The organism is Tenacibaculum sp. 190524A05c, assembly GCF_964036595.1.
GTDB classification, from domain to species: domain Bacteria; phylum Bacteroidota; class Bacteroidia; order Flavobacteriales; family Flavobacteriaceae; genus Polaribacter; species Polaribacter platacis.
On record NZ_OZ038523.1, the window covers coordinates 1,363,600 to 1,421,270 of the forward strand.

Annotated in this window: 57 protein-coding genes and 4 tRNA genes (2 of these 61 only partly in view); 30 read left to right on the plus strand and 31 right to left on the minus strand. The window is 30.5% G+C overall.

Annotated features, from left to right (window positions below; genetic code table 11):
- The 6 genes from ABNT61_RS05730 to ABNT61_RS05755 form a co-directional block, all read left to right on the plus strand.
- Positions 1-373, plus strand: partial view of a hypothetical protein gene (locus ABNT61_RS05730; RefSeq protein ID WP_348724440.1) — the 3' portion only. Its footprint begins 365 nt before the window's first position; 373 of the gene's 738 nt are visible here — the last part of the coding sequence; its start codon lies beyond the left edge, outside the window; it ends in the stop codon at positions 371-373.
- Positions 348-1,175, plus strand: coding sequence for a DUF3822 family protein (locus ABNT61_RS05735; protein WP_348745194.1), 828 nt, complete (start codon positions 348-350; stop codon positions 1,173-1,175). The genes ABNT61_RS05730 and ABNT61_RS05735 overlap by 26 nt, the downstream gene beginning before the upstream one ends.
- Positions 1,176-1,715, plus strand: a complete 540-nt coding sequence (locus tag ABNT61_RS05740; RefSeq protein ID WP_348713259.1) for an RsmD family RNA methyltransferase — start codon at positions 1,176-1,178, stop codon at positions 1,713-1,715. It begins immediately after the preceding gene.
- A gap of 88 nt (positions 1,716-1,803) precedes the next feature.
- Positions 1,804-2,187, plus strand: coding sequence for a BlaI/MecI/CopY family transcriptional regulator (locus ABNT61_RS05745; protein ID WP_348713258.1), 384 nt, complete (start codon positions 1,804-1,806; stop codon positions 2,185-2,187).
- Positions 2,180-3,502, plus strand: coding sequence for a peptidoglycan DD-metalloendopeptidase family protein (locus ABNT61_RS05750; protein WP_348745195.1), 1,323 nt, complete (start codon positions 2,180-2,182; stop codon positions 3,500-3,502). The genes ABNT61_RS05745 and ABNT61_RS05750 overlap by 8 nt, the downstream gene beginning before the upstream one ends.
- Before the next feature lie 66 nt (positions 3,503-3,568).
- Positions 3,569-4,480 (plus strand): M23 family metallopeptidase, encoded by a 912-nt coding sequence (locus ABNT61_RS05755; RefSeq protein ID WP_348745196.1) that lies wholly within the window; start codon positions 3,569-3,571, stop codon positions 4,478-4,480.
- A gap of 20 nt (positions 4,481-4,500) precedes the next feature.
- On the opposite strand, the gene bshC is transcribed toward ABNT61_RS05755, so the two are convergent.
- Positions 4,501-6,111, minus strand: a complete 1,611-nt coding sequence (gene bshC / locus ABNT61_RS05760; RefSeq protein ID WP_348745197.1) for a bacillithiol biosynthesis cysteine-adding enzyme BshC — start codon at positions 6,109-6,111, stop codon at positions 4,501-4,503.
- Between the two features lie 117 nt (positions 6,112-6,228).
- On the opposite strand from bshC, the gene ABNT61_RS05765 reads away from it, so the two are divergent.
- The 5 genes from ABNT61_RS05765 to ABNT61_RS05785 all read left to right on the plus strand — a co-directional run bounded on the left by ABNT61_RS05765 (position 6,229) and on the right by ABNT61_RS05785 (position 11,444).
- Complete coding sequence (locus ABNT61_RS05765) at positions 6,229-8,163, plus strand: BatA domain-containing protein (RefSeq protein WP_348745198.1); 1,935 nt, start codon at positions 6,229-6,231, stop codon at positions 8,161-8,163.
- The gene (locus ABNT61_RS05770; RefSeq protein WP_348745199.1) at positions 8,160-9,419 is read left to right on the plus strand and encodes a dihydroorotase; all 1,260 of its coding nucleotides are present in this window, start codon (positions 8,160-8,162) and stop codon (positions 9,417-9,419) included. The genes ABNT61_RS05765 and ABNT61_RS05770 overlap by 4 nt, the downstream gene beginning before the upstream one ends.
- A gap of 4 nt (positions 9,420-9,423) precedes the next feature.
- The gene (locus ABNT61_RS05775; protein WP_348713252.1) at positions 9,424-9,753 is read left to right on the plus strand and encodes a hypothetical protein; all 330 of its coding nucleotides are present in this window, start codon (positions 9,424-9,426) and stop codon (positions 9,751-9,753) included.
- A gap of 5 nt (positions 9,754-9,758) precedes the next feature.
- Positions 9,759-10,391, plus strand: coding sequence for an alpha/beta hydrolase (locus ABNT61_RS05780; RefSeq protein WP_348745200.1), 633 nt, complete (start codon positions 9,759-9,761; stop codon positions 10,389-10,391).
- 114 nt (positions 10,392-10,505) lie between these two features.
- Positions 10,506-11,444, plus strand: coding sequence for a sterol desaturase family protein (locus ABNT61_RS05785; RefSeq protein ID WP_348745201.1), 939 nt, complete (start codon positions 10,506-10,508; stop codon positions 11,442-11,444).
- Here ABNT61_RS05785 and ABNT61_RS05790 read toward each other — a convergent pair.
- From ABNT61_RS05790 to ABNT61_RS05810, 5 genes are all read right to left on the minus strand, one after another.
- Positions 11,441-11,827 (minus strand): helix-turn-helix transcriptional regulator, encoded by a 387-nt coding sequence (locus tag ABNT61_RS05790; RefSeq protein WP_348745202.1) that lies wholly within the window; start codon positions 11,825-11,827, stop codon positions 11,441-11,443. The genes ABNT61_RS05785 and ABNT61_RS05790 overlap by 4 nt on opposite strands.
- 94 nt (positions 11,828-11,921) lie before the next feature.
- The gene (locus tag ABNT61_RS05795; RefSeq protein ID WP_348745203.1) at positions 11,922-13,268 is read right to left on the minus strand and encodes a cell envelope integrity protein TolA; all 1,347 of its coding nucleotides are present in this window, start codon (positions 13,266-13,268) and stop codon (positions 11,922-11,924) included.
- Between the two features lie 133 nt (positions 13,269-13,401).
- Positions 13,402-14,178, minus strand: coding sequence for a hypothetical protein (locus ABNT61_RS05800; protein WP_348745204.1), 777 nt, complete (start codon positions 14,176-14,178; stop codon positions 13,402-13,404).
- A gap of 5 nt (positions 14,179-14,183) precedes the next feature.
- Positions 14,184-15,173: a hypothetical protein gene (locus ABNT61_RS05805; RefSeq protein ID WP_348745205.1), complete on the minus strand. Its 990-nt coding sequence runs from the start codon at positions 15,171-15,173 to the stop codon at positions 14,184-14,186.
- A 29-nt stretch (positions 15,174-15,202) separates the two neighbouring features.
- The gene (locus ABNT61_RS05810) at positions 15,203-15,919 is read right to left on the minus strand and encodes a M43 family zinc metalloprotease (RefSeq protein WP_348745206.1); all 717 of its coding nucleotides are present in this window, start codon (positions 15,917-15,919) and stop codon (positions 15,203-15,205) included.
- Positions 15,920-16,149: 230 nt separating this feature from the next.
- On the opposite strand from ABNT61_RS05810, the gene ABNT61_RS05815 reads away from it, so the two are divergent.
- Together ABNT61_RS05815 and ABNT61_RS05820 are read left to right on the plus strand one after the other, a co-directional pair.
- A complete protein-coding gene (locus ABNT61_RS05815; RefSeq protein ID WP_348745207.1) occupies positions 16,150-17,883 on the plus strand; it encodes an ATP-binding protein in 1,734 nt (577 codons plus the stop codon).
- The gene (locus tag ABNT61_RS05820) at positions 17,883-18,506 is read left to right on the plus strand and encodes a response regulator transcription factor (protein WP_348745208.1); all 624 of its coding nucleotides are present in this window, start codon (positions 17,883-17,885) and stop codon (positions 18,504-18,506) included. Before ABNT61_RS05815 ends, ABNT61_RS05820 begins: the two co-directional genes overlap by 1 nt.
- Before the next feature lie 87 nt (positions 18,507-18,593).
- On the opposite strand, the gene bcp is transcribed toward ABNT61_RS05820, so the two are convergent.
- Positions 18,594-19,046 carry a thioredoxin-dependent thiol peroxidase gene (bcp, locus tag ABNT61_RS05825; RefSeq protein WP_348745209.1) on the minus strand — a complete coding sequence of 151 codons (453 nt, stop codon included), beginning with the start codon at positions 19,044-19,046 and terminating at the stop codon, positions 18,594-18,596.
- 35 nt (positions 19,047-19,081) lie between these two features.
- Here bcp and ABNT61_RS05830 point away from each other — a divergent pair, with 35 nt between their 5' ends.
- Positions 19,082-19,738: an endonuclease III gene (locus tag ABNT61_RS05830; RefSeq protein ID WP_348745210.1), complete on the plus strand. Its 657-nt coding sequence runs from the start codon at positions 19,082-19,084 to the stop codon at positions 19,736-19,738.
- A 250-nt stretch (positions 19,739-19,988) separates the two neighbouring features.
- Here the strand turns inward: ABNT61_RS05830 and ABNT61_RS05835 are convergent, their stop codons facing one another.
- Positions 19,989-20,573, minus strand: coding sequence for an RNA polymerase sigma factor (locus tag ABNT61_RS05835; RefSeq protein WP_348713238.1), 585 nt, complete (start codon positions 20,571-20,573; stop codon positions 19,989-19,991).
- A 256-nt stretch (positions 20,574-20,829) separates the two neighbouring features.
- On the opposite strand from ABNT61_RS05835, the gene uvrA reads away from it, so the two are divergent.
- The 5 genes from uvrA (at position 20,830) to ABNT61_RS05860 (ending at position 26,941) form a co-directional block, all read left to right on the plus strand.
- Positions 20,830-23,616 (plus strand): excinuclease ABC subunit UvrA, encoded by a 2,787-nt coding sequence (gene uvrA / locus ABNT61_RS05840; RefSeq protein ID WP_348745211.1) that lies wholly within the window; start codon positions 20,830-20,832, stop codon positions 23,614-23,616.
- Between the two features lie 189 nt (positions 23,617-23,805).
- Entirely contained in the window at positions 23,806-24,357 is a 552-nt protein-coding gene (locus tag ABNT61_RS05845) for a YqgE/AlgH family protein (RefSeq protein WP_348724418.1), read from the plus strand.
- A 165-nt stretch (positions 24,358-24,522) separates the two neighbouring features.
- Positions 24,523-25,296: a hypothetical protein gene (locus ABNT61_RS05850; RefSeq protein ID WP_348745212.1), complete on the plus strand. Its 774-nt coding sequence runs from the start codon at positions 24,523-24,525 to the stop codon at positions 25,294-25,296.
- Positions 25,297-25,307: 11 nt separating this feature from the next.
- Entirely contained in the window at positions 25,308-26,441 is a 1,134-nt protein-coding gene (locus tag ABNT61_RS05855; RefSeq protein ID WP_348745213.1) for a hypothetical protein, read from the plus strand.
- 344 nt (positions 26,442-26,785) lie between these two features.
- Entirely contained in the window at positions 26,786-26,941 is a 156-nt protein-coding gene (locus ABNT61_RS05860; RefSeq protein WP_348713233.1) for a hypothetical protein, read from the plus strand.
- On the opposite strand, the gene ABNT61_RS05865 is transcribed toward ABNT61_RS05860, so the two are convergent.
- Together ABNT61_RS05865 and ABNT61_RS05870 are read right to left on the minus strand one after the other, a co-directional pair.
- On the minus strand, positions 26,938-27,765 hold the full coding sequence (locus tag ABNT61_RS05865; protein ID WP_348745214.1) for an aminotransferase class IV: 828 nt from the start codon (positions 27,763-27,765) through the stop codon (positions 26,938-26,940). The genes ABNT61_RS05860 and ABNT61_RS05865 overlap by 4 nt on opposite strands.
- 98 nt (positions 27,766-27,863) lie before the next feature.
- On the minus strand, positions 27,864-28,247 hold the full coding sequence (locus ABNT61_RS05870) for an START-like domain-containing protein (protein WP_348713231.1): 384 nt from the start codon (positions 28,245-28,247) through the stop codon (positions 27,864-27,866).
- 105 nt (positions 28,248-28,352) lie between these two features.
- Here ABNT61_RS05870 and ABNT61_RS05875 point away from each other — a divergent pair.
- Positions 28,353-28,426: transfer RNA gene (locus tag ABNT61_RS05875), tRNA-Met, on the plus strand.
- Between the two features lie 277 nt (positions 28,427-28,703).
- Here ABNT61_RS05875 and ABNT61_RS05880 read toward each other — a convergent pair.
- Positions 28,704-29,594, minus strand: coding sequence for an MBL fold metallo-hydrolase (locus tag ABNT61_RS05880; protein ID WP_348745215.1), 891 nt, complete (start codon positions 29,592-29,594; stop codon positions 28,704-28,706).
- Positions 29,591-30,025: a GNAT family N-acetyltransferase gene (locus ABNT61_RS05885; protein WP_348745216.1), complete on the minus strand. Its 435-nt coding sequence runs from the start codon at positions 30,023-30,025 to the stop codon at positions 29,591-29,593. Before ABNT61_RS05885 ends, ABNT61_RS05880 begins: the two co-directional genes overlap by 4 nt.
- Before the next feature lie 27 nt (positions 30,026-30,052).
- On the opposite strand from ABNT61_RS05885, the gene ABNT61_RS05890 reads away from it, so the two are divergent.
- From ABNT61_RS05890 to ABNT61_RS05900, 3 genes are all read left to right on the plus strand, one after another.
- Entirely contained in the window at positions 30,053-30,499 is a 447-nt protein-coding gene (locus tag ABNT61_RS05890) for a GNAT family N-acetyltransferase (RefSeq protein WP_348713228.1), read from the plus strand.
- A gap of 64 nt (positions 30,500-30,563) precedes the next feature.
- Positions 30,564-30,636 (plus strand) — tRNA-Gly (locus ABNT61_RS05895).
- Positions 30,637-30,792: 156 nt separating this feature from the next.
- Positions 30,793-30,865, plus strand: a tRNA-Gly gene (locus ABNT61_RS05900).
- A gap of 36 nt (positions 30,866-30,901) precedes the next feature.
- Here ABNT61_RS05900 and ABNT61_RS05905 read toward each other — a convergent pair.
- Entirely contained in the window at positions 30,902-31,546 is a 645-nt protein-coding gene (locus ABNT61_RS05905) for a rhomboid family intramembrane serine protease (protein WP_348742846.1), read from the minus strand.
- An 89-nt stretch (positions 31,547-31,635) separates the two neighbouring features.
- Here ABNT61_RS05905 and ABNT61_RS05910 point away from each other — a divergent pair, with 89 nt between their 5' ends.
- Positions 31,636-32,541 (plus strand): lysophospholipid acyltransferase family protein, encoded by a 906-nt coding sequence (locus ABNT61_RS05910; RefSeq protein WP_348745217.1) that lies wholly within the window; start codon positions 31,636-31,638, stop codon positions 32,539-32,541.
- 647 nt (positions 32,542-33,188) lie between these two features.
- Complete coding sequence (locus ABNT61_RS05915) at positions 33,189-33,332, plus strand: hypothetical protein (protein ID WP_348745218.1); 144 nt, start codon at positions 33,189-33,191, stop codon at positions 33,330-33,332.
- Positions 33,333-33,362: 30 nt separating this feature from the next.
- Here the strand turns inward: ABNT61_RS05915 and ABNT61_RS05920 are convergent, their stop codons facing one another.
- Positions 33,363-33,623 (minus strand): hypothetical protein, encoded by a 261-nt coding sequence (locus ABNT61_RS05920; protein WP_348745219.1) that lies wholly within the window; start codon positions 33,621-33,623, stop codon positions 33,363-33,365.
- Positions 33,624-34,449: 826 nt separating this feature from the next.
- On the opposite strand from ABNT61_RS05920, the gene ABNT61_RS05925 reads away from it, so the two are divergent.
- Positions 34,450-34,599 (plus strand): hypothetical protein, encoded by a 150-nt coding sequence (locus ABNT61_RS05925; RefSeq protein ID WP_348745220.1) that lies wholly within the window; start codon positions 34,450-34,452, stop codon positions 34,597-34,599.
- A gap of 7 nt (positions 34,600-34,606) precedes the next feature.
- Here the strand turns inward: ABNT61_RS05925 and ABNT61_RS05930 are convergent, their stop codons facing one another.
- The 10 genes from ABNT61_RS05930 to ABNT61_RS05975 all read right to left on the minus strand — a co-directional run bounded on the left by ABNT61_RS05930 (position 34,607) and on the right by ABNT61_RS05975 (position 43,223).
- Positions 34,607-35,206, minus strand: coding sequence for a hypothetical protein (locus ABNT61_RS05930; RefSeq protein WP_348745221.1), 600 nt, complete (start codon positions 35,204-35,206; stop codon positions 34,607-34,609).
- A 32-nt stretch (positions 35,207-35,238) separates the two neighbouring features.
- On the minus strand, positions 35,239-35,646 hold the full coding sequence (locus tag ABNT61_RS05935) for a (deoxy)nucleoside triphosphate pyrophosphohydrolase (protein WP_348745222.1): 408 nt from the start codon (positions 35,644-35,646) through the stop codon (positions 35,239-35,241).
- The gene (locus tag ABNT61_RS05940) at positions 35,639-36,523 is read right to left on the minus strand and encodes a YDG/SRA domain-containing protein (protein ID WP_348745223.1); all 885 of its coding nucleotides are present in this window, start codon (positions 36,521-36,523) and stop codon (positions 35,639-35,641) included. The genes ABNT61_RS05935 and ABNT61_RS05940 overlap by 8 nt, the downstream gene beginning before the upstream one ends.
- Positions 36,524-36,528: 5 nt before the next feature.
- The gene (locus tag ABNT61_RS05945) at positions 36,529-38,670 is read right to left on the minus strand and encodes a P-loop NTPase fold protein (protein ID WP_348745224.1); all 2,142 of its coding nucleotides are present in this window, start codon (positions 38,668-38,670) and stop codon (positions 36,529-36,531) included.
- Between the two features lie 125 nt (positions 38,671-38,795).
- A complete protein-coding gene (locus ABNT61_RS05950; RefSeq protein WP_348745225.1) occupies positions 38,796-39,005 on the minus strand; it encodes a hypothetical protein in 210 nt (69 codons plus the stop codon).
- 291 nt (positions 39,006-39,296) lie between these two features.
- Positions 39,297-39,372 (minus strand) — tRNA-His (locus tag ABNT61_RS05955).
- A gap of 55 nt (positions 39,373-39,427) precedes the next feature.
- The gene (gene bshB1 / locus ABNT61_RS05960) at positions 39,428-40,144 is read right to left on the minus strand and encodes a bacillithiol biosynthesis deacetylase BshB1 (protein WP_348745226.1); all 717 of its coding nucleotides are present in this window, start codon (positions 40,142-40,144) and stop codon (positions 39,428-39,430) included.
- Entirely contained in the window at positions 40,141-40,596 is a 456-nt protein-coding gene (locus ABNT61_RS05965) for an OmpA family protein (protein WP_348745227.1), read from the minus strand. The genes bshB1 and ABNT61_RS05965 overlap by 4 nt, the downstream gene beginning before the upstream one ends.
- Before the next feature lie 9 nt (positions 40,597-40,605).
- A complete protein-coding gene (locus ABNT61_RS05970; protein WP_348745228.1) occupies positions 40,606-41,757 on the minus strand; it encodes a PLP-dependent aspartate aminotransferase family protein in 1,152 nt (383 codons plus the stop codon).
- A 59-nt stretch (positions 41,758-41,816) separates the two neighbouring features.
- Complete coding sequence (locus ABNT61_RS05975) at positions 41,817-43,223, minus strand: MATE family efflux transporter (protein WP_348745229.1); 1,407 nt, start codon at positions 43,221-43,223, stop codon at positions 41,817-41,819.
- Between the two features lie 147 nt (positions 43,224-43,370).
- Here ABNT61_RS05975 and ABNT61_RS05980 point away from each other — a divergent pair, with 147 nt between their 5' ends.
- The 4 genes from ABNT61_RS05980 (at position 43,371) to ABNT61_RS05995 (ending at position 47,326) form a co-directional block, all read left to right on the plus strand.
- Complete coding sequence (locus tag ABNT61_RS05980) at positions 43,371-44,114, plus strand: Rossmann-like and DUF2520 domain-containing protein (RefSeq protein WP_348745230.1); 744 nt, start codon at positions 43,371-43,373, stop codon at positions 44,112-44,114.
- Positions 44,107-44,634, plus strand: a complete 528-nt coding sequence (locus ABNT61_RS05985; RefSeq protein ID WP_348724398.1) for a KdsC family phosphatase — start codon at positions 44,107-44,109, stop codon at positions 44,632-44,634. The genes ABNT61_RS05980 and ABNT61_RS05985 overlap by 8 nt, the downstream gene beginning before the upstream one ends.
- Positions 44,635-44,712: 78 nt before the next feature.
- Entirely contained in the window at positions 44,713-45,138 is a 426-nt protein-coding gene (locus ABNT61_RS05990) for a DUF2147 domain-containing protein (protein ID WP_348745231.1), read from the plus strand.
- An 88-nt stretch (positions 45,139-45,226) separates the two neighbouring features.
- Entirely contained in the window at positions 45,227-47,326 is a 2,100-nt protein-coding gene (locus ABNT61_RS05995) for a thioredoxin domain-containing protein (protein WP_348745232.1), read from the plus strand.
- Between the two features lie 176 nt (positions 47,327-47,502).
- Here the strand turns inward: ABNT61_RS05995 and ABNT61_RS06000 are convergent, their stop codons facing one another.
- The 7 genes in view from ABNT61_RS06000 to ABNT61_RS06030 are tightly spaced (at most 28 nt apart) and all read right to left on the minus strand, a layout consistent with a single transcriptional unit that may run on beyond the window.
- Complete coding sequence (locus ABNT61_RS06000; RefSeq protein ID WP_348745233.1) at positions 47,503-48,228, minus strand: hypothetical protein; 726 nt, start codon at positions 48,226-48,228, stop codon at positions 47,503-47,505.
- Positions 48,215-49,612, minus strand: coding sequence for an MFS transporter (locus ABNT61_RS06005; protein ID WP_348745234.1), 1,398 nt, complete (start codon positions 49,610-49,612; stop codon positions 48,215-48,217). Before ABNT61_RS06005 ends, ABNT61_RS06000 begins: the two co-directional genes overlap by 14 nt.
- Positions 49,613-49,640: 28 nt before the next feature.
- Complete coding sequence (locus tag ABNT61_RS06010) at positions 49,641-50,987, minus strand: gluconate:H+ symporter (RefSeq protein ID WP_348745235.1); 1,347 nt, start codon at positions 50,985-50,987, stop codon at positions 49,641-49,643.
- Positions 50,988-50,989: 2 nt separating this feature from the next.
- A complete protein-coding gene (gnd, locus tag ABNT61_RS06015; RefSeq protein WP_348745236.1) occupies positions 50,990-52,858 on the minus strand; it encodes a decarboxylating NADP(+)-dependent phosphogluconate dehydrogenase in 1,869 nt (622 codons plus the stop codon).
- Complete coding sequence (gene bglX, locus ABNT61_RS06020) at positions 52,851-55,112, minus strand: beta-glucosidase BglX (RefSeq protein ID WP_348745237.1); 2,262 nt, start codon at positions 55,110-55,112, stop codon at positions 52,851-52,853. Before bglX ends, gnd begins: the two co-directional genes overlap by 8 nt.
- Before the next feature lie 17 nt (positions 55,113-55,129).
- A complete protein-coding gene (locus ABNT61_RS06025; RefSeq protein WP_348745238.1) occupies positions 55,130-56,101 on the minus strand; it encodes an SMP-30/gluconolactonase/LRE family protein in 972 nt (323 codons plus the stop codon).
- Positions 56,101-57,671, minus strand: the 3' end of a protein-coding gene (locus ABNT61_RS06030; RefSeq protein WP_348745239.1) for a VCBS repeat-containing protein. It continues 1,723 nt past the right edge of the window; 1,571 of the gene's 3,294 nt are visible here — the last part of the coding sequence; its start codon lies beyond the right edge, outside the window; the stop codon is at positions 56,101-56,103. The genes ABNT61_RS06025 and ABNT61_RS06030 overlap by 1 nt, the downstream gene beginning before the upstream one ends.

The window sequence follows — 57,671 nt, forward strand, 5'->3', positions numbered from 1 at the left end:
AGGAATTACAAAAAAGATTTCTGTAAAGAAAATTGATACTACAGGTTTTGAGCCAGCTTTAAAATATTTCAAAGACAGAGACTATAAAGGAATGTTTAGTGTTCCTGGTACTGATAAGGAATTTGAAATGGCTGTAGGTGAGATCGAGAAAATTACAGGTCTTTTTGTACCAGTTTTTGAAGCAAAAACTGAGAAGAAAGAAATCTTAAAAGGATTACCAAATCACTTAGTAAAGCAAGAATTAGAAGCTATCGAAGCTGATCAAATTAAAGGACCTTTTGTAGCTGTAGGATCTTTAGAAGAAGTATCAACTGGTGGTAACTGGCCTCCATATTACGATAAAGGAGATGCAAAAACTGATTCAGAAGAATAAAGAAGAAATTTCATCTAAACATAAAAGTTTATCCATCCAATTTAGTTTGGATGGATTTTCTTTTTGTGTAAAAGATATTCCGAGTAGTCAAATACTATTATTGACTACATATACCTTTGATAGTAGTATGGATACTCCACACGAGCTATCAGAGAAAATCCAAAGTATATTTGAAGCTGAAAAAGAATTACAAATCGAGTTTGATCAAATAATTGCTATACATCAAAATCAATTAGCGACTCAAATTCCAGATGCTTACTTTGATGAAAATCATCTGAAAACGTATTTGGATTTTAATATTAAAACCTTTTCATCTGATTATATCACCTTTGATAATTTACCTTCACTTGAAGCTAAAAATGTATACATTCCATATGTAAATGTGAACAATTTCTTATTTCAAAACTTTGGTGAATTTGAGTTCAAACATCATTCAACAGTTCTTTTAGAGCAATTCATTACAAATCATGATGCTTCTATTGAAGATACCATGTATGTGAATGTTTCTCATAAATACTTGGATATTGTTGTATTTAAAAATGACCAATTAAGGTTATATAACTCTTTTCAATACAACTCTAAGGAAGACTTTTTATATTATATTTTATTTGTTTCAGAACAATTAGAGTTAGATCCTTCTGAGTTTCAACTTTTATTTTCAGGGAACATCACAAAAGATTTCACTAATTTTACTCTAACCAAAGAGTACATCAGAAATGTTGATTTCTTAAGACCGAGTTATAATTTCTTGGATGAATCAGAACATTTTAAACCACATTCTAACTATATTCTATTATCGTAAATGCGAATAATTTCAGGAAAATATAAAAGTAAAAGGATTAGTGCACCTAAAAACTTGCCTGTTCGTCCTACCACAGATATGGCGAAGGAATCTTTATTTAATATTTTAAATAATCTATACTATTTTGACTCTATAAGTGTATTGGATTTATTTGCTGGTACTGGAAACATAAGCTATGAATTTGCATCACGAGGTACAGAAACAATCTACGCAGTAGATGGACATTACGGTTGTGTAAAGTTCATTAATCAAATTTCTAAAGAGTTAGATTTAGATATCACAACTTTTAAAAGCGATGTTTTTAAATTCTTGGAGAAAACTACAATTAAAACGGATGTGATTTTTGCAGATCCTCCTTATGATTTCGAAGCTGCTCAATTTTTAAAGATTGCCGATTTAGTATTTGAAAAAGAATTATTGAATGAAGAGGGAGTATTAATTATTGAGCATTCTAAGCATACCGATCTTACTTCTCACCCAAAATTAAGTTACCAAAAACGTTATGGAGGTAGTGTTTTTAGCTTTTTTGAGCTAGAATAACCCTTATAAAACCTAAGCAAATATAATTTTAACATACTTTTTATTACTATAACTATAGTTGTAGTAATAACTTTTATATATTTGTTGCATGAACAAACTGACCAAACCGGAAGAGCAAATCATGCATTATATCTGGAAACTTAAAAAAGCTTTCCTAAAAGATATTGTAGAACAATTCCCTGATCCGAAACCTGCTTACACCACAATTTCCACTGTTGTGCGTGTACTAGTTAAGAAAAAGTTTATTGATTACAAGACTTTTGGCAAAACCAGAGAATATTATCCTTTAGTAAGTAAAAAGAAATATTTCTCTGAATATATGAATGATATCATTTTTAGTTTCTTCAATGGATCTTCTGGAAAATTTGCTTCGTATTTTACCAAAAATGAAGATTTAAATCTTTCTGAATTAGAAGAAATTAAAGGGTTAATAGAAGAAAAAATAGAACATTTAAAAGGTAAAGATGAATAGTATTATTCTTTTTCTAATCAAATCCAGTATTGTATTCACCTTGTTTTATTTAGTATTTCAATTAATACTAAGTAAACACACTTTTCATCAATTGAATAGAATCATCTTAATTGCGATCATACCTTTTTCATTATACGTCGCTAATACTTCTACTGTAATTCCAATTACAACAAATACAATAGAAATACCTGCCTTTACAGAAATGGGCACTAATTTTACAACTGAAATTTCGAATGGGAGTACAAATGTGATTCATGTTAAAAAGAGCTATAATTATCTCAATCTTCTATTCTATGTTTACATTTTAGGTGTACTATTCTCTTTATTCTCTTTTGTGAAATCTTTGTTGGATATATATACTTTGAAACGTAATTCAGAAGTTAAAAAACTAGAGAATTACGCTCTCATATATTCAGATGTTCAAGAAGTTTTTTCATGTTTTAATTGGATATTCATTCCTAAAAACAACACTAAACAAGTTGATAATATTATTCTTGAACACGAGAAAAAACACATTGCTCATAAGCACACAATTGACTTGTTTTTTATTGAAATATACAAAGTCTTTTATTGGTTTAATCCTTTTGTTTATTACTATGGAAAATCTCTTAAATCAATTCATGAATATCAGGTAGACTCAGACGTGTTACGTAATCAACAACTTGATATTACTAAGTATTTAGGATTACTTAAAACAGAAATAGAAAACACATCTCGTTCAAATTTATACAGTCATTTTAGACATCCTTTAATTAAAAAAAGAATTACAATGATTACTAAACCAAAATCAAATACCATTCAAAAACTGAAGTATTTACTTTTATTACCTCTAGCTTTTCTATGTATGGTTTCTTTCACCAAACAGAATAGTATTATTCCAGATTTAGTTTTACCCAAAACCACTAAGGATAAAGACACCAAACCGTCAATATCTCCGATAAAAAATATCACTAAAGCAGATATTACAGCAAAGTTCGGTCCGGCAAAACATCCGATTTTAAAATCCATGCGTCATCATAATGGAATCGATTTTCGTGCTGCAAACGGAACTCCAATAGTAGCAACTGCAGATGGAGTTATTTCAAATGCATCTTATGAAAACAAATGGGGAAATCTTATAATCATTCAGCATGAAAATGGTTATGAAACATTATATGCTCATTTGAGCAAGTTCAATTGCAAACCAAATCAAACCGTGAAAAAAGGAGAAGTTATCGGATATACTGGTAGTACAGGAATGGTAACAGGTCCTCACCTACATTATTCAATTAAACATAATAAGGAATATGTCAATCCAATTGACTTTATAGAATAACATCATCCTAACCGTAACTCAACCAAACTAATTATTAAACTAAAAACTATTACTACATCTAATTCTATGAAAAACTCATTTAGAATATTGATTGCTATGTTATTATTATGCATACCATGCAATAATCTTTTCAGTCAAGATTTAAGTACAACTCTTTATCAATTACCAAGTCTTATTCAAAATATCAAAGAAGACTCAATAAAAAGACAAAACCTAAAAGATAGCTTGAGTATTGTAAATTTATCTCAAAATTGGGATACCATTCACTTCAATGCTTATGCTAAAACTAAAATAAAATATCCGTTTAAAATAAGTTTTTTAGATAGCACTTATGCATCTCCAATTCCAAGAAAACATGTTATTACCTCAAGATACGGATGGCGTCGAGGGAGACCACATCGTGCTATAGATATTGATTTGATTACTGGTGATGATGTGTATAGTATTTTAGACGGAAAAGTTCGTTATGTTGGTTACCACTCAGGACATGGAAAAACTATAGTAGTAAGGCATTATAATGGATTAGAAACGGTGTACGCACATTTATCCAAATATGATGTAAAAGTAAATACGATTGTAAAAAAAGGACAACTTATTGGTAAAGGCGGAAACACAGGTAGATCGCGAGGAAGTCATTTACATTTAGAAGTTCGATTTAATGGAATTGATATCCACCCGGAACATGTGTTTAACTTTAAAGACAATACTAAAATTCGTTCCAAAGATGTATGGATTACTGAAGATTGGGCAACACCTTATTATCATATTTCAACACGAGAAAGTTTTCTTGTAGTATTAGATTCGCATGAAAAAGCTATGGCGTATAAGAAAAGAAAACGTCAGATTTACATAGTAAAAAGTGGAGATACATTATCCGGAATTGCTTACAAGAATAGAGTTTCTATTCGTAGAATTTGCAAAACGAATAAAATTAGAAGAACTAGCACTTTGAAAATAGGACAAAGACTAATTCTATAAAAATCGATACAAAACTTAGCTTATTTAACTAAAACAAAAAACTCTAATTGTAGTGGTTTTAATTTATCCTTTAAAGCCACTACAAAATCTTTTCCGTACTCTAAGTAATACTCTGAAAAGTTTCGTTTACGTTCTTCTAAACTTAAATTAGGTAATATTTCACTTTGTAGTTGAGTAATTCGATCAACTAAATCAGCCTGCCTTCTTTTCTCTGCACGTAACAATCGTTTTTCTAGATTTTCTAATCCTTTCAATTGCTTTTTCTCTTGGGCACTTACAGCTCCAACATATGAAACATCTGTTTTATTTGCGATTTCTCTTAATTGATTAAACTGCTGTTCAAGAAAAGATTTTTGTTCAGCAAAATTAAAACTCACTTCAGCATTCTCCTTAACTTTTTTCGATACTAAATCATGCTGCTTTAAAAATAATTCTTCTAAAGAAATTGAAAGTCTTTCTAATTTACCATGTTGTTTAACACTAACTACCTGAACAGAGTTACGTAGTAATAAAATAGGAAAAGGAACATTAACAGTTTCAAAATAATCTTTTAACTGCATCCAATACGCCATCTCTCCTCCTCCACCTATATAACATAAATTTGGCAGGATTACTTCCTGATATAGCGGACGCATAATCACATTAGGAGAAAAACGTTTCGGATGAGCATTTAATTCTTCTAAAATTTCTGCCTCTGTAAATTGAATATTCGTGTTATTTACCTTAAAAACATCTTTTTCAAAAACAATACGTTCTCTTAAACCATCTGTTAGATAAAATAAGTTAATCTCTCTAGGGTTCACTTGAATTTTATACGATTCGCTTAATAGTGCATTCGTTTTTGTTACTGCTTTGTGCGAGGTTTGATGAATAAGTTCGTCTTTAACAACTGGAATAAATTGTTCTTTCAATCCTTTATCATCAGCATCAACAATGATTAACCCATATTCTGCAAAAAGTTCATTTGCGATATAACGAGTTGCATCAGCTAAATTATCGTACTTCAAATAGCCATTAGAAAATAATTCCTTTAGAAACTCTGCGTTTTTAGATGTTCCTAAATGTTTTTGAAATTCGTTGAAAACATTATCCAAACCATCTGTAGAAAATCTTCCAACTGCTCCTTGCTCATTAGAATTCCACTGAACTTTAGTTCCTTTAAAATTAAAATAATTGATTTCATCAAAGTCATGATCTTCAGTCGCCATCCAATACACAGGAACAAAATTATAGTCTGTGTATGTATCACTTAATTCCTCAGCTAAATTAATCGCTGATATAATTTTATAAAGGAAATATAATGGTCCTGTAAATAAATTTAATTGATGACCAGTAGTCACCGTAAATGTATTTTTACTTTCAAGTAATACAATGTTCTTTAGTGTTTCTTCCGAAGGAGTAACCTTTTGATATTGCTCCTTTAAAGAAGTAACTAATTGTAATCTTTTTGCTTCAGAATATGACTGTTGTTTTTGATTTATCTGATTTTCAAAGTTTTCTATACTTGGGAAATTACCATAAAAAGGAGATAACTTATCAGACTTTTCAAGATAATCACACATCATTGTAGAGAAAAAACCAGTTTTTTGGAAAGGAATATAGGTACTACAATCACATTCGGTTAAAGACATTCGCAAAAATATTTTAAGTAAAGTAACAAATTTAAGTCATTGCTTACAACTTGTATTGCATCTTAACAAAATTTTATTAATCTATTTCTCTATTTTTACAAAGTAATCAACTTAAACATGCAATTTAAACATCCAGAGTTTTTATACTTTCTAGCACTTTTAATAATTCCTATTCTGGTGCATCTTTTTCAACTAAGGAAATTTAAAAAAGTACCCTTTACGAATGTTGCTTTTTTACAAAACTTGGTGATTAAAAACCGTAAAAGTTCTCAAATTAAAAAATGGCTATTACTAGCATGTAGATTACTTTTAATTAATGCCATTGTTCTTGCTTTTGCTCAGCCTTTTTTGAGTAACCGATCAAAAGAAGTAAAAGATCATACTTTTATTTATTTAGATAATTCAATGAGTTCAAATGCCAATGGTAATTCTGGAAATATTTTAAAGAATGCTTCCCTAGAACTTATAGAAAATAATCGCGAAAGTGGCACTTATAGTTTATTAACTAACTCTAATTTTTATCGAAATATTTCTTCTGATGAATTAAGAAACAAACTCAAAAAAATCACCAATTCTCCGGCACAAATTTCACAGGAAGAAATCTTATTGAAAATATCTAGCTTAAAAAACACAACCGAGAATATTATAATTTCAGATTTTCAAAATTTAGATCCTGAGGTTTTCGAGAATAAAAACCTTCCTCTTTCTCTAGTTCAAATTACACCAGAACAGAAAAGTAATATCTCAATTGATAGTGTTTATGTAAGTCAAAATACTTCAACTTCTTTACAAGTAAATGCGATATTAAAAAATCAAGGATCTGCTAGAGAAAATATTCCTGTAGCTTTATATAATGATGATCAGTTGTTAAGTAAACAAACTTTTTCTATTCCTGAAAATGAAAAAAAATCTATTTCATTTTCAATTGAAAAAACAAATCCTTTTAAAGGATATTTGGAAGTGAATTATAAAGATGCATTTGCTTTTGATAATTCTTTTTATTTCAGTTTAAATTCTAATGATAAAATTAATGTTTTAGCAATTGGTGATTCTAATGATTTTTTATCTCGAATTTATACAAAAGATGAATTCAACTTTACCAATTATACGTTGCAAAAAACTAACTATAATAGTATTGAACAACAACAATTAATCATCTTAAATGAATTAGAAAAGATTCCTCAAAGTCTCGTAACTAGTATTGAAAGCTTTATTAAAAATGGTGGACACTTAGTTGTTATTCCAAATACAGAAATTGACCTTAATTCTTATAATGTGTTTTTTAAGAATTTAGCTATTGGAAGTGTTACAAGTCGTAAAAAAGATTCTTTAAAAATTACTTCTATTAATTTCAAACATCCTTTCTTTAAGAATGTATTTGATAAACAGGTTCGAAATTTTCAATACCCTTTTGTTACAACTTCTTTTACATCGAACTTTAGTAATTCAAGTACATTAATTTCATTAGAAAATAATCAGAATTTCATCTCACAGATCACTAAAAACGATTCTCAAATCTATTGGTTTTCGTCACCTTTGGACAAAGCACAAAGTAACTTTACAAATTCTCCGTTAATCGTTCCTGTATTTTATAATATCGGACAAGGAAGTTTGCAGTTATCTGAACTCTATTATAGATTATCACAAGAAAATACAATTGAAGTAAATGCTCAATTAAATAAGGATGATATACTTTCTATCTCTAACATAAAGAGTTCTTTTATTCCTTTGCAGCAAACATTTCAAAACAAAGTTAAAATCACAACGAAAGACCAACCTGAAAACACTGGTTTTTATTCAGTATCAGATAAAGAAACCTCATTACAAACCATTGCATTTAACCATAGCATTTCAGAAAGTTCACTGCAATTTCCTGATTTGTTAAACCGTTTTAAAGACAGTGAAAATGTGAAGGTTTCGAAATCGGTGAAAGATACTTTAAAAAAAATCGCTCAAAAAAGTAAAGTTCATTGGCTTTGGAAGTGGTTTTTAGGTTTAGCCATTGTATCTTTGCTGCTAGAAATTTTGATTCTAAAATACTTTAAAGTATGACTACGCTACTAAAATCAGCGACTATAATCGACTCTTCAAGTCCGTTTCACAAACAAACAAAAGACATATTAATTATCGACGGTGTTATTTCCGAAATCAACGACACTATTTCTGAGAAAGATGAATACACTATTGTTTCATTAGAAAATTTACATGTATCAACCGGATGGTTTGATACGAGTGTGAGCTTAGGTGAACCTGGTTATGAAGAAAGGGAAAACATTGCAAACGGTTTAGACGTAGCAGCGAAAAGTGGTTTTACTCAAATAGCAATTAATGCAAATACACATCCTGTAGTAGACAATAAATCTGCTGTAGAATTCTTAATCAATAAAGCAATTCATAAACCTGTTAGTGTTTTTCCTATTGGTGCATTAACTCAGAAAAGTCAAGGTGTTGAAATGGCTGAGTTATATGACATGCAGCAATCTGGAGCAATTGCTTTTGGTGATTATAAAAAACCTGTGGAAAATGATAACTTATTGAAAATTGCATTGCTTTACGCTCAGAATTTTGATGGTTTAGTTTTAAGTTTTCCTAAAAACAATAAAATAGCGGGTGAAGGAATTGCAAATGAAGGATTAAACTCAACGAAATTAGGACTAAAAGGAATTCCTAGTTTAGCAGAAGAAATTCAAGTTGCAAGAGACCTTTTCTTGTTAGAATACACGGGTGGGAAGTTACATATTCCTACGATTTCTACTGAAAAATCTGTTCAACTTATTCGAGAGGCAAAATCGAAAGGATTACATGTTACCTGTAGTGTTGCAGTTCATAACTTAGTAATCACAGACGACGCTTTACATGGATTTGATGCAAATAACAATGTGAATCCTCCTTTAAGAACAGAACAAGACGTAAATGCTTTAGTTGAAGGAATTAAAGATGGAACCATAGATATTATTACTTCTGATCATAATCCAATTGACATTGAACATAAAAAAGTAGAATTTTCAATTTCTAAAAGTGGAACTGTTGGAATGGAAAGTGCTTTTGGAGCTTTACAAACTAAATTAGATTTAGAAACAATTATAAAATGTTTAAGTGATAATCCGAAAACTATTTTTGGATTAGAAACTTCTTCAATAAATATTAATCAAAAGGCTGATCTTACATTATTTAATCCAGAAGGAGAATTTAAGTTTTCTCAAGAAGATATTTTATCAACTTCAAAAAACAGTATATTTATAGGACACAATTTAAAAGGAAAAGCATATGGAATATATGCTAAGAATCAACTTTTATTAAATACCTAGAAATATGAAAAACTTAACATCTGTTGAAGAAGGCAAAACCCTTGCTATTATCTCTCATTTTTGGTTAATCGGAACAGTAATTGCCTGGATTTTAAATTTAAAAAAGCAAAATGAGTTTACCAGTTTTTATGTAAGACAAATGCTAGGCTGGGACTTATTAGTGTTTTTAAATGGATGGCTTATTTACAGTTTCTTCGGTGGTTTTTTCAAATGGATTATAGGTGTTATTTTATTTTTATTCTGGATTATCAGTTTTATAGGTTGTATATCTGGAGATAAAAAATTGATACCAGTATTTGGGGAACACTTTCAAGATTGGTTTAAAAGTTTATAACATACATGAGTTTATTATATAAGGTTCGAGAACCTAAAGTAACTACTGAAAATGCAAGTTTATTAATACTATTGCATGGATATGGTAGTAATGAAGATGATTTATTTTCTTTCTCTGAAGAATTACCAGATGAATTAAGAATTGTTAGTGTTAGAGCTCCTTATGACATTGGTTATGGTGGTTATGCTTGGTATGCTATTAATTTTGACGCTGACGAAAATAAGTTCTCGGATATTGGACAGGCGAAATCTTCTGTTCAAAAAATCTCTGATTTTATTGATGATTTAAAGAAAATGTATGCTCCAAAGAAAACCTTTTTATTAGGTTTTAGTCAAGGTGCTATTTTAAGTTATGCTTTAAGTCTCAACTTCCCTAATAAAGTGCAACATGTTGTTGCTTTAAGTGGTTATTTAAATGAAGAATTATTACCAAGTTCTATTTCAAATGATATAGAAACGGATTACTATATTTCTCATGGTTCTGTTGATCAAGTTATACCTGTGACCTGGGCTAGAAAAGCTCCAGAATACTTATCCAACTTAAACTTGAGCAATCAATTCTCAGAATATCCAGTTGGACACGGAGTAGCTCCTCAAAACTTTTACAGTTTCAAAGAATGGATTGATAGTAGGTTATAATTCTATCATAAACAAATTCTATGTTTATTAAATTCATTTAAATCTATATCGCTTACCTTTGCAGGCGATAACGTGTATCTGTTTATTCACATAATAACCTAAAACAATTACAATATGGATATTTTCACTCACCAAAATGCTTACATCTGGTTTGTTCCTGTATGTGCTTTAGCAATTGGTTTTGAAATGTATTTTAGCTATAAGAGAAAAGCAAAGAACTATGAGTTCAAAGATGTTTCTACAAACGTTTATTTTGCTTTGGTAAATGTTTTGTTAGATGGTTTAATGTATGCAACTTCTTTTGTGGTTATGAATTTCTTTTATGACTACAGATTCATTGATTGGGAAGGTACAGGTGCTCTATATTGGATTATTGCTTTTGTTGGTCAAGATTTCTTGTATTACATTCATCATTATGTAGACCACCATTCTCGTTTTTTCTGGGCAGTACACGTAACACATCATAATTCAGAATATTACAATATATCTACAGGATTTAGGTCTCCGGTATTACAACCTTTTTACCGATTCATGTTTTTAATTCCTTTAATTCTTATTGGAATTCACCCGTTACACATTATGTTTGCTTATGCAATGAACCAAAACTATGGTACACTTTGTCATACGAACTTTATTAAGAAAAATAATCGTAAAGGAGTAGCTGGATTTTTATTAAGAATTTGGGAATACATCTTTGTTACACCGTCTCATCACAGAGTACACCATGCTTCTAATATTAAATATTTAGATAAAAACATGGGAATGTTCTTAATTATTTGGGATAGAATGTTTGGAACATTTCAAGCTGAAGAAGATGAAATGGAGTATGAAAAACTAAAATTTGGTTTAACCAAACCTCTTGAAGATAAGGGACCAATAAATATTATTTTCCATGAATGGAAAGAGATCTTTAAAGATTTCTTTCAAAGAAAAAAACACTTACCACTCGGTACTAGATTAAAATATGTGTTTATGCCTCCAGGATGGAGTCATGATGGAAGTAGCCAGACAAGTAAAGAACTACAAAGAGAATTAAGAAAAGAAAGTAACTAATACGTTAGTTTTTTTAAGTCGTGGATAGATGAATATAAACACCAGTCCTTAAATGACTTAATACTTAATTTTTTTATGATATTTCTTCTATGCGTTTTCGCTGTAGAAACTTCAATATAAAGTTTTACTGCAATTTCCTTAGGTACAAGACCTGTACAAATACAATCAAATACCTCTTGTTCTTTCGACGTAAGACTTTCTAATCTCTTTCGATAAGCATACAAATCTCCATGTACTTTAATTTTTAAAGCATTACTGAGAACTAAAAACTGCTTTTCCGTAAATGTTGATGTCATAATTTGTTCTATTAATTTCGAAAAAACATCTTGGTTGAATAAGAAACTATTTCTTTTTATTTCAGATGTTAACAATACACTTTCCATAATTTGTAATATTTTATTCCCTTCTATCACAAAATTAAGTTGATCATAAACCATAAAAACCATACTTAAGTATGGTTTCTATGATTAAATTATACTAAAAGTTAAAATGGACTCCAATTCGAAAGCCATCATATGATCCAGAGAAATCAGTTTCATCAACTTCAACCTGTCCTAAACCATATCCGACATATAAAATTTCAAAAATTCTCACATTTAAAAATGCTCCGTAAAATGTTTCGTCTCCAAAACCAAATTCACCACTAAGATTAACTCTAATTGAATATCTATCATATCTAATTTCATCTAACTGTAAAATATCATAGTCAAGACCAACAAGAAATCCTCCTTCTCCAGAATCAACATATCCCATGGTAAATCCTCCTCTCTCTATAGAAATTCCTAATTCATATGAAAGAATATCTACTTTACCATCACTAAAAACACCCGATTCTCCTGTATCATAAGTTCTTGAAGTTAACCCAAGATTAATTCCACTAAAAATACCATCAGAAGCTCCTCCAGCAATCATCCCAGCTAATCCAGTAGCAGCATCTGCAATGGCCTTATTTTCTGCTTGTTTACGTTTTAACTCTGCTTCCTGTTGTCTTCGAAATCTATTATAATCATCTATTTTCTTTTGTTCTTCTCTTCTTTTTCTATCTAACTCTTGCTGCCTCTTCTGCTCTCTTAATTGAGCTTCTTTTTTCGCTTGAGAATTACTGCTAGATTGTGAATAGTATGAGTTAGATTCCTCAACTTTTTGAGCCTCTTCTTTTTTTCTTTTTGCTATCTCTTCTTCTCTAATTTTATCTTCTTTCTCTTTTTGTTTTCGTCTTTCATTATTTCTAATTTCTGATTTTATATCGCTAATAAAAGAGAAATAACTTGTTTTGACTCTGACGTTAACGTTATTCAAAATAAAATCTAAATCATTGTAACTAACATCTTCACCAAATATTTTTTGAATTTGCGTGTTATTTGATTTTCCAAAATCATAACTATTAAATGCATTGAAATTATTTTTTGCAGTAATCCCCGTTTTACTCACATTTAATGAGTAGCGATTGTTTCCTCTTCTTAAAGTCAAATTTCCGTCAATATCTACATTAACATCGCTTAATGTCATTGGAAAACTTTTATTCCTTATTACTTCATCCGCGCCATTCATTCTTAAATTAAGACGAGTAATTTTAAAGTTTTTAACTCCTAAACGAATTGCCGAAGGATCATCTCCATAACCGGCATCATGCAATTGATAAATTACTGTTGCTGTGTAATTAAAGGATCCATTCTCTATTGAATGTGTTCCAGAAACTGTTGTTGATTTCACCTGTGTTCCTCCTCCTTGTGCTATAGATTGAAAAGAGCAAAGTGATAAAAATGTGATAATAACTAAAGTTGTAAAACGCTTAGCTTTTGTTCTAAATTTTAAATTAACCATTCCCTTATAATTTTATATTCTTCAAACAAAATTATTGGGAGATCAACTATAAAAAACCATACTAAAGTATGGTTTACATTATCTGATTTTAGGGTTAGTTTAATTCAAATAAAAGAAATAGAAGTTTATCCTATTAATGACTTGCATTGGCATCTAGAAAATATTTTATCTTATTTTTTTTATGTTCTAATTTTATCAAAGCACACTCTTCTTGATCTCTTTTTGTATGAAAAATATAATGGCTATTATTATGGTACAAACTATCAACTTCATAAGTTCCAACATCAACACAATCTTTAAAATACCAAGTGCGATTGTCTTTTTTAAATTGTAACGGAACTCCAAACATTTCATTTAAATTCACAATTGGCTTTTTCCTTCGAATTCCTTGAATCGGATTTACATTAGGAACTGTGGTAAGAGTGATAACATCATTATTATGTTCATAACCGATATACAAGGTCTTCAAAAATCCGTTACCTGGATTTCTAAACCTTAATTCATTATCAATAGTATCTCTAACTCCATGGAATATATACTCTACTTCATTAAAGTATACAATTGAATCGTTTTCTTTATGATTAAAAACTCCATCCTTATAAATATATTTATGAGTAAATGTTGTTATGTATAATACATCCCGTTTATTCTTATTGAACAACAAGTATAACTCTTCATAGACAAGATGATTTTTTTCACTTTGTACACTATTCATAAATGGTCTTTTCTCAATAGGCACGTCGGTATTTAAAGTGTCTTTTACCATTTTAAAAGTATACAGATCGTAATCTTTTAATCTGATGGATGTATTTTTATATTCTTCTGAAAGTTCATCTACATATACATATTTAGGTGAACTACAAGATATAATTATGTACAAACAAAGTATAAGTATTAGATAATTTTTCATGCTCATTATTTTAATAAATTATGACTATTCATAAAATAAAACCCACCAATACCAGCTCTTTTTATTTCATTCCAAATTCCTTTTTCATTTTTAAAAATATCAGGATGAAAAGGACTTTCCTGATTAAAATGAAAACCATCTTGAAAATCCCTATCCGTATTATGCAAGGTTAAATGAACCCCATAATTATCGGTTGAATTTCTCGCCGTTAAACGTAAACGTCCTTTATTATAATATTTACTTTTTTCATCTTTATAGGCTAAAACATCTAACTGAAGTAATTGTCCTACATAAAAAATACTTTCTTCGGACCAAGTAAACTTATGAAAACTAAATTCCCAATTATCAAACGTATAATTATTATTTAGATACACAGCTAACAAACCACCTCCTGTATAATAACGGTCTCTTTTATCTCCTAAGCTTAATCTTCCCCATAATCCTCCATCATTATATGAACTTATATAAAAAGATCTAGATACCATTGCACCGATTAATCCGACACGCTGAAATTCTCTTCCTTTTTGAGTTGACCATATTAAATTAGATCCTATTGTTAACGAATGATAAAGTGGGTTTTGCAGAGGATTACTAGTAAAATCTGAAAAATGAACTAATGGTACATTCTTCATATCCAAGTTTGTATTATCGTTAAAATATCCAACATTCATACTAATATCAACCATAAAATCAAGAACTGAACTTGAAAAGAAGTTTTTATCAGGATGATAAGTACTTATTAATTCACCTCTATTATATAGCACAACACCTGCATGTAAAGATGGATAAAGACTTTTTGAGTTAAACACAAAACTACCAATACCTCCAAATAATGATAAATTAAAATTACTGTACTTTCCTTTACTTTCAATACCATTAATATCTATGGTAGCTTTTAAGGCGACGCCATATTGTATATTATCTAAATAATCAGTTTGACTGTAGGATTGTATACAGCTTAAAATTGTTATAATTATAAAGAGTAACTTTTTCATAAATCATATTACATTAGAAACCAATTCATTTAGTCTATTGAATTCGTGAAAATTATATTTCTAAATTTAATAACCTTTTCCCTCATTGTTTTCACTTGACCTTTGGTAAAAAAACAACGACAAGAGCTGTAATCCATAAAATTATTATAATTTGGTTTAGTACTAACATCAGCTGGAGGGCACTCATTTTCTCTTTTTACGTCGGTACAACTAAATTGTGTTGGTGTATCATCTATAAAATCTGGTGTAGGATTCCTAGACCTTCTACAATTTCCTGCCATTCCCCAAACGTGAAACAAGCCTAACCAATGACCTATTTCATGAGTAACTGTTTGGCTTCCATCTCCAAAATTAGTATAATTTATTTGAATGAATTCTGGTTCGTAACCTTCTGCTAAAGTGCAAGGAGAAGCATTTCCGTATTTACCTACAATTATATTTAAATTTTTATCAGGGTCTACTCTTTTAATTCTTTTCGCTCTTCTTTTATGTCTCTTATGCTTGATCACTTCTTTTAAATAAAACTGAAAATTAGGTTTACCTATTAAATCTCTACTTACAAAATAATCATTAAGTGTAGACATATCGTTTTGAGCAGAAAAATTAGTATTTAAGTCTTTTAACTCCTTCTCTATAATTTCTTTAGTAATTATTTGAGGAACATTATGCTTTTTACCTTTTTTAACCAAATGTATAACAACAGGAATTTTAATAATTCTACCATCATCCGTTATCCCAGTATTCACTTGACCATTTATATTGCATAAACTCAAACAAAAAATTAAACACAAAAAATATCTCATACTATACGTTTTTGATTTACATTATTTCCAAAAATACGTTTTCAATTCACCTAAAAACCATACTTTAGTATGAAAATCTGTAAATGTTGATCCGAAAATTATTACTTTTTTTAGTAATTCTTATTACTAGTGCAATTAATGCACAAAGTAATCGTAGTGAACTTTATAGTACTATGAGCTACTACACTTCTCCAGGAGATTCTTTAAGTTTTTCAGATGTCATTCTAAAGTTTAAAGAAGGAGCATTTAAAAGTGATAAGGATTTCAAAATTTATCAAAGACTTTCTAATAAAGAATGGTGGTTTCATTTTCCAGTAGAAAATAAAAGCAATTCAAATTCATATAAATACTTAACACTTTCCTACCCTTACTTATCGATGGGTAAAGTATATTATAAAAAAGGTGAGCACATCGATAGTTTACATACTACGTCATATGACAAACATTTTCCTTTTAAATTCTTGTTTTATCGACATCCTGTTTGGAAGATTCCTATTAAAGATTCACAAATAACAGAAGTTTTCTTAAAGGTTAAAAATGATAGTAGTCGTGCTAGGATGGAATTTCACTTAGAGGATGAAAACGAATTTTTAAAACGTCTTGAAATTGAGTATATCTTCTTTGGAGTATTCATTTCTTTAATTCTATCAATGGTAATAATACTGTTATATTTTTCCATTCTTAAAAAAGAATACAGTGTTATTTTTTATGCTATCTACGTGGCATTAATGTTAATTGAATTTTTAGCTGGAAAAGGATTAGGAATTCAGTTTTTATGGAACGATAGTATTTTTTTGATTCATAGTTCGAGAAGCTTTAGTCAAACTCTTGGAGTCTTTTTCATAGGTTTATTTTATATTAATTTTTACAGATTGGAGAAACAAGATAAGTTTTCTAGAAATGTATTTAGAATTGGTACTTACATTACCGTTCCTTTAATTTTAATATATATCTATAAGTCCTTCTTTGGCGGACTAACCACGTATTACTTATATGTATGGATCATATTAAAATTAATTATTCTTTCTTGGTTTATCAATCATATCTATTTAACTATTAAAGGAAGAATTCCCAAGTATTTAATTATTGGGTTTAGTTTACCCATCATCGTACTAATAATTGCACAAAGTATAAACCCATCGGTAAATAGTAATGATGTATTAGTTTACGGAAGTATAAATGTCTATTATTTAGCACTAATCGCTGAGGTGTTGATATTCATACGTTACATTTTCAGTGCTGTTATTGCATCACAAAAAAAATATACCGAATTAAAGAAAGTTACTAATGAACTACAGTTGAACTTTCAGAAGAACATATTAAAATCTCAAGAAAAGGAACGTAGTAAACTACTAGGTAATGTTCATGATAGTTTTGGTGGATATCTAGAAGCTTTAAAATTAAGATTGCTAAATAAAAATGAGAATTCACCTGAAAAAGTAAAAGAAATTCTAGATTCTTTTGACAAGGAATATCGTTATCTTTTAAATAGTTTATATTCTCCTAAGATCAATTCTGAAAACTTTATTGAGAACTTAATTGACTTTTTCGATAAAATAAATAAGCTCACAAACAACCCTATTACACATAAATTTTCGCTTGAAGAAAGTGAATTGCCACCAGAAAAATGTTTACATATTTATAGAATTATATCTGAATTAACTACCAATGCTATTAAATACTCTAAAGCTTCAGAAATTAAAGTAAATATTAGTGAATCAAAAGGCAAGGTAATCATCGTTCAAGTATCAGATAATGGGATTGGTTTTGATGTAAATTCGACTAAAAAGTCCTCTTATGGTTTGAATAGTATAAGAGAAAGAGTTGAGATTATGAATGGTGAATTTAATATTGATTCAGTAAAAAACAGTGGAACTACAATTACAATTCGTATTCCTGAAAAATAATGGATAAGCTTATTAAAATAATAATTGCAGATGATAATCGCTTCTTTTGTGAAGCGCTTAAGGATAGTTTAGATCAACATGAAGAATTTAGTTTAGGTCCTTATTTTACAGCTCTGGAGGATTTAATTTCGTATACCAATAGCAACACATTAGACATTCTAGTATTGGACGTAAATTTTAATGGGAATAATTCTTTAGATCATATATCACAGATAAAAAAAGAGAACTCGAATTTTAAGATAATTGCATTAACGACGTTAAACAACAATTATATAAAAGGACAAGCTCTAGAAAATGGCGTTGATTGTTTCGTTGGTAAAGATTCTGATTTATCTAAATTTAAAAGTGTTATTATTGATTGTTATGCTCAAAACAAACAACCTGGCTATTTAGCGTCAGGTAAAGTTATAATTAACAATTTAAGCTTCACAAAACGAAAACTTGAAATATTACAAGCACTTTACAAACATTCAGAACAAAATGACGCGCAACTTTCTGAAGTTTTAAACATCTCTTTAAGTTCATTAAAAACTCATAAACGAGAACTATTTGAAATTACAAATACGACTAATATAAAAGAGTTATTGAAGTTCGGAATACAAAATGGATTAATCATTTCTTAGTTTTGAATTTGATATATCAATAAGATAAAATAAAAAAGCACTACTAAAATGTAGTGCTTTTTTATTTTATGAAATCAAGAATAGAATCTAACCTAATATCTGATTTGCATGTTCTTTAGTCTTAACTTTAGAAATAACATCTTCTAAAACTCCATTTTCATCAATTACGAAAGTAGTTCTATGAATACCATCATATTCTCTTCCCATAAACTTTTTTGGTCCCCAAACTCCGAAGGCGTTTATTACAGCTTTATCTTCATCCGCTAATAATGGAAAAGGTAATTCGTTTTTATTAATAAAATTTTGTTGTCTTTTCGCACTATCCGCACTTACTCCTAAAACATCATAACCTTTAGCTAAGAAAGTATTATAGTTATCTCTTAAATCGCAAGCCTCTGCGGTACATCCAGGTGTACTTGCCTTAGGATAAAAGAATAACACTAATTTTTTACCTGCATAATCTGATAATTTTATAGTATTTCCAGCTTGATCTTTAGCTTCAAAACTTGGTGCTTTATCACCTATTTTTAGTGTAGTCATAATTCGTATTTTTGTTAAGTAAAAATACTGAAAAAATGAACAAAACCGAAAAAGTTCAGTTTGTAATAGATACTCTAGAAAGACTATATCCTGAAACTCCAATTCCGTTAGATCATACAGATCCTTATACATTACTTATTGCAGTTTTAATGTCAGCACAAAGTACAGATGAGCGTGTGAATAAGATCACCCCTTTATTATTTAAAGTAGCTGACAATCCGTATGATATGGTTAAGTTGACTATAGATGAAATTAGAGAAATTATAAAACCAGTTGGATTGTCTCCAATGAAATCAAAAGGAATTCATGGTTTGTCTGAAATTCTTATTGAAAAACATAATGGTGAAGTTCCACAAAATTTTGAAGATTTAGAGGCTTTACCTGCCGTAGGTCATAAAACAGCCAGTGTTGTAATGGCTCAGGCATTTAATGTACCTGCGTTTCCTGTAGATACTCATATTCACAGATTAATGTTCAGATGGAATTTAACTAATGGTAAAAGTGTTGCTCAAACAGAAAAAGATGCAAAACGTTTATTTCCTAAAGAACTTTGGAATAAACTTCATTTACAAATAATTTATTACGGACGAGAATATTCACCTGCAAGAGGTTGGAGATTAGAAAATGATATTATCACTTCTACTATTGGAAGAAAAACAGTAATAAATGAGTACAACTCTAAAAAGAAGTAAGATTATAATATAAAAAAGCTTCAGTTTCTCACGCTGAAGCTTTTTCACTCTTAATTCAAATTCAATTCAATGAGAACATTTGTTTTTGTTCTTACTGTTTTGAGACTTTTAGAAAAGTTTAATAAAAACTCTACTGTTTTCTGTTTAGGGTTCATCTTAAAATCAGATGATTTGCTTGAGTAAATGTGCGCCATATAAGTTTGTTTGATAAAATATCTACCTAACTAACGCTCAAATTATTAGTTTAGTATTAATTCACTAAAATAATTTTATTTTTCTCAATTACCTTGCGTAAATTTATTAATGCGTAACGCATTCTACCTAATGCAGTATTTATACTAACTCCTGTGCTTTCAGAAATTTCATTGAAGCTCATATCCATATACATACGCATCTTCAGTACTTCTTTTTGTTCTTCTGGTAATTCTTCAATTAAGTTTCTTACATCAGACAAAATCTGATCTTTAATAATTCTTTTCTCTGCATTTAATGCATTATCGCTAATGATTGAGAAAATATCAAAGTCGTCAGAGTTATTAAACTTTGGCATACGATTATTCTTTCTAAAATGATCGATTACCAAATTATGAGCAATTCTCATAACCCAAGGTAAAAACTTACCTTCTTCGTTATAATTTCCTTTTTTTAATGTTTTAATCACTTTAATAAAAGTGTCTTGAAACACGTCCTCAGTAATGTCTCTATCTTGGACTTTACTGTAAATAAAACTAAAAATTCTTTGCTGGTGTTTTTTAATAAGAAATTCAAGAGCAATCTCTCTTCCGTTGATATACTCCTTTACTAAAACGCTATCATCACATTGATTCCTAAACATAATTCTACTTTTATTCAACGAAAAGTACTTACACTCTTCGATTGGGATTATATAATAATTTTAAAAGTAGTTTTTGTGTATAGGCGTAACGCTTTAATAATTAATTTATTAAGCAAATATGTAATTTTTTACGATAAAACACAAATTTTATTATAAATAAATCAATTTATTACAATTTTTTAACGATAAGTTTTAATTGAAATAACCTAAGTAGTCAAGCTTAAAATGATTATTTTTGATGTTTACTTTTATTGAAATGAAAACAGACCTTTCTTCTATAAATCCTAAGGAAAATATAATTATTAAAGGAGCCTCATTACACAATCTAAAGAATATAGATGTAGTAATTCCTAGGAATAAATTTGTCGTTATTACAGGTTTATCAGGATCGGGAAAATCTTCTTTAGCCTTCGATACTTTATACGCTGAAGGACAAAGACGATACGTAGAAAGTTTATCATCTTATGCTCGTCAGTTTTTAGGTAAATTACACAAACCTAAAGTTGATTACATTAAAGGAATTGCTCCTGCGATTGCTATAGAACAAAAAGTAAATTCTACAAATCCAAGATCCACAGTTGGAACATCTACTGAAGTTTATGATTATATAAAACTTTTATATGCTCGTATTGGGAGAACATTTTCTCCAATTTCTGGAAATGAAGTAAAAAAACATACAGTAACAGATGTTGTTAACTATATTAAAGAAATTGAAGAAGGAGCTAAACTGCTGTTATTATCCCCAATTACTATTCCAGAAGGAAGAGATCTTCAAACAGTTTTAAAAGTATTAACTCAGCAAGGTTACGCTCGTTTAAAATTCAATGATAAGGTATACCGAATTGATAAATTCCCTGTTGATGAATATAAGAACGAACCCTTAGAATTAGTTGTAGATCGTATTGTTATTCAGCACAATGAAGATTTTTTCAATCGATTGGCAGATGCTATACAAACTGCATTTTTTGAAGGAAAAGGAGTTTGTTATGTAGAAAATTTAGAAACTAAAAACACGAAAGAGTTTAGTAATAAATTTGAATTAGATGGTATTACTTTTCTAGAACCCAATACTCATCTATTTAGTTTTAACAATCCTTATGGAGCTTGTCCAACTTGTGAAGGATATGGAAGTGTTATAGGAATTGATGAAGAATTAGTTATTCCAAATACTGGATTATCAATTTATGAAGATGCTATTTTCCCTTTTAAAACAGACTCTTACAAATGGTATAAAGAAGATTTAATATTAAATGCTGCTGAGTTCAATATTCCAATCCATAAGCCTTGGTTTGAATTAACAGAAGAACAAAAGGATTTAGTTTGGAAAGGAAACAGTAAATTCTGCGGAATTGATCATTTATTTAAAACTTTAGAAGAAAAGAGTTACAAAATTCAAAACAGAGTTATGCTTTCTCGTTACAGAGGTAAAACAAAATGTAGCGAATGTGATGGAAAACGCCTTCGAAAGGAAGCTAATTATGTTCAGGTATACGGAAAAACTATTTCCGATTTAGTAAATCTACCTCTAGATGAATTGGCAGAATTTTTCAAATCTATTGAGCTTAACGTTTATGAAGAAAAAATTGGTAAACGATTACTAACGGAAATTAATAATAGATTGCAATTTTTAGTTGATGTTGGGTTAAGTTATTTGACATTAAACAGAACTTCTAATACACTTTCTGGTGGAGAAAGTCAGCGAATTAACTTAGCCACATCTTTAGGAAGTTCACTTGTTGGTTCAATGTATATTTTAGATGAACCAAGTATTGGTTTACACCCAAAAGATACTGAGCGACTAATTAAAGTTCTGAAAAACTTAAGAGATTTAGGAAATACAGTAATTGTGGTTGAGCATGATGAAGAAATAATGCGAGAAGCGGATTACATTATTGATATTGGACCAGAAGCTGGAACGTACGGAGGAAATGTTGTAGCAGAAGGAACCTTTGATGATATCTTAAAATCAAACACACTAACATCCAATTATTTATCAGAAAAACTCAAAATTGAAATTCCTTCAAAAAGAAGAGAATCAAAGAATTTTATAAAAGTACTTGGTGCTCGTGAAAACAACTTAAAAAACATTGATGTTACTTTTCCTTTAAACAATTTAACGGTTATTACTGGAGTTTCTGGTAGTGGTAAGAGTACTTTAGTTAAGAAACTTCTATATCCAATTATGCAAAAAAAGCTTATTGGTTATGGAGATAAAGTTGGGCAGTATACTGATATTGAAGGTAGTTATGAGAATTTGAAACATGTTGAGTTTATTGATCAAAATCCTATTGGACGTTCTTCAAGGTCAAATCCTGTTACTTATGTAAAAGCATATGATGATATTAGAAAGCTCTTATCAAATCAAAAGTTATCTAAAATTAGAAACTATCAACCAAAACATTTTTCTTTTAATGTTGATGGAGGACGATGTGAAGTTTGTAAAGGTGAAGGTGTTGTTACCATAGAAATGCAATTCATGGCAGATGTGCATTTAAAATGTGAAGCTTGTAATGGAAAACGATTTAAAAAGGAAATCTTAGAAGTTAATTTTAACGGAAAAAATGTTGACGATATATTAAACCTAACTATTGATAATGCTATTGATTTCTTTGAAGAGCATGGTGAAAAGAAAATAGCTTCGAAATTAAAACCGTTACAAGATGTTGGTTTAGGCTATGTAACTTTAGGACAATCTTCTTCTACTCTATCTGGTGGAGAAGCTCAACGTATTAAGTTAGCTTCATTCCTAATTAAAGGAAACACAAAGGATAAAGCACTTTTTATTTTTGATGAGCCGACTACTGGTTTACATTTTCATGATATCAACAAATTACTTACTTCTTTTAATGCGCTAATTGATAGAGGACATTCTGTTATTGTAATTGAACACAATACCGATTTAATTAAATGTGCTGATTATATTATTGATTTAGGAACCGAAGGTGGAAAGAAAGGTGGAAACTTAATTTTCCAAGGAACACCCGAAGATTTAGCCAAAAACACGGAATCTTATACTGCAAAATACATTTCAGAGAAACTTTAACATAAAAATATTTCGAAAACGAACAGAAAAGATAAGTCTCTAATAAAAAAGGAATTAAGTCTAACAGAAGTAGGAAGAGCGCTATAAAATAGTTAAAAAAAATACGCGAGTAATGCATATTTTATTAAAGAAAAGTTAAAAGTTTAAAAAAATATTATTATTTTTCTATAGAATTTTAGCAAAAAACTAATGTTAAACCCAAAAAAAGGTAGACTTCTTATTGCAGAGCCATCTATTTTAAATGATGATTCTTTCAAACGAACTACTGTACTATTAACAGAGCATTCTGAAAACAGTACGGTTGGTTTTATTTTGAATCGTCCTTTACAATATGTTCTTGAGGATTTAATTCCTGATGTGGAATGCGATTTTACGGTTTATCAAGGTGGGCCAGTTGAGCAAGATAACTTATACTTTATTCATCGTGTACCTCACCTATTGGATGATAGTATTGAAGTAGCAAATGGTATTTACTGGGGTGGGAATTTTGATGCTTTAAAAAACCTGCTTAACAGTCACTTAATCGAACCTACAGATATTCGTTTTTTCTTGGGTTATTCTGGATGGGGAGCTAATCAACTTAAGGACGAGTTAAATACAAATTCTTGGTTTATTTCTGAAAATGACTTTCAGAATATTTTTTCTGAAAATGAAGAATCAATCTGGAAAAATAAACTACTTCAAAAAGGAGGTAAATATAAGATTTGGGCAAATGCTCCTGCAGATATTAATATGAATTAAGTTTTATTTTACTATCTATTTTTTATTCTCTTTTTTCTTACGTTACAATTTTCATTTCAACGTACACCTCATAAAATTCAAAGAAACCAGCACATTTACATCAAAAACATGCATTGTTTGTTCGTCTGTCTAATACATTATATATTAGCAGAAAAAATAGTATTTATGCGAAGCAAAAGTTTTTTATCAATTATTCTTTTACTACTAATTTTATCATGTGATTCTCCAAAACCAACCCCTAATATGTTTGCAGAAGAAGAAATTCCTGAATGTAAAATTATGATTGTTTTAGGAGATGACAGAAGTGGTTCATCTGAGAGTATTCAAAAATTAAACAAAGATGATTATAAAGCCATTGTTGATGTAATTAATCAAAACGGAAGTGGTTATTTTACTTCAACTATTATTGGAAACCCTGCTCCTAACTCTAAAGAAATTTTTAGATTAAAAGTAAGTGCTTTAAAACCTTATAAGAATATATTAACTTCTGAACATCCAACATTATCGGAACAGGCAAAACAGAAAAAATATAACGACAAAATAAAAGCTAAAAACGAAAAAATTAAGAAGAAGAATGCTTCAAAATTAAATAGCTTTTTATCTAAAACTGTTCAAACTTCAATTTTGGGTTATAAACCTAACAAAGGAAAAGATATTACCAATATTGATTTAGCATTTGAACATATCAATAAATTATTAAAAGAGCCAAATGTAGAAGACTATGATAAAGTGATGGTTGTTCTTTTTACTGATGGAGTTAACGAACCAAGAAGATCAGGGAAAATTGAAGAAATCAAAACTAAATTGACCTTACCAGATAATGCTGAATTATTTTTAATTGGTTGGAAGAACACTTCGATTTTTGAAGGAATTGAATTTAGTGAATTTGAGGGTAAAGAAGGATTCTTTAGTTTCATGGAAGACTTTGATTGTATATAAAAACTACTGTTATGATTATAAACTGGGATAAACCATCTACTGATGAATCGGAAGATCTTTTTAAAATTTCTGATGAATTAGCTTCTCGTGCAAACTCTGCATCAAAAAGAGCCAGAGATACTTTTGATATTTTAAAACCAAATGAAGAAAAGCTATCACAATGGGATAAAATAATGTCTAACGCATATGTTGTTCCTTTCACGATTGCTTTTGTTGTTATTTGTATTTTGGAATATTATTTCAGTAGAGAAATCTATAGAGATATTTTACCACAAGCTCCTTGGGTTATTGGAGTAGGGATCATTTTTATTTCCATTGTAATTGCAGAATTAATGGTAGGAATGTTAAGTTCTCACACTAGAAATAAACGCTTTTTTGAAGAGAAAAAAGTTCCTTCTAACTCTGCTAAACCAGAGTCTGATATTCGTAAAGGGATTACTAGAGACGTTAGAATCCAATTTTTCATTGGTAGCGCATTGTTCTCAGCTATTGGTATTGCAATATTTTATTTTTCTAAAGAACGTGTAGCAAGAGAAATTGCTGCAGGAATAAGAGAATCTGCATTTGGTATTCAAGATGTATTACCCGTACTTTTTTACGTGTTAGAGGTTTTAGCAGGACTTTTCGTTTTCTATTTATTTAAAAGATCTGTTTTAGCTATTAAAAATTATCGAAGCAGAAAGAGATACAGCAAAGAAGTAAACAACGCGAGATCAAACACTAGTGAATCATGCAAGTATTTTGATGATGCAGAAAAAAAAGGATATAACACTTTTTTAGATGATGTAAGTAATAATATTCATTTAGGATTTTATAGAAACAAACATCAAAACACAAATGAACAACATTTGAAATATGTTAACGAACCTGAGAAAGAATTACAAGGTTTCAAGGCATTATTCAAAAACGCAAATGGAACTCCAATACAAGTTACTATAGATGCATTAACTGAATATAAATTCAGAGAAAGTAAAACCAGTAATTCTGAAGGATTGATTGACATGAATTTTAATTCATATCCTGAAGATCAAATCAAACAATTTAGAGTTACTTACTTTAACACCAATAACGAAAAACTAGTTGAAGAAATTTCAGGAAACTATTCCTTGAACAATGAAAGTTTTTACGAAATTATTCTGAAATAAATAATCTAATCGAAAAAAGGTCTAAAATTAGTTTTAGATCTTTTTTTTTTGCTTTCAATTCTCTTCAATCTTAGTGGTAAATATTAGAATTCAATTACGCACTTCAACAACAGTAATTAAAGTCTATTTATTCAATAAATTAAAGCTAATCTTCTTATTTCAGACTGCGTAATCCCTAGTAATTCCATGTTTTACAATCAACTTTTTACTGAGTAAACACTAAATATCACCAACCAAGTACCATCAATTAATCACCATTCAACACAAAATAAACACCATACATCTAAAAAAAATAGCAAAACATACAATAAATCGTACTTTTATCATGTCTAAATTTTACAAACATGAAAAATACACCTAAAAAATTAACTTTTGTTACTGAGCATGGTAGCGAGTTTGAAGTAAGTTTACCTATCGCCAATATTGCGTTAACCGTTAATAGATATTCTAATCAAGGATTTTTTGTAGATAAAACCGAAGTAAGCGTTTTCCTAAACTAGGCTGTTATAGTCATTAGAGAAAGACTCTTCCCTATCTTTTCACTTATTTCTGTTTTAAATTCTTTCTTCCTATAATTAGTAACTGGTTGTAATCCAACTATAGCATTTGTAATAAATACCTCATCAGATTTTTGTAATTCAAATGGAGAAATTGAAGTCTCTTCAATAGTAAAATCAGGATGCTTCTCAATAATTTCAATTACCTTTTTACGAGTAATACCTTTGATACAACCTTCGGTTAAAGCTGGAGTTTTAATAGTATTTCCTTTTACTATAAAGATATTTCCATTAGTTACTTCTACAACACCTTTTCTCTCGTTTAATAGAACACAATTATTTAAGTCGTTTTCTTCAGCATAAATGGCTGCTAAAGTGTTTAGCATTCTATTGGTTGTTTTCACAGTTGATAATAAACCTGAATAATTATAGAAGTCTTTATACAAATCTAATTTGTACACCTCTTTAATATTAGGTGCAATTTCTTTAACTTCTATGATATAATCAACCTCATTCGTTAATGGAGTATATAATCCTCCATCCTTTCTGTATACATTAATTCGAATCCTTAACAGATTAGAATTAAAAGCGGCAGTTGTTTTTTTAATTTCTTCTTCGAAAAATTCTAATGTAAACTTCATAGGAATTTTCATACGTAGCATTCTCATAGATGCCATTAATCTGAAATAATGATCTTCTAAGAATACTATTTTACCATTTTGAAGCTTTATTGTTTCAAAAATTCCGTCTCCGTATTTAAACGCTCTATTCTGATTTGTAAGTTGTAATTCCTCTTCCGAAATTAAACTTCCATTATAATTAATCATAAGAAAAATTTAGAACTGCGAAATTACTAAATATTATAACGTTAATGGCTAAAAAAAGCCCGACGAATTGTCGAGCTTTTCAATTTATTTTTTCTGGGTTATGCACCTATTAAATGTCTTAATTCATCTATTTGGTTTTCCCATAACATTTTAGCCTCTTCAACTGCATCATCATCATCTGCATAATCAGTAATTATTAAAGATACATCTTTCGTTAAAGGATCAACTTGAACTCTAAATTCGAAATAACTTTCGTCTCCTTCACTTTCAGTCCATTTATATTTAATTCTTTCGTCGGCTTTCTTTGTTACAATAGTTGCTTCTTCTTCACTATCATCCCAAAAAAAAGTGATGATTTTCCCTCTAGAATTTACCTTGTCAGCAAACCATTCTTCTAATCCTGAAGGTGTAGCAAAATATTGATACAATAAAGCAGGAGAAGCATGTACAGGTATTTCTAATTCAAATTTAACTTTGCTCATTTATATATGTGTTTGTTGTACAATATATATAATTATTCTTTTTAAAAAAAATTGTAATCTTTTATTGCCTAGTTTTAAAATAGCATTATATTTGCATCCGCAATTGGCGAGGTAGCTCAGGTGGTTAGAGCGCAGGATTCATAACCCTGAGGTCGGGGGTTCAAGTCCCCCCTTCGCTACTAAGTGAAGTTAATTGTTAATCCGTAAAATCGTAATATACTGATTTTACGGATTTTGTTTTTTTACCTCAAAAAAAAGCACTTAAATTTTCATAAAATATTTGTACAATGTGATTTTTTTATTACATTTACAATGTCTGAGAGACGTTTCAGACACTTTTTCTTTTTCATAGCAATTTTCCCACTCCAATTTCCCGTGAGTGGGTTTTTTTATGCCTCTTTTTGAAATAAAAAAAGCGCCTTTAAAAAAGACGCTTCATATATAATTCTCAATTCTCTATTGATTCGTTAAACTCTTATAAATTGTTTCCCTAATTCCTTCAGCAGTTATAAACCACTTCCCGTATTTTTCAGCATATTCCTTAGTTATAGATGTATCATTTTTCACTTCCTCTAGAGAACTTCCCGAATCAATTGCTTTTTGCACTCTATTTTTAAGTGTAACCAACATCTCTTTATATCCTAGCAATTCCTTTTTATTTGATAATCCTCTATGACCTGGAATTATCACGGTATCATCATTAGAAATAATCAAAGCTTTGTCTATTGCAGCAATATAACCGTTAATACTTCCACCACTGGTTAAATCAATGTATGGAAACTTTCCTTGAAAATAAGTATCTCCCATATGAAGTACATTACTAGATGTAAAATAAATATGAGCATCTCCATCTGTATGTGCATTATGTACATGAGAAATCAACACATCTTCTCCATTAAAATGAACCATCATATCTTTACTAAAAGTTATTACTGGCAAAGCGCTTTCTGGTGATGCAGGACGTTTTCTTCCTCTTACAACACTTTCTACACTCATTCGTTTTCTAACATTATCATGAGAAATTATAACCGCACCTTCTTTACTCATATTTTCATTTCCTCCAGTATGATCACCATGCCAATGTGTATTTATCAAGTATTTTACAGGTTTATCTGTAATTCCTTTTATAGCTTTTAATATTTTAGGAGTCAATTTTGCAAATTGATCGTCAATCATAAAAGCACCATCTTCTCCTACAAATAATCCGATATTACCACCTTGACCTTTTAACATATAAATGTTATCCGTAATCTTTACAGGTTCAATTACTACTTCTTTATTTTGTGCATTGCTTACCGTTAACGCAAACGTAAAACATAAACCTAGGGCGTATTTAAGTTTTCTCATTTTTTGATTGGTTTGTACATTTTGTAATGAGGACCCGCTTTATTTATAAATCGTTCCCCAATAATTATAAATTCATTTTTCTCGTAAAACTTAACGGCAACTTCTCGAGCATTACACCATAAAAAGTCAATATTTAGTTTTTCCAACTCGTTAGTCGCAAACGACAACAATAACTTTCCATATCCTTTTCCCCTTGCCTCAGGAGAACTTGCCATTCCTCTTAGTTGATATTGTTTTCCTTTTAAATCATCAATTCCATTCTCCATAAAAGTACCAATACAAACAATTTGATTTTCGTCATACACGCCAACATGAATTGTACTATCATCTAAATCACCTTCAAATTCATGAGGTAAATCAATATTTTTTCGAAGCACTTCTATTCGTAAAGGATATGTATCTTGAGCAGTTATTTTTTTTACAGAAACCATTATTTTTAACCTGAAATTTAAATTAGCATGAAGATTACTTTTAATACTGTTGACAAAAACAATATCTTAAGCATACTTCCTTTATTATCTATTATAAATACTAAAACTCCACCTGATCTTTTAAAACAACGAGTTTTAGAGATGGTAAATTACCAAAATTATGAGTGTGTTGCGGCATACGATAATGAAAAAATAATTGGTATTTCTGGCTTATGGTATTCTACTAGACATTACATAGGAAAGAGCGTTGAACCTGATCATGTCATCATTTCTGAAGATTATAGAGGACAAGGATTAGGAAAAAAGTTTTTTGAATGGATTTATGACCATACAAAAGCAAAAGGATGTGAAGCCATGGAATTAAACACCTATTCCACTAATACTAAATCACATAAATTTTATTACAATGAAGATTTTGCCATTTATGGATTTCATTTTTTAAAAGTTTTACGAGAAGACGGAAAATTTTATTAAAAAAAATCTCAAAAAGACTTGTAGATTTCAAAAAGGGTGATATATTTGCACCCGCAATACCGACGCGGGAGTAGCTCAGTTGGTAGAGCGTCAGCCTTCCAAGCTGAATGTCGCCGGTTCGAACCCGGTCTCCCGCTCAAAAAAACCGAAACATTTGTTTCGGTTTTTTTATTTTATAGCTTTTCTAACTTATCTCCAAAGAAAGAGGATTATTGCATCAAATTTTGGTTTCATTTCACAAAAATATTTGCACATTTAAAAAAGGATGTTATATTTGCATCCGCAATACCAACGCGGGAGTAGCTCAGTTGGTAGAGCGTCAGCCTTCCAAGCTGAATGTCGCCGGTTCGAACCCGGTCTCCCGCTCAAAAAAACCGAAACAAATGTTTCGGTTTTTTTATTTTATAGCTTTTCTAATTTATCTCCAAAGAAAAACAATCCAATCACTATTGCTCCCATTATTAAAATCATCATGGGATTATTATTGTAAACGCTTGGTCTTAATAATAAGGTTACTAAATAACCTCCGATTGCTCCGCCTAAATGTGCAGAATGCCCAATATTGCCAAGCTTTGCTTTCATTCCATATATTGAATACAATAAATATCCAATACCAAACACATAACCAGGTAAAGGAATTGGTAACGGAAACATAATTAATTCCATCTGTGGATATAACATTATTCCTGAAAATATTACGCCAGAAACAGCACCCGAAGCACCAATTGCTGAATAAAAAGGATCCTTCTTATTTTGATATAAAGAATACATACTTCCTGCTAACAAACTTGCAAAGTAGATCAAAAGAAAGTTTTCATTACTAAATCTATTTATTACAATTCCTCCAAATAGATATAAAGCATACATATTAAAACCAAAATGAAGCCAATCAGCATGCAGAAACCCCGAAGTAATCATACGAATTTTCTCTCCATTCAATATCTTACCTACTTGGAACTTGTACTTATTAAAGAAAGTATCATCCTGAAAACCTTTAAGAGTAACTAATAGATTAGCTACAATTAATCCTAAAACTATTTTATTCATAAATATCAATGTAAAACACAAACTTAATGAAAAGATTTAGGTAGTTGTATTTTATATTTAAATACGATATTTGCAAAAATTAATTTTTAATGCATTTAGCAGTATACATTTTAGTATTTCCTATTATTTGGCTTATTTCTCGATTGCCAATGCGACTATTATATGTTTTTTCAGACTTTTTATTCTTACTGGTTTATTACGTTGTTGGATATCGCAAAAAAGTTGTTTTAAGTAACTTAAAGTTGGCTTTTCCTGAGAAATCTGATAAAGAATTAAAACGCATTACCAAGAAAACATTACATCACTTTTGTGATTTTATAGTAGAGAGTATTAAAAGCTTTTCTATTTCAGAAAAAGAAGTTTCTCGCAGATATAAGTTTGTAAACCCAGAAGTTTTAAACAATACGGCAAAGAATGGTAAAAATATTATTCTTACTGGTGCGCATTTAAACAACTGGGAATGGTCAGTTTCTATGCCATTAGTTTCTGATATTCATATTTATGGTGCTTACACTCCTATTAAAAACAAGCACTTTAATGAATTCATGAAAAGCTCTAGAACCAAGTTTAATCTAACAGCTTATAAAACCAGAGAAATGATTCCGAATATGATGAAAAATATCAAAAACGGAAATAAAGGTGCTTACATCTTATTGAGTGACCAATCACCTGTGGTTCAAAAAACATATCATTGGCAAGAGTTTTTCGGAGTTAAAGTTCCTGTACACACTGGAGCAGAACTTTTAGCTAAGAAGTTTGATATGTCCGTTATAAACTATTCTACAAAAAAGATAAAGAGAGGTTATTACGAAACGACATTTGAAGTAATTACAGAAAACCCGAAAGAATTAGATAATTACCAAATTACTGACAAGTATCTTAAGATTACGGAAGACAGAATAAAAGAACAACCAGAAAATTATTTATGGACTCATAAACGCTTTAAGCATAAACATAGATATCAAGAATGGTTGGATAAGTACAAGAAAAAATAGATAAAGCTTCTCAAATTGAGAAGCTTTTTTATTATTTTCACTTCATGAAAAACAGCTATGATCAACTTAATAGAGAATTTATCGAAACTAGAAAGGATTCTCGTCTAACGATATGCTTTTCAATTGTCTTTGCACTTATTTTTGCTTTTATACCTTTAGCTGAACTAGTTAAAGATTTTGAGTACAATCAAATTAAGTATGAACCAAAATTTACTTGTATAATAGGTAATTTCGAACCTTTACAATTTAAAGAATATAAGCCTCTTAAATAAGTTTAAATAGTACCCAATAATATATTATGAGTTTTATTATTTCTTCAGTAATTATATTAATTATTCTCATAATTATTTTCAGAGCGCCAATGAGTGATTGGATAGATGAATATTTTAGATAGTTGAAATAATTATAGCTATTAACTGTATACTTTTAGTAAATGATTGAAATTAAATCCATTCTTATAACAATTATTGTTACTTTCATTGCTCTTCAGTTAACACGTTTCTTCAAAAATAAAAGAGATAACTTTTAACTACAATTTAATTAATCATTCGCTTTGTGTTTTTTACCTAAACTTACATATAGTTTAATCTGAAATTTTCAAATAATTAGATTTCAAAAATTATATTAAAGAAGTAAAATTTATAATTATGAAACCAAAACCAATATTAGTAAGACTTATTAAATCATTTGGAAATAAATACGTTATTAAATTTCCAAAACTTATTATTACCGTTGATAGATATTATTACACTAAAATGTCTAATAGTCCAGATGAATATAACTTCCTTTAATTACAGTTTTGAAGTAATTTGCCTTCTAGTTTAATTAGTTTTAATTCTAGAAACATTTTCTAAATTCTTTAACATTCTAATACACATCGCTGCGGTCTGTATTAATTCGTTTTTTACCTCATCCAACTCACCTTCTTCATATTGAAACTGAAGAGCTGCTCTTGTGGCTTCTCCTGACTCTTCATTTACAATAGCTATTTGATGAAGAATATCATCCGGCCAAAATGGATGCTTTTGTTCCGCTTTCAACAACTCTTCTTTTATATCTTGGATTATTTCAGATTCCGTCATTTATGTAATATTTCTACAAATTTAATTTATTCGGATTTTTTATGAGAAAAACTTTTCCTTATTAGTCTCCAATAATCTTATAACTATCGTATCAACTTGTCTTTTCACCTAATATCAGCCGTTAGAAACATATTAAACCATATCTTTGTAATGACTTAGGAGACGTCCTAAGTTTCTTTTTCATAGCAATTTTCCCACTCAATCTTTGAGTGGGTTTCTTTTTAAAATCAATTATCTATATATAACCATTTGTATATTTTACTTTATCCTTTCTTTCATCGACACTTCACTATTCAGCAACTTAAGTTTTCTATATTTGATTCATGGATTTAATAGAATTTATTTTAGATTTTCTTGCAAGCACTAAAAATGGTTGGAAGATTTTTCTCCTACTAATAATTATCATCTTCATTTGCGTTGCTTTGACTTAACTACTCTTTTAATTTATTTTGTTTTTACTAGTTTTGGTTCATGAAACTAAAAACCAAATCTCTTTACACCATATTTCTATTAGCTGTTGTTTCTAGTATTTTATGCGTGTATTTTAATTTAATTGCAAAGCCAGAATTGGCTTTAAACATAATTGTATCTTTAATGATGTCCTCTCTCCTATCATTTGGTTTTATTTCAGAAGAATCAACTTATTTTCAAAATTTTGTATACTTTTTGTCTTTTGGTATTTTAACATTTAATTCAAGAATAATATTTGATTTATTATTTTAACTACGCTTAAATCTTTGTTGTTAATTTACCGGACAAGGAAAAATGTTTAACCAAACATTATGATGATCTTCAAGACTTTAGTAAAGATGATATCATCAGTTATATGATTATGTCTTTTGATGATTTTAAGTCTAATCCGAAAATTGATGCATTATTTAGAATACTGAAAAGTAGAGATAATCAGGAATCTTTAGAAAACATGCACGACAAAATTGACGAGTTAACTAAACTCGTCGATAAGTTAAAGAAGTAGTATATTTTTAATAGCACTTCTTTTTATCCACATATACTTTTTTACCATTATTATTATAATAGAAACATCCTCCTTTAGGACCTCTGTAATATGTTCTAACTGATTTATATTTAGCTCTCTTCTTAGACTTCGATTCTTTAGTAAATTGACTAATTTTCGCTGACCGAATAAGATCTTTAGTAGATTGGTTTTGAGACACCCACATCTCATTAATATAACCACACATATCTTCTAAACATACTTTGAAGTAATCATTTTCATAGCTAACTACAACAACCTTCCTCTTTTCACTTAATTTCTTTAAAATTTTTGCTAATGGATGTGGACCGTCCTTTATTTTCCCTCCCGACCTTATAGTAGTTGTAATTAATGAATCTTTTAGTTTTTTTCTCAATAAATTAGCCTCATGAAACCTTATTTCCTTTTCAACATCATTCAAAGATTTATTTAATTCTAAAATCTTTTTTTCTAATTGTTCCCGTTTAATTCGAAGCTTCTTTAAATCTTGATCAACCTGTGATAAACCAATTTTTGGAAACAAAACAAAAACTATAAATACCATTAACCTTAAAGGTCTGAAATTTTCTAATCCATTATTTTCTCTCATAATAAACTAATCAAAAAACAAGTAATAAAGTATTAATAAACTTTGGTTGGTCCATTCTCTGTAATGAGGATTAACTTTTCTAATAATGGTTTATCTGCAGGAGCCAAATACAAATTACTCATATCCGATGGACTTAACCATTGATATTGGTCATGATCAGACATGTAACCATTCCATTCTTTTAATTTGCAAGTATAGGCGATCAACTCGATTGACAAATCGTCATAATTGTGAGTATTGTAACCAAAATATTTAACTTCCTCAACATCCATTTGTAACTCCTCTTTTAACTCACGTATTAATGATTCTTTTAGGCTTTCTCCATTTTCAATTTTACCTCCCGGAAATTCCCAATAGCCACCGAGAGACTTCTCAGGTTTTCTTCTACATATAAAAACTTTATCGTCGTTGAAAATTATACCACACACTACTCTAATCATAACCATGTATTTTTCTGTGATACTCAAAATTACTTAAATCAATTTTATGAGCTTCTTTTACGGTTAAAGTATTTTCTTCAATATCTCCAAGTATCTGAAAGTCATCATTTACAGTAAAGACACCTTTATCAAACATTACATGATGATTGGGACAAAGACATAAAAGATTTCGCAGACTGTCATCGCCGTTATGTGGTTTACCCAACGGTCTAATGTGAGCACCTTCCGCATAATAACCTCCCTTGGTCTTAATCATTGTGCCACAAACCTGGCATTCATAGTTATATAACTCTTTTACGGTTCTTGCCAAACTTGTATCCCTGACAACCCTTACTACAGTTCCTTGGCGTCTTTTTTTATCCCTTATACCATGATCAAGAATAGCTTCTCGTTTCAAAATCCTAGTAGGATTATTACCAGAGAAGACAAGTTTAAACTTACACATCACAAACTCATGATCTCCAAAAGAAACTAATTCATCCCAATAACTTTCTACATAATACAATCCAGCGTAAACATAACCAGAACTTGGGGATAAAGGAGATTTATGCTTATGTCCAATAATGACTCTAACAGGAATTCCTCTATCACAACTAATCATTAATCCTTTATTGTCATTATGGTTCCATTCTTGGTCTTTTATTTGTTTTCCTTTCGAATCTCTTCCACCAGCTCCAGTATAGATTATAACATCATCATCATCTTCGTCTTTATAACCTCCCGAAAGAACAACAGCTGCAGCTCCTAACTCCTTATCACTATCTATTCCTCTTCCCCAGTAACGATGGAACCTACTAGGCATCATCTCTCTTCTACCTTGGAATAAATGACCTTCCTCATAACCATCTATATCTCCAAAAATTATTTGTCTTGGCATAAAAACTAAAGTGAATGTTTTATATTTTCGAAACTTTCAGAAGATATATCTTCTATATTCTCATTCTTGTATGACCTGATAAAAAAATCTAGTATTAATTTCTCTCCCTCGGAATACTTACTTAAATCAAAAGTATCTAATCGTTCTTTAACTTTCTCCTTTTCCATACCTCTAATAAGACTATTCCCACCAAATTTATAGATCAATTCACCAAATGAATTTTGTGCCACCCTCGAAAACGCAATCCATATTATTCTAATGAAAAGACTATCATCACTTAAAATTTCAGACAAATTGTTCGTGTAAAAATCAATATCGATATCTGATGTAAATAATAATATAAACTTAATTTCATCGAAAGTTTGGTCGGTATAACTTTCTATTAAACTTTTAAATACAGGTCTGCATAAATCTTTTAACTCTTTTTTTAACTCCTCAATAAAAACCTCATTATTATGATCATAACCTAACAAATAAAACCACCTGTAATATGATCTAAATTTCCCTTTTTTCTTTTCTTCATAGGAATTCAAAATTGAATTACCCAAAATCAATGAAGAGGACTTTCTATTTTCACGTATTAATTCAAATATAAACGTCTCTTTAGAGTCATGATAAAAACGTTCTTTAAATATATTTGAGAAAAAATCTAATACAATTGAATACTCGGTTGACGTACCAAAAAAGATAGGTTCTTCGTATGGTAGTTTATTACAAAAACATAGTACAGAGAGATTAATTAAACCCAATCTATCATCATCTGCCACAGTTGATTTAACCATTAACCAATCCAAAAACTTAGGAAGCTGATCTTTTGTTCGAATTTCTTCCAAAATCTTAATATTTTCTTCTACCGAATTTTTAAAAATAAAATCTCGATAAACAACTTCCTTAATGTCTGTATTAGATAATTTCAAACCAAAATATCTATCAAAATAATTCCTATCCGCAACCCTTTTACCTCTTATCAATAAATTAGTTGAATCTTCAGTATACCCTAACCCTCTTTCAACAATAAACAAACTTTTTAAGATGCTTTCAATATCACTCTCTAAACCAAACTTTTCAATATATGATTCAGTTGTTACCTCATTAGAATTATTTATAATTGAGGATTTGTTTTTACGGTGTCTATAGGTCAACTCTTCCTTATTCTCAATAATTTTTCTATATAACTGATGCTGAAAAAGTCTCAAAAATTCAACACGAAGAAAATCCAAAACATTTAGATCATGAATAATTAATGGTAATCTCAATTTTATACTATTACAAAACCTGTAGACATCTCTTAAATTATTGAACATTTGAACAAATTGTTCATTTCGAATTTTACCACTCAATCCAGTTATAATATCAATTGTTTCTGGATCCTTAAAAAGAACATTAAGACTATCAATGAACAACCTCGATAAATCGGTTTTAGATATTGGTGGTAATGTATAATCTATTTGAACAATTTTTTCCATGTACTTTTTTCCAAAATCATTAAATTCTTTTTGCAATGCAGATTCCACTACTTCTAAGTCATATGATAAAATAAAGATTGTATTAGAAAAATTTCCATTCAGTTTTACTAACTGAAAAATATCCGTTATTTCACGAGGGGTTAACCTATCAATATCATCAATTGTTATGTATAACTTAATATTTTTTTCAATCAAAATATCATCTATATCTTTTTTTAATTCAATAAGATTTTTCTCTTGAAAACCATCTTTAAGTAATTTACTCACTGCATTCATTCCCTCCTGAACTCCCGAATGCAAATATTTCACCCAACTTAATCGATCCAAAAATTTGGCAACTTTTTCAGAAACAGCTTTTAGTTTTTCAGACTTACCATTTAACTTTAAAATTAATTCTTTTAGAAAGTACATTTGTAATTCCTTTTGACCAGAGAACATCCAAGGATTAAATCTTAAAACAACAATTTCTTGATTCTCTTCTCCTGATAACTTTTCTATATTATCAATAATAAAGTTTAATAAAGTCGACTTCCCTATTCCCCAAGTTCCATTAATTCCCAAAACCGTACTTTCAGTACTATCTTTAAAAGAATAAACTAAACCTCTAGCAATTTCTTTTGCTAATTCATTTCTTCCTAACTTATCTTTTTGAGGGTCAACTAATGGTAAATCTGTATTCATTTTTTTTAATTTAACTCCTTATATAATAAGGATAATGGTTTGTTCAATCCCAACAAAACCCCGTTGAGAAACGAGGTTTTGAATTTTTGAGAATATATATAATCTCGGGAGGAAAAAAAGAAAGGCTATAATACTAGTGCTAATACCCCAGCTACAATTGGTATGACTACCAAAAATACCACCAGGTAATATGTATTAGCTCTAACTCGCTCTGTTTTTTCTAATAATAATTTCTGAGTATATAGAGCTTCCTTTTGTAAATCTTCTAAGGAATACTCTTTATACTTTTCGTCAAATTTTTGTCTTCTTAGGGATACTTTTTTGGTAGTGGCCATAGTATTTAAGGTGTTGGGATACTAAATTTTTAAGCATCTTTTACTAAAGTAAAAAAGCTTTTTAACTTTTTAATTAATCATTTTTCGCGGAAACGAGGTTTAACAATTTTAAGGAATACAAGTTTAATGATTTTTCAAATCTCTAGCAATAATTGAGACAGATTATTCTATTGCTTTTTATAAATAAATGAGATTGGATTACTCTAAACATATTAAAAGCCAAATTTTAGCCGTAACTCAAATATTGTGATAAATAAAAAAAGCTTCTCAAATTGAGAAGCTTTTTATTCTGGGTGAAAGACCGGGTTCGAACCGGCGACCTCCGGAACCACAATCCGGCGCTCTAACCAACTGAGCTACAATCACCATTTAACTAGCGGGTGCAAATATAATCCTTTTCTTAAATATGACAAAAGATTTTCTTATTTTAATTTACTTAAATTTTCTACCGCAACGTAACGTTCTGTAGTAAAGCCCTCTGCATAATCCACTCCAATAAGCCTCCCCAAGTCTTTTGCTCTGTATTCTACACTTTCTGTAAAGTTTTTACTTGTAATTGGTGTTTCAGGTTCTTTGCTTGAAGGATCAAAAAATTGAGAACTATAAGCCATAACAGAATCTATCTTCTTATCCATGAAACCTGTAACGTCAACCACAAAATCTGGCTCTATATTTTTCCATTGAATGTAGTGATATACAACTTTCGGTCTCCATTTATCCTGCTTCACTCCATCTAACTCCGTTTCAATTTTCACCAAACCACTTAAAAAACAAGAATCTGAAACTACTTTACTTCCTTTTGGATGATCAATATGGCGATCATCAATTGCATTACATAACACAATTTCAGGTCTGTATTTACGAATCATTTTAATGATTTCTAATTGATGCTCTTTATCATTTACAAAAAAGCCATCAGCAAAACCCAAGTTTTCTCTTACTTGAACTCCAAGTATTTGAGCTGCTTTAGCTGCTTCAATATCTCTTAATTCTGCAGATCCTCGTGTTCCTAATTCACCACGAGTTAAATCTACAATTCCTACTTTTTTACCTAAAGAAATTTCTTTAGCAATAGTTGCAGAGCAACCTAATTCTACATCATCTGGATGTGCTCCAAAAGCTAATATATCTAGTTTCATTCTTTACTACTCTTTAATTCTTTTATTTCCTCTTTCGATGTCACTTGGATCGCTATCCTATTATTCAAATATCTTCCGGATCTTGTAGGTGTTAAACAACAAGGATAATTTTGACCGAATCCAATTGTTTTAACTCTCAATGAATCAACTCCTAATTTTACCATTAACTTTTTAATCAAAATAGCTCTTCTATCTGTCAATTTTTGATTATTATCAATGTCACCATCAACGGAAGTATGACTAATTATTAAATAGTTTTTACCATTTGAATTAATATGCTCTACAAGATCCTTCATTGCCTCTAAAGAACCTTCTTTGAAATACGATTCTTTATATTCAAATTGAATTTTCTTTGCTAGATCTTTCAAATATTCATCCTCCTTTTCTTGTTGAGCAGAACTAATAAATGAAAATAGAATGCTCAATACAAAAACAGCTCTTCTTTTCCACATAGTACAATTTTATATCTTCTCTATGGCTTGCTCAATATCAGCAATTAAATCCTCTACCTCTTCAATTCCAACTGAAAAACGAATTAATCCATCCTTGATTCCTTGTTTTGCCCTTTCTTCTGGGGACAATAAGGCATGCGATGTTTGAGATGGACTTAATACAGTACTTTCAACTCCAGCTAAACTCATAGACGGTTTTATCAGCTGTAAATTACGTTGAAATTCCATAGAATTTATTCCTGCCTTTAATTCAAAGGATAACATTCCTCCAAATCCTTTCATTTGTGATTTAGCTAATTCATGATTCTCATGAGAAGTTAAACCAGGATAATACACTTTATCAACATTTGGATTTTGCTCTAAGTATGTTGCCATTTTCAATGCGTTCTCATTTTGACATTTCACACGCAAATTCATAGTTTTAATACTTCTTTCAAGCATCCAAACTGTAAAATCACTTAAACTTCCTCCAAAGTTCTTCGCAATATTCCAAATCTTATCAATATGCTCGTTAGACGCGGCAACTGCTCCAGCTAAAATATCAGAGTGTCCACCCATATATTTCGTTGCAGAATGAATCATAATATCAATACCAAAATCAATTGGAGTTTGATTAATTGGAGAAGCAAAAGTATTATCAATCATAGTAACAATTCCGTTTGCTTTTGCTAAATCTGCTACAGCTTTAATATCAACTAATTTTAACAAAGGATTTGATGGTGTTTCTATAAAAACAACTTTTGTATTCTCACGAATCACCTTTTTAAAATCATCAATATCTAAGCTCTCAGTAAACGTATATTCAATTCCAAACTTATCAAATTCCTCAACTACTAAATTATATGTTCCTCCGTATAACGTTTCTTGTAATACTACATGATCTCCTTTATGCAAAAACGCCATTAAAGTTGTACTTATAGCCGCCATTCCAGAACCAAAAATCAATGCATTTTCTGTTTTCTCTAATGCAGCGATTTTTTTACAAAGTGCCTCTTGGTTTGGCGTATTAAAATAACGTGGATATCTTTTTACATCAACATCATAAAATTGATAAGAAGAAGATAAATATATTGGCGAAACAGCTCCTTTAAACTGTTCATCTTTTAACTCTCCAACATGAGTACAAATAGTGTTTATTCCGTATTTATTTTTAGAATCCATAAACAAAGATTAGGTTAGTAGATAAAGAAATGATTGGTAGCTAAATTACAAAAAGTGAACTATACCTGAACGGTTTTCCACTTTCCTTTTTTGAATAACCACACACCTACTACTGCAATTAAAACTTCAGCTAAAGTAATTGCCCAAAAAACACCTTTTGGACCAAAATCTAGAGTAATTGCCATTAGATATGCGAAAGGCAATTGAAATAACCAAAAACAAATAAAATTGATTAGTGTTGGAGTTTTAGTATCACCAGATCCATTAAACGACTGAATCACAACCATTCCGTAGGCATAAGCAATATAACCAACAGCCATAACCTGTAAACAAAGTGCTCCGTTTTCAACTACTTTTGGATTATCTGAAAACCAACCTAAAAATGTTGGTGCAAAAGCTATATATATGATAGATACAAATCCCATGAAATACGCACAATATTTCCCTGTAATCCACACCGATTTCTCGGCTCTTTCTGGTTGTTTTGCTCCTAAATTCTGACCAACTAATGTTGCCGCGGCATTACTCATTCCCCATGCCGGCATTAACGTAAACATCATTATTCTAATAGCGATTGTATATCCCGCTAATACTTCACTACCAAATTCAGACATGATTCTCATTAACACCACCCAACTCGATGTTCCGATAATAAATTGTCCTATTCCTCCCAAAGAAACTTTTACAATATTGTAAATTAAACTTATTCTCAATACTAAATCTTTCAGCATTAATTTGATTTTCCCACTACCATAAAATAAAATCAATAATTGTGTAATTACTGCTGTTCCTCTACCAATTGTAGTAGCTATTGCCGCTCCTTCCACTCCATATGCTGGAATTGGGCCCAATCCGAAAATGAATATTGGATCTAAAATGATGTTTAATCCATTCGATAAAATTAAAGTCCACATGGCTACGGAAGCATCTCCTGCCCCTCTAAAAATAGCATTAATAAGAAATAGCAACACTACTGTTATGTTTCCTCCGAGTAAAACTCTAGTGTATTCAAATCCTTCTTCAATTAAAGCCGGTTCACCTCCCATAAATTGAAGAATTTCTCTAGGGAATAAAATTCCTATAGCACTAATTCCAATGGAAATTATAATTCCAAGAAATATTACTTGAACAGCTGTTTCATTAGCCTTTTTAATATCCTTCTCTCCTACTCTTCTAGCAATTAATGCTGTTGCCGCCATGCTTAAACCTATTGCTACGGCATAAACTAGGGTTAATACTGATTCCGTTAAACCTACTGTTGCCACAGCATTAACACTTACTCTTGAAACGTAAATGATATCTACTAATGCAAATATTGATTCCATTAGCATCTCCAGTATCATTGGAATAGAAAGCATAAAAACCGCTTTTTTGATACTGCCTTGCGTAAAGTCTTGCTGTTCTCCTAAAACAGCTTCTTTAAATAATTGTAATATATTCTTACTTGAAGTTTGATTGTTTGTCATTGTAATTGTATTGGTAATTGAATCCTTTAAAAGACTAAAGGATGTAACTTAAAATTATATGTCCTACGGGTAGACTTAAACAATCATGCAACAAATATGCAAAAAATTAACGAATAGCTTTCGATAAAATTCAATAAATTCGCTTTCATGATATCTGTTGTTTTACTTGGAGGAGGAAATGTTGCATACCACTTAACTCAAGCATTTTTAGCTTGTAAAGATGTTGATTTGAAACAGTTATATGCAAGAAATGCAAATTCTATTGCTCAATTTCAGAATGATGTTTCTATAACCGATGATTTAAACTTGCTAGTGGATGCCGATGTATATATAATCGCCATTTCTGATGATGCTATTAGTTCAATTTCTTCTCAACTTCCTGAAAACAAACTGGTAACTCATACTTCAGGTAGCGTTGCAATGAATTCTTTAAAAAATACCGGTAGAAAAGGTATTTTTTACCCGTTACAAAGTTTTTCAATAACAAAGCCTGTTAACTTTTCTGAAATTCCAATTTGTATTGAGGCAGAGCAAGACGAAGATTTAAAGTTATTAGAACAATTAGCTCAATTAATTTCGCCGAAAGTATATCAAATCTCTTCAGACCAAAGAAGCAAACTTCATGTGGCGGCTGTATTTGTAAATAACTTTACAAATCATATGTATAAAATTGGGAATGATATTTGCAAACAATATGATGTTCCTTTTGAAGTACTATTACCGTTAATACAAGAAACGGCTTCAAAAATTGAACATGTAGCTCCAAATGAAGCTCAAACTGGACCAGCAAAGCGAAAAGATCAAGAAACAATTCAAAGACATTTAAATTTGCTTGATACTAAGCAAAAAAAAATATATCAACTTATAACAAAATCAATCCAAAATGGATAAAAGCTATAAACAACTTTTTAACGATGTAACAACATTTATTTTTGATGTTGATGGTGTACTTACCAATGGAATCGTAACTGTTTTTCCTAACGGAGAACTAGTTCGACAAATGAATATTAAAGACGGATATGCTTTAAAAGCAGCTGTGAAATCAGGATACCGTGTTTGTATTATATCAGGTGGAAAAAATGAAGGAGTAAGAAAACGATTAGAAGGTTTAGGAATTACAGATATTTATTTAGGAGCACATACCAAAATAGACCAATATAAAGAGTTAGTTGAGAAGTACGATTTAAAAGCGGAAAACGTTATGTACATGGGTGATGATATTCCTGATTTACCTGTAATGGAAAAAGTTGGAATTCCATGCTGTCCAAATGACGCTGTAAGAGAATTACAGGCCATGTCTGTTTATATTTCAGATAAAAAAGGTGGCGAAGGCTGTGCAAGAGACGTTATTGAACAAGTAATGCGTGTGCAACAAAAATGGCACGATAATTTCGATGCTCAATATGATTAATGGAAAACTAACAAATGTTAGTTCTTAAATCAATTAATTATACAATATTTAGAAAGTAAAACAACAAATTAATTATACATGAAAAAAGTAGTATTCACATTTTTCCTTTTCGCCTTAACGGTATCAATTAATGCACAAAGTATTTTTGGTAAATGGGAAAACAGAGACGAAGAAACAGGCAAAGTTGATAGCGTAATTGAAGTTTATGAAAAAGACGGAAAAGCATATGCTAAGATTATAGAGATTACAGATCAAAATAGACAAGATGCGGTTTGTGACAAGTGCAAAGGAAAAAACAAAGACAAAAAAATATTAGGAATGAATATTTTAACTGGACTAGAAAAGGATGGAGATGAATGGTCTGGAGGAAAAATTTTAGATCCTAAAAACGGAAAAAAGTACAAATGTTACATTGAACTTGTTGAAGCGGATAAATTAAAAATTAGAGGATATATTGGATTCTCTTTATTAGGACGAACTGCTTACTGGTTTAGAAAGAAATAAATATTCTTTGAAAGAATTATATTAGAGATTGTCAATTTTGGCAATCTCTTTTTGTTTACAGTGATTTGGTATTCGTTATATTTGGGTTATGCGTTTCAATCATAATATCCTCTTCTATTCTATTATAATCTTACTTCTTTTTTCTTGCTCTCAACAAAAAGAAAAACATACTAACAGTTTAATACATGAATCAAGTCCATACTTACTACAACATGCGCATAATCCTGTAAATTGGTTTCCTTGGGATACTAAATATCTTGAAAAAGCTAAGGAAGAAAACAAACTTGTATTATTATCTATTGGTTATTCTTCATGTCATTGGTGTCATGTTATGGAAGAAGAAACTTTTGAAGATGAAGAAGTAGCAAAGTTCATGAATGAAAACTTTATTAATATTAAAATTGATAGAGAGGAACATCCTGATGTTGATAAGACTTACATGACTGCTGTTCAAATTATGACTGGTAATGGAGGATGGCCTCTAAATTGTGTAATTCTTCCTAATGGTAAACCTGTTTGGGGAGGAACGTACTTTGAAAAAGATGAATGGTTAGAAAACCTGAAAAACATTCAATTATTTTATATCAATAATCCAGAAAAAACTGATGATTTTGCCGAACAATTAGCTAATGATATGAAATCACTTCAAGTGGTTGGCAAGAATAATTCTGAAGCCAATTTCTCTAGAGAAACATTAGATAAAAATGTGAATTTATGGTTTGAAAAATTTGATACTATTAATGGTGGTTTAATAGGTTCAAATCAATTCCCTCGACCAAACAACTATCAGTTCTTATTGCGTTACGCTTATCAAAACAATGATTCAAAGCTTCTTGATTTTGTGACTAAAACATTGGATAAAATGGCTTTGGGTGGTTTACATGATCATTTAGAAGGAGGTTTTGCCAGATATACTGTTGATAACAAATGGCATATTCCACATTTCGAAAAAATGCTATACGATAACGCTCAACTCATCTCATTGTATTCTATTGCTTATCAAATCACTAAAAAACCTTTATATAAAGAAATTGTATACAAGACTATTGAATTTATCGAGAAAGAATTCCATATAAATGGATTGTATTATTCTTCTTTAAATGCTGATAGTTTTAATGAAAATAATGAATTGGAAGAAGGAGCATATTATACTTGGACAAATGGAGAGTTAATTTCATTAATTACCCAAAACAAAAAACTCTTTGATTCGTACTACGGAATTAATGAAATAGAAAAAGTTGAAGGTAAATCAGCATTAGTCAAAAGAATTCCTGATTCTGAGTTTGCCAAAGCAAACAAGATTCCCGTTCAAGAACTTAAAAATCTGGTTATGAATTGGAATAAACAACTTTTAGTGGCAAGACTCAAAAGACAAAAACCTTCGTTAGATACGAAAATTCTAACTTCTTGGAATGCACTTTTATTACAAGGTTATGTTGATGCTTTCAAAGTTTTTGGAGATGAAAAATTTAAAGAAAAAGCCATACAAAATGGATTAGCACTTAAAAATGAAGCTATTGATAAAACTGGGAATGTGTTAAGAACAATTGGAAAAGACAATAAAAAGATTGATGGTTATTTAGAAGACTATGCATTATTGATTAACGCATATATTTCATTGTATCAAATTACACTAAACGAAGATTGGCTCAATATTTCGAATACATTAGCTAAAGTAAGTTTTGATAATTTCTTTGATACAGAACAAGAGCTTTTTAAATATTCAACTAAGAAAAATTCTGGTTTAATTGCTAATAACTTTGAAATTGAAGATATCGTTATTCCTTCTTCTAATTCCGTTATGAGTAAAAACTTACTGTTTTTAGGTCATTATTTTGATAACAAAGAACACATTGAATTGAGTAAAAACATGCTGCATAATATGGAAACGAAAATTGAAAAATACCCACATGCGTATTCAAACTGGTTGGATAATTATTTGAACTTTACAGCTCCATACTATGAAACTGTGATTTGCGGTAAGGAAGCTATTATAAAAACAAAAGAATTATTTCAGAAAAAATATATTCCTAATATGTTGATTTCTGGAAGTACCCAAAAAAGTGAATTACCTCTTCTTTTAAATCGATATAATGCAGACAAAACATTAATTTATGTCTGCGTTAATAAAGCCTGTAAATTGCCTACTGAAGATATTGATAGAGCAATTGAACTCATGAAGAATTGATTTTATATCATCCTCTCTAAAACTAGAGTATGTTAATTACGACTCTCTAGATTCCTGCCTGCGCAGGAATGACAAGTTTCACACAAAAAATCATCTTAAATGTCATTCCCGTGAAAACGGGAATCTCATCACTTCTGTCAAACAGATTACTTCCTTCGTAGAAATGACAGTATTATTTAATCTAACTTTTCTTTTGAAAGAATTACATCATCAATCCAGATTTTTCTAGAACCTCCACCTTTCTGATAATCAACCCAACCCAGCGTTAACTGTTCAAATAGCGGAAAAGTCCAATTTTGATTGTTATCATTAGCTAAACAACCTTTATCAATGTCATTTGCGTTTAGCTCATGTACAAGTTTACCATCAATCCAAAGTTTAGCATTATTTGATTTTCTATCGAAAAACCATTGCACGGAGAACCATTTCTTTTCTGGAATTTTAAATTGAGTATGATGCCAACAATCTGTTTTTATGGGATTTGTATCATAATTCGCCATAATTCTTTTTTGATGCTGTCCTCCATATCTAATTTCAGAATGAAATCCATTTGGAGTTGTACCAGAAGCTTGAATCATCGTCCAATGGACACCATCTGGTGAAGCTTCTTCTACAAACATATACATTGAACCATAAAAGCGTTCTAAAGAAGTGATAGTTTTATTTTCTAATGCAATGAAAGCTCTGTTTTTGAATCCTTCCCCACTCTCAAAACAAATTGATTGTTTTCCTGAATGGGATTTTGAAGCATCTAGATACACTTTCCCTGCTCCACTTTTACTCCACTCATCTAGAGATTCATTCTCAAAATCATCAGTGAAAACAATAGTAGAGTTGGTACAATTACTTAGAAGAATACTCAGGATTAAAAAAAAATATATTACCCTTTTATTCTGTAACACTTTCTGCTCTTTTTTCCTGTAATTCTTGCTCAATCTCTTTCATCACTCCAGGAGTCAAAGGATAAAATAACAATGCCACTACACCTAGTAAAACAAATAATCCCGGAACAACACTCATGTTCAATTTTATTCCTTCTAGCATCTCAGGAGTTTTCACCAAAGCTTGTCCATCATAATTATAGAAATTCAATACGGCTAAAGTTATCGCTCCTGCCATTCCCGAACCAAATTTCATTGCAAAAGTACCAGCAGAGAAAATTAATCCTGTTGCTCGTCTACCGTTTTTTAATTCAGAATAATCTGCTGAATCCCCCAACATTGCAAAAAATAAGATTGGCATTAATCCCGCACCAAATTCAGATAGAATTCCTAGGATGAAAATTGATCCAATTTCATTTGGTTCTAACACATACATTGCTCCAGCGAAACCAGCTGAAAACAAAATACTCAACATAAACAATCTTACTTTTCCAAAATACTTTGTTAATGCCGGAGCAAAAACTGTTGAAATCATTGATATAACTAATAACGAAAGTAGATACAATCCAGCTAATCCGTTTTTACCTCCCCATTCAGTTAATGCTCCAAAGAATCCATTTTCATCTTGCACATAATGCGTAAAATAATACATGATTGAACTTTGCTTGATAATATTATAGGTTACGAACACAAACCCGATAAACAATAAAATCAACCAAGGTCTATTTGTAGAAAGATCTTTATAATCTTTAAAAATATCATCTGTTTTAACTGCTTTTACACGTTCTCGAGTAGTATAAAAAGTAATAAACGAAAAAGAAGCTAAAATAAATGCTAGTACATACATAGTGTATTGATATCCTAAATTCTCATTTCCTTTCCCAAGGAAATCAACTAAAGAAATCACACCAACAGTAGCGATTATTCCTCCAAGATATGCTCCAAAGAAACGATAAGATGACAACACAGTTCTCTCCTTAACATTTTGCGTCATTACACCCATTAATGCAGAATAAGGAACATTATTCGCGGTATAAGCTAATGTGTAAAATATCGATGTTGCATAGGCCCAAAATAGTTTACCTGACAAACCTAAATCTGGAGTTGTAAACTGTAATACTAATGCCACTCCAAATGGTAAAGCAGTCCATAATAACCAAGGTCTGAATTTCCCCCATTTTGTCCTTGTTCTATCAGCGATATTCCCCATTATCAAATCAGTAATACCATCACCTAAACGAATTACTAGAAGTAAGGTTGCAACCGCAGCTGTTCCTAGACCAAAAACATCCGTATAAAAAATGGGTAAAAAAGGACCGATAGTTCTCCATGCAATATTTGCAGCAGTATCACCTAATGCATATCCTATTTTTTCTTTGATTGATAATTTCGTTGTTTCCGACATCTTATATTTTTATTTGTTCGATATTCAATTATACAATTAAGCTTAGTAAGCTAACAATAAAAAAACTACTTACAGCTAAAATTGTAGTCATTATTGTCCAACTTTTAAACGTTTGCTTTTCATTAAGTCCGAGATATTTTCCCACTAACCAAAACCCGCTATCATTTACATGAGACATGATTGATGCACCTGAAGCAATTGCAATCACCAACAATGCTTTATCAATTTGAGTGATATCTGTATTAATTAATAAAGGAGCTGTAACCCCAGCTGCTGTGATCATTGCAACTGTAGCAGAACCTTGTAATATCCTTACTAAAACCGCTATAAAAAAACCAAAGAACAACATACTAATTCCCATTGTAGCAAAGTAATTTGCCAACATTTCTCCTGTTCCTGTATTGATCAACATTTGCTTAAAAACTCCTCCTGCACCAGTAAGCAAAATAATCAAACCAGCTGGTCCCATAGAATTTGTAGCGATTTTTAGCAATTCATCTTTAGACAATCCTCTTTTGATTCCCAATACGTACCAAGCAATTAAGTTCGCAATTATTAAAGCTACAAACGGATTTCCAATCATTGCCATCCATTCTTTAAATTGGATACTAATACTATCATTAGAAACTAATGGACTATTTAAAACCGTATTTCCAATAATTAGCACAATTGGAATTCCAATAATCAATAAAATCAGCCGAACTGCAGGATAATCTTTTGCTTCTTGTTCATTCAACTCCATCTTTGGAGCTTCTATGTAAATTTTCTTTGAAATGTAATTAGCGAATATTGGTCCGCTTAAAATAGCGGTTGGAACACCAACTATAAATCCAAATAAGATAACCCAACCTAAATCTGCTTTTAAAATATCGGCAACAGCTACGGGTCCTGGAGTTGGTGGAATAAAAGAATGTGTAATTGCTAAACCTGCTAATAAAGGAATTGCATATAACAACAATGACTTTTTAGTTCTTCTTTGTAAAGAATAAACTAGAGGAATTAAAATGATAAATGCAACATCGAAAAACACTGGAATTGCAATAAAAAAACCGGCTAACATTAACGCCCAAGAAGCACGTTTATCTCCAAATTTTGACAATAAATAATTTGCTAATGCTTCAGCTCCACCGGACTGTTCTAATATGGATCCAAAAATAGCTCCTAATCCTACTACGAGTGCAACAAAACCTAGCGTACTTCCCATTCCTTGCTGCATTGTTGTAATAATTTCTTTTGGTGGCATTCCCGCAACAATACCTACCACAATACTAGCAATTAATAATGAAATGAATGCTTGAATTTTAAATCGTAGAATTAAAACTAATAGAATTAGTACTCCAGAAAAAACAGCTAACAATAAATTATAATCCAACATAATTAACTCCAGTTATGATGAAACATTTTATCTTGTTCAGCATCTACACGTTGAAATTTATGTGCTCCAAAAAAGTCACGTTGTGCTTGAATCATATTTGCCGAAGATTGCTCCGTTGTCATGGCAACCCAATAATTATAAGCTTCATAAAAACAAGGAATACTTATTCTTGCTTTCAAAGCATAATCAATTACATATGGCATTGCTGTTTCGTTCTCATGTAAAATTTCTAAAATTTCTTTGCTTTCAAATAAGTTATTTCCAGCTTTCAAAATTTCACTAAAGGCTTTAATCTTTTCAGACTTTATAATACAACCACTTGACCAAATTCTACAAATCTCAGAAAGATTTAAATTCCAATTGTACTCTTCAGACGCAGACTGAATTAACTGCAATCCTTGTTGTAAATTAATTGTTCTAGCAAAATCATATGCTCGTTCTAGTAAATCGATATTCATTTCATTGTTGATCTCACTACTTCTTACATCTTTAGATAATTTCACCCTCGTTTCCTTAAAAGAAGAAGTGTAACGAGCATACACAGCAGCAGTTTTCATGGTTGTTGGAACACCTAATTCTAATGCTGAAACACTTGACCAAGATCCTGTTCCTTTATTACCTGCTTTATCCAAAATTAAATCCAAAAGACTTGAATTCTCTTCTTTTTCCAGAAGAATTTTAGATGTAATTTCCAATAAATAACTTGACAAATTACCGTCATTCCATTTAGAAAAAATTGCAGAAATCTCTTCATATGATTTAGTCACAGACAATAAAGCATATAATTCTGCTAGTAATTGCATGTCAGCATATTCAATTCCGTTATGCACCATTTTCACAAAATGTCCTGCTCCATTCGGACCAATATAATTACAACATGGATTTCCACTTTCATCTTTTGCAGCAATGAGATTCATATAGGAAGCTACGTAATCATATCCTGTTTCACTTCCTCCAGGCATTAAAGACGGACCTTTCAATGCTCCTTCTTCTCCACCAGAAACTCCTAGGCCAACAAAATGGATTTGTTTGTTTTTTAACGAATTCACCCTTCGCTCAGTATCTTTATAATGCGAATTTCCTCCATCAATTAAAACATCTCCTTCGTCCAAAAAAGGAACAATATTATCAATTACCAAATCAACAACATTCCCAGCTTTTACCATCAATAAAATTTTACGAGGTGTTTGTAGTGATTTTACAAAATCTTTCAATTCTGTAAATCCAGCTGCATTATTGTTATCAGTTTCCTTTAGAAAATTCTCCACCATTCCTTTTTCTGCTCCTTCATCTCTATTATACACCGAAACAGCAACTCCTTTATCCAACATATTCAAAGCAAGACTTTTACCCATTACTCCAATTCCAAAAATTCCAAAGTCTGATTTTTGCATTTCTCTTAAAATTTCGTTTGTAATATCTTCTGGTGATTTTTCACAGCTCACCTTTATTCCGTAATTGGGAATTTCAAGTGTATCAAATTGAGATTGTAGTAAAGTAGCATCCATAAAATGATTACTTCTTGTCTCAATTCTTTTTTTAATTAAATCAAAACTACCTTCTAAAAACACCCATTGAATTGTGGTTATATTATCAGATAAGATTTTTCTATACTCTTCTTTTAAAGCAGAACAAGCCAAAATAGCACCGCCGCTTTTTATCCTCGTTTTCAACTCAGCATTTAAAGCTTGTAACCATGGTAAGCGATCATTATCGGTTAACGCTTCACCTCGACTCATTTTCTCAATATTTGCTTTTGGATGAAAATCGTCAGCATCTAAGAATGGGATTTCCATTCTTTGTGATAACGAATTTCCAATGGTTGATTTTCCACAACCACTCACTCCCATGACAACAATAAGATTACTCATATCTAAAACTCGCTTTTAAACCTTCTGATGCATTTTTTCCTATCCAAACATTAAAATCTCCTTTCTCAACATCGTATGTAAGCTCACTATTGTAATACTTTAAATCTTCGAGATTGATTTCAAAAGAAACTGTTCTTTTTTCTCCCGATTGTAAAGCAATTCTTTCAAATCCTTTTAACTCTTTTACAGGTCTAGTTATGCTTCCAACAACATCTTGAACATACATTTGAACAAGCTCTTCTCCTTGCCTTTTTCCTGTATTTTCGATATCAACAGATACTTTAATATTCTGATCTTTTAAAATTTTATCTGAAGACAGTTTTAAATTAGTGTACTTGAATTTTGTATATCCTAAACCATAACCAAAAGGAAAATGTGGTGTAAATCCAGCATCTAAATAATGAGAAGTGTTTCCTAAAGAACTTTGCCAAGCTCCGATAGGAATACTATCGATATGAACAAATTCTTTAGAACTCGCTGGTCTACCTGTATTTTTATGATTATAAAATAATGGTAATTGACCTGCTACTTTTGGCCACGTAATTGGTAATCTACCACCTGGTTCTTTGTCTCCAAAAACCATATCAAAAATAGCTGGCCCACCCATGGTTCCAGGATGCCAAGTCATTAAAACTGCATCAACATCATCAACAATATTAGTTATTGTAATCGGTCTTCCCGCCATAATCACTAAAACAATTGGCTTATTTGTTTTCGCTAGTTCTTTGATTAGTTTTTCTTGAGCTCCAGGTAAATTAATATTTGATCTACTATGGGCTTCTCCTGATAATATTGCTTCTTCTCCTCCAATAAATATAATTACATCAGATTGTTTAGCAGCTAGCATTGCATTTTGAAACTGAGTCTCTGATATATCTCTACTGTATGATAATGTTTCAACAAATTTGAAATCTACTTTTTTCCTTTGAAAAGCATTAATTGGAGTTATCGTATGTTCTTTTTCTCCATCAAACGTCCAAGTTCCTAGTTGCTCTCGTGGTTTGTCAGCTAATGGACCAATAACTGCAATTTTAGTATTCTTATTCAAAGGAAGAACATTGTTTTTATTTTTCAATAGAACCGAACTTTTAACAGCAGCCTCTTTAGCTAATTCTAAATGATTTTTCGCATATAAAACTTCAGTTGTGTTCTGAACTCTATTGGCATTCTCAAAAAGGCCCATTCTAAATTTTACTCTCAAAATATCTGCAACCAATTCATTGATTTGCGTTTCTGTTACTTTTCCTTCGTTCAATAATTCTTTCACATGATTCTCATAAGATTTACTGGTCATTTCCATGTTTAAACCAGCGTTTATTCCAATTTCTGCCGCATGCTTTTCATCTTTAGCAAAACCATGAGGAATCATTTCGATAACAGAATCCCAATCACTAACAACGAATCCATCAAACTGAAATTCATCTCTTAAAATATTACGAAGTAAATGTTTATCACCAGAAGCTGGAATTCCATTGGTTTCATTAAAAGAAGTCATTACTGTTTGACTACCAGCTTCAAAAGCAGATTTAAATGGAGGTAAATACACGTTATGCATTAATTCTTTATTAATTATTGCTGTATTATAATCCCTTCCACCAATTGCAGCTCCGTAACCAATAAAATGTTTTGCACAAGCAATTAAACTTGTTGGATCGTTTAAACTATCCCCCTGAAAACCTTTTACATATGCTTTTCCTAATTGAGAAGCTAAAAACGGATCTTCTCCTGGAGATTCTGCAACTCTTCCCCATCTGCTATCTCGAGAAATATCTAACATTGGAGCAAATGTCCAACGTATCCCGAAAGAAGAAGCTTCTATCGCAGCTACTCTTGAGGAAGATTTTGCCACTTCAGTATCCCAAGAGGCTGCTAAACCTAAGGGAATTGGAAAGATTGTTTTGAATCCATGAATAACATCTCTTGCAAAAATTAATGGTATTTTATTAGGGCTTTCTTCTGTAGCGATTTTCTGTAACTCATCAACATAATCTTTATTCATTACGTTTAAAAACGCACCTACTTTTCCATCACGAACCGCTTGTTTTAAAGATTCAGGTAAACTTCCTTTTACTCGACTTGATGTTCCTCTCAGGTTTAATTGTCCAATTTTCTCATCTAATGTCATTTTAGAAAGCAAGTCGGTTACTCGTTTTTCTAATTCAGCATCTTTCGGAGTTTTATTGGAATTAGAATCAGTTTTACAAGCACCCAAAAAAGTTGCAATACATATTGCTATTGTAGTTAATTTTTTCATTTTTAAATTGATTCGGTTTAGTTAAGCTGAGCCGTTTTAAAATTTGGTGAATTAAAAAAACTTCCTTTCACACCTTTTTCTTTCAATTGAACTTTAAATACAGAGCCCGCTAATGGGAATTTCTTATGCTCTTCATCTGTCATATCTAAACTTGCCGTTGTGATATATAAAACATCTAAATTCTTTCCACCAAAAGCACATGAAGTAACATTGTGCGCAGGAACTTTAATCTTCTTAATTAATTTGCCTGTATTAGGATTGTAATTTGCTACCGCATTTCCATTCCACATTCCTACCCAAAGCATATCATTTTCATCGATAGTCATTCCATCTGGAAATCCATCTTTTGGATCTATAGTAACAGCAACACGTTCATTGGTAATTGTATTCTTCTTGTTATCAAAATCAAACGCTTTAATTTGACCTGTTGGTGTATCTATGTAATACATTGTTTTTTTATCACTAGTCCATACTATTCCATTCGAAATTGTAATATTCCCTAGCATTTTATTCGCGTTTCCAGATCCATCGATTTTATACAAATTTGCCTTTGGATGCGTTTGAGGTAAATGCATTGAACCTACCCATAAATTCCCGTTTGGATCACATTTACCATCATTAAATCTATTTTCCGTAACATCTGACTCAACATCAGACAATAAGGTCAATTCATTAGTATTCGTGTTTACGATATAGATCCCATCTTCAAGAGCTACAACCGCACTATTCTCTTTATTCGCAGGAACAACAGTTCCAATTCTAGAAGGCATTTCTATAGTCTTATTCTCCTCTGTTTTTGGAGAAAATATGTGTAATTTTTTCCCTTCAATATCTACCCAATACAATTCTTCTGACTTGTAATTCCAGAAAGCACCTTCACCTAATTGAGCATTTATTTTAAATGCTAACTCTACTTTACTTTCTTCCTTTTCATTTGTTTTACAACAAACTAAAAGACTTAGTAGAACCAGTAATCCTATTTTTTTCATTATTTCTTATTGACTTTAATAAACTCCAGATAATCATTGTTCTTTACCGAAATGATATGAGGAATATTTCCAATTGATATTTTCTTTAAATCTTTTACATCACCTGAAGTGTAGAATCCAGTTTCCTCAACAGACAAAGCTTCGAATTCACCTTTTCCATTTCCTTTTAAAACTAGTCCGTAACTACCGTCGTTACGTGGAGTTTCAACTTCGGAATTATAGAGGTTCCCCGCAATTATTGCATCCATATTCCCGTCGTTATTAATATCTTCTGTAATGATCTGCTGTATACTAGAAAACTGTGCTTCCATTGGAAGTTTATGCAACACAAATTGATTTCCTTTATTTTCTAGATAAACACTAGCGAAGGATTTAACTTGATAATGCAATGCATCTTCTAAATTCTTTTTACCGTAAACATCTATTAATGTTGCCTTTGAAAAAGAATCATAACTTTTGAATTTCTTTTTTATTCCAGAAATCTGTTCTGATGAACACTGCTTTCCTCTTACCGGATATTGCTTTCCTTTATTATAGTAACTTAACACAATATCAGAAGTGAAATTTTTATCGAAATCTTTGGCATAAATATCAAAAGTTGCGTCTTCTGAAGCTTTATATTTATAGTTCAGACCATTATTTCCGAGGATATAATCCATATCTCCATCATTATCGAAATCAGCTTTCTGAATACTCCACCACCATCCTGTAGCGTCTTTTGTTAATCCTAACTCTTCAGAAACCTCTTCAAAAACTCCTTTATTATTCTTAAATACTTTGATCGGCATCCATTCACCAACAATTATAAAATCATCCCAAGAATCATTATTAAAATCAGTCACGACAGCACTTGTAGCCATTCCTAAACCAAGTAAACCTTGAGCAGAATTATTCGTTACATTTTCAAAATTTATAGTGTTTGAATCGGAAGTATTCTTTAATAAAAATGAAGAAGCAGGTAATGGATATTTACCTGGAATTTGTCTACCAAGAACTAAAAGGTCTTGTTTTCCATCTTTATTAAAATCAATATTATATGCTTTGGATCCACTTGAATATAATTCTGGTAAAGAATTAGAAGTATCTTCAAACTCACCTTTACCGTTATTGATGTAGAGCTGATCTTTTAATCGTTTTGAATCTTCTTCAAACTCATAACCTCCACTTACAACATATAAATCCAAATCATTATCATTATCCACATCAAAAAATAATGCACCAACATCTTCCGATAATTGATTTTGCTTAAATGCGTTTTGATTTTGTTTCTCGAAACCAGTTGTAGTTTGGAAATACAATTCACCTGATTTTCCATAAGCTCCACCAACAAAAACATCATCTAATCCGTCCTTATTAATATCAGCAACTTCAATTGCCGGACCTAATGTTGACATTTTATGAGGAAGTAAAACCTGAGTTTCAAAATCGTCATGTAAATTTTCGGTATGTTTAATCTTGTTGTTGAAGTTTGAATTCGCTGTAAAGACCTTTTCACCAACACTTCCCTGCACATGATTTTCAGTAGCTTCCTTATAATCAAAAACTAGAGTTTGATTAGATGTTAAGTCCT

Bases quoted from the DNA above. Each gene is read 5' to 3' on its own strand.
- ABNT61_RS05860 (WP_348713233.1), top strand. From the start codon at position 26,786: ATGAAAAATACACCTAAAAAATTAACTTTTGTTACTGAGCATGGTAGC.
- bshC (WP_348745197.1), bottom strand. From the start codon at position 6,111: ATGTCTTTAACCGAATGTGATTGTAGTACCTATATTCCTTTCCAAAAA.
- ABNT61_RS05785 (WP_348745201.1), top strand. From the start codon at position 10,506: ATGGATATTTTCACTCACCAAAATGCTTACATCTGGTTTGTTCCTGTA.
- ABNT61_RS05970 (WP_348745228.1), bottom strand. From the start codon at position 41,757: ATGGATTCTAAAAATAAATACGGAATAAACACTATTTGTACTCATGTT.
- ABNT61_RS05770 (WP_348745199.1), top strand. From the start codon at position 8,160: ATGACTACGCTACTAAAATCAGCGACTATAATCGACTCTTCAAGTCCG.
- ABNT61_RS05755 (WP_348745196.1), top strand. From the start codon at position 3,569: ATGAAAAACTCATTTAGAATATTGATTGCTATGTTATTATTATGCATA.
- ABNT61_RS05780 (WP_348745200.1), top strand. From the start codon at position 9,759: ATGAGTTTATTATATAAGGTTCGAGAACCTAAAGTAACTACTGAAAAT.
- ABNT61_RS05975 (WP_348745229.1), bottom strand. From the start codon at position 43,223: ATGACAAACAATCAAACTTCAAGTAAGAATATATTACAATTATTTAAA.
- ABNT61_RS05880 (WP_348745215.1), bottom strand. From the start codon at position 29,594: ATGAGAAAACTTAAATACGCCCTAGGTTTATGTTTTACGTTTGCGTTA.
- ABNT61_RS05925 (WP_348745220.1), top strand. From the start codon at position 34,450: ATGATTATGTCTTTTGATGATTTTAAGTCTAATCCGAAAATTGATGCA.
- ABNT61_RS05805 (WP_348745205.1), bottom strand. From the start codon at position 15,173: ATGAAAAAGTTACTCTTTATAATTATAACAATTTTAAGCTGTATACAA.
- bshB1 (WP_348745226.1), bottom strand. From the start codon at position 40,144: ATGAAACTAGATATATTAGCTTTTGGAGCACATCCAGATGATGTAGAA.
- ABNT61_RS05855 (WP_348745213.1), top strand. From the start codon at position 25,308: ATGATTATAAACTGGGATAAACCATCTACTGATGAATCGGAAGATCTT.
- ABNT61_RS05890 (WP_348713228.1), top strand. From the start codon at position 30,053: ATGAAGATTACTTTTAATACTGTTGACAAAAACAATATCTTAAGCATA.
- ABNT61_RS05980 (WP_348745230.1), top strand. From the start codon at position 43,371: ATGATATCTGTTGTTTTACTTGGAGGAGGAAATGTTGCATACCACTTA.
- ABNT61_RS05835 (WP_348713238.1), bottom strand. From the start codon at position 20,573: ATGTTTAGGAATCAATGTGATGATAGCGTTTTAGTAAAGGAGTATATC.
- ABNT61_RS06025 (WP_348745238.1), bottom strand. From the start codon at position 56,101: ATGAAAAAAATAGGATTACTGGTTCTACTAAGTCTTTTAGTTTGTTGT.
- ABNT61_RS06005 (WP_348745234.1), bottom strand. From the start codon at position 49,612: ATGTCGGAAACAACGAAATTATCAATCAAAGAAAAAATAGGATATGCA.
- ABNT61_RS05775 (WP_348713252.1), top strand. From the start codon at position 9,424: ATGAAAAACTTAACATCTGTTGAAGAAGGCAAAACCCTTGCTATTATC.
- ABNT61_RS05800 (WP_348745204.1), bottom strand. From the start codon at position 14,178: ATGAAAAATTATCTAATACTTATACTTTGTTTGTACATAATTATATCT.
- ABNT61_RS05965 (WP_348745227.1), bottom strand. From the start codon at position 40,596: ATGTGGAAAAGAAGAGCTGTTTTTGTATTGAGCATTCTATTTTCATTT.
- ABNT61_RS05905 (WP_348742846.1), bottom strand. From the start codon at position 31,546: ATGAATAAAATAGTTTTAGGATTAATTGTAGCTAATCTATTAGTTACT.
- ABNT61_RS05795 (WP_348745203.1), bottom strand. From the start codon at position 13,268: ATGGTTAATTTAAAATTTAGAACAAAAGCTAAGCGTTTTACAACTTTA.
- ABNT61_RS05915 (WP_348745218.1), top strand. From the start codon at position 33,189: ATGAAACCAAAACCAATATTAGTAAGACTTATTAAATCATTTGGAAAT.
- ABNT61_RS05830 (WP_348745210.1), top strand. From the start codon at position 19,082: ATGAACAAAACCGAAAAAGTTCAGTTTGTAATAGATACTCTAGAAAGA.
- ABNT61_RS05950 (WP_348745225.1), bottom strand. From the start codon at position 39,005: ATGGCCACTACCAAAAAAGTATCCCTAAGAAGACAAAAATTTGACGAA.
- ABNT61_RS05865 (WP_348745214.1), bottom strand. From the start codon at position 27,765: ATGATTAATTATAATGGAAGTTTAATTTCGGAAGAGGAATTACAACTT.
- ABNT61_RS05985 (WP_348724398.1), top strand. From the start codon at position 44,107: ATGGATAAAAGCTATAAACAACTTTTTAACGATGTAACAACATTTATT.
- ABNT61_RS05740 (WP_348713259.1), top strand. From the start codon at position 1,176: ATGCGAATAATTTCAGGAAAATATAAAAGTAAAAGGATTAGTGCACCT.
- ABNT61_RS05790 (WP_348745202.1), bottom strand. From the start codon at position 11,827: ATGGAAAGTGTATTGTTAACATCTGAAATAAAAAGAAATAGTTTCTTA.
- ABNT61_RS05750 (WP_348745195.1), top strand. From the start codon at position 2,180: ATGAATAGTATTATTCTTTTTCTAATCAAATCCAGTATTGTATTCACC.
- ABNT61_RS05930 (WP_348745221.1), bottom strand. From the start codon at position 35,206: ATGAGAGAAAATAATGGATTAGAAAATTTCAGACCTTTAAGGTTAATG.
- ABNT61_RS05990 (WP_348745231.1), top strand. From the start codon at position 44,713: ATGAAAAAAGTAGTATTCACATTTTTCCTTTTCGCCTTAACGGTATCA.
- ABNT61_RS05735 (WP_348745194.1), top strand. From the start codon at position 348: ATGCAAAAACTGATTCAGAAGAATAAAGAAGAAATTTCATCTAAACAT.
- bcp (WP_348745209.1), bottom strand. From the start codon at position 19,046: ATGACTACACTAAAAATAGGTGATAAAGCACCAAGTTTTGAAGCTAAA.
- ABNT61_RS05765 (WP_348745198.1), top strand. From the start codon at position 6,229: ATGCAATTTAAACATCCAGAGTTTTTATACTTTCTAGCACTTTTAATA.
- ABNT61_RS05910 (WP_348745217.1), top strand. From the start codon at position 31,636: ATGCATTTAGCAGTATACATTTTAGTATTTCCTATTATTTGGCTTATT.
- ABNT61_RS05995 (WP_348745232.1), top strand. From the start codon at position 45,227: ATGCGTTTCAATCATAATATCCTCTTCTATTCTATTATAATCTTACTT.
- ABNT61_RS05845 (WP_348724418.1), top strand. From the start codon at position 23,806: ATGTTAAACCCAAAAAAAGGTAGACTTCTTATTGCAGAGCCATCTATT.
- ABNT61_RS05870 (WP_348713231.1), bottom strand. From the start codon at position 28,247: ATGAGCAAAGTTAAATTTGAATTAGAAATACCTGTACATGCTTCTCCT.
- ABNT61_RS05745 (WP_348713258.1), top strand. From the start codon at position 1,804: ATGAACAAACTGACCAAACCGGAAGAGCAAATCATGCATTATATCTGG.
- uvrA (WP_348745211.1), top strand. From the start codon at position 20,830: ATGAAAACAGACCTTTCTTCTATAAATCCTAAGGAAAATATAATTATT.
- ABNT61_RS05940 (WP_348745223.1), bottom strand. From the start codon at position 36,523: ATGCCAAGACAAATAATTTTTGGAGATATAGATGGTTATGAGGAAGGT.
- ABNT61_RS05920 (WP_348745219.1), bottom strand. From the start codon at position 33,623: ATGACGGAATCTGAAATAATCCAAGATATAAAAGAAGAGTTGTTGAAA.
- ABNT61_RS06010 (WP_348745235.1), bottom strand. From the start codon at position 50,987: ATGTTGGATTATAATTTATTGTTAGCTGTTTTTTCTGGAGTACTAATT.
- ABNT61_RS05815 (WP_348745207.1), top strand. From the start codon at position 16,150: ATGAGCTACTACACTTCTCCAGGAGATTCTTTAAGTTTTTCAGATGTC.
- gnd (WP_348745236.1), bottom strand. From the start codon at position 52,858: ATGAGTAATCTTATTGTTGTCATGGGAGTGAGTGGTTGTGGAAAATCA.
- ABNT61_RS05850 (WP_348745212.1), top strand. From the start codon at position 24,523: ATGCGAAGCAAAAGTTTTTTATCAATTATTCTTTTACTACTAATTTTA.
- ABNT61_RS05820 (WP_348745208.1), top strand. From the start codon at position 17,883: ATGGATAAGCTTATTAAAATAATAATTGCAGATGATAATCGCTTCTTT.
- ABNT61_RS05935 (WP_348745222.1), bottom strand. From the start codon at position 35,646: ATGATTAGAGTAGTGTGTGGTATAATTTTCAACGACGATAAAGTTTTT.
- ABNT61_RS05885 (WP_348745216.1), bottom strand. From the start codon at position 30,025: ATGGTTTCTGTAAAAAAAATAACTGCTCAAGATACATATCCTTTACGA.
- bglX (WP_348745237.1), bottom strand. From the start codon at position 55,112: ATGAAAAAATTAACTACAATAGCAATATGTATTGCAACTTTTTTGGGT.
- ABNT61_RS05945 (WP_348745224.1), bottom strand. From the start codon at position 38,670: ATGAATACAGATTTACCATTAGTTGACCCTCAAAAAGATAAGTTAGGA.